Annotated in this window: 54 protein-coding genes, 1 tRNA gene and 2 pseudogenes (1 of these 57 only partly in view); 36 read left to right on the forward strand and 21 right to left on the reverse strand. The window is 58.5% G+C overall.

The annotated features are described in order from the left end of the window. Positions 1-89 precede the first annotated feature (89 nt). Positions 90-1,250 (forward strand): ADP-forming succinate--CoA ligase subunit beta, encoded by a 1,161-nt coding sequence (sucC, locus tag LG374_RS04180; protein ID WP_225756526.1) that lies wholly within the window; start codon positions 90-92, stop codon positions 1,248-1,250. Between the two features lie 9 nt (positions 1,251-1,259). Next, positions 1,260-2,132, forward strand: a complete 873-nt coding sequence (gene sucD / locus LG374_RS04185; protein WP_006986959.1) for a succinate--CoA ligase subunit alpha — start codon at positions 1,260-1,262, stop codon at positions 2,130-2,132. 122 nt (positions 2,133-2,254) lie between these two features. Here the strand turns inward: sucD and LG374_RS04190 are convergent, their stop codons facing one another. Both LG374_RS04190 and LG374_RS04195 read right to left on the reverse strand, forming a co-directional pair. Beyond that, positions 2,255-3,487: a hypothetical protein gene (locus LG374_RS04190; RefSeq protein ID WP_225756527.1), complete on the reverse strand. Its 1,233-nt coding sequence runs from the start codon at positions 3,485-3,487 to the stop codon at positions 2,255-2,257. A gap of 217 nt (positions 3,488-3,704) precedes the next feature. Next, positions 3,705-5,738 (reverse strand): M3 family metallopeptidase, encoded by a 2,034-nt coding sequence (locus LG374_RS04195; RefSeq protein ID WP_225756528.1) that lies wholly within the window; start codon positions 5,736-5,738, stop codon positions 3,705-3,707. A 187-nt stretch (positions 5,739-5,925) separates the two neighbouring features. Here LG374_RS04195 and LG374_RS04200 point away from each other — a divergent pair, with 187 nt between their 5' ends. The 5 genes from LG374_RS04200 (at position 5,926) to secF (ending at position 11,541) form a co-directional block, all read left to right on the forward strand. Then, entirely contained in the window at positions 5,926-6,903 is a 978-nt protein-coding gene (locus tag LG374_RS04200; RefSeq protein WP_006986961.1) for a peptidoglycan-binding protein, read from the forward strand. 213 nt (positions 6,904-7,116) lie between these two features. After that, on the forward strand, positions 7,117-8,232 hold the full coding sequence (gene tgt, locus LG374_RS04205) for a tRNA guanosine(34) transglycosylase Tgt (RefSeq protein WP_225756529.1): 1,116 nt from the start codon (positions 7,117-7,119) through the stop codon (positions 8,230-8,232). A gap of 44 nt (positions 8,233-8,276) precedes the next feature. Further along, positions 8,277-8,690 carry a preprotein translocase subunit YajC gene (gene yajC, locus LG374_RS04210; protein WP_225756530.1) on the forward strand — a complete coding sequence of 138 codons (414 nt, stop codon included), beginning with the start codon at positions 8,277-8,279 and terminating at the stop codon, positions 8,688-8,690. 63 nt (positions 8,691-8,753) lie between these two features. After that, the gene (secD, locus tag LG374_RS04215; protein WP_225756531.1) at positions 8,754-10,613 is read left to right on the forward strand and encodes a protein translocase subunit SecD; all 1,860 of its coding nucleotides are present in this window, start codon (positions 8,754-8,756) and stop codon (positions 10,611-10,613) included. 7 nt (positions 10,614-10,620) lie between these two features. Next, positions 10,621-11,541: a protein translocase subunit SecF gene (secF, locus tag LG374_RS04220; RefSeq protein ID WP_225756532.1), complete on the forward strand. Its 921-nt coding sequence runs from the start codon at positions 10,621-10,623 to the stop codon at positions 11,539-11,541. Between the two features lie 313 nt (positions 11,542-11,854). On the opposite strand, the gene parC is transcribed toward secF, so the two are convergent. From parC to folE2, 5 genes are all read right to left on the reverse strand, one after another. Beyond that, positions 11,855-14,116 (reverse strand): DNA topoisomerase IV subunit A, encoded by a 2,262-nt coding sequence (gene parC / locus LG374_RS04225; RefSeq protein WP_225756533.1) that lies wholly within the window; start codon positions 14,114-14,116, stop codon positions 11,855-11,857. A 26-nt stretch (positions 14,117-14,142) separates the two neighbouring features. After that, positions 14,143-14,400, reverse strand: coding sequence for a type II toxin-antitoxin system YafQ family toxin (locus tag LG374_RS04230; protein WP_225756534.1), 258 nt, complete (start codon positions 14,398-14,400; stop codon positions 14,143-14,145). Beyond that, complete coding sequence (locus LG374_RS04235; protein WP_225756535.1) at positions 14,387-14,686, reverse strand: type II toxin-antitoxin system RelB/DinJ family antitoxin; 300 nt, start codon at positions 14,684-14,686, stop codon at positions 14,387-14,389. The genes LG374_RS04230 and LG374_RS04235 overlap by 14 nt, the downstream gene beginning before the upstream one ends. Before the next feature lie 227 nt (positions 14,687-14,913). Further along, a complete protein-coding gene (trmB, locus tag LG374_RS04240; protein ID WP_225756536.1) occupies positions 14,914-15,588 on the reverse strand; it encodes a tRNA (guanosine(46)-N7)-methyltransferase TrmB in 675 nt (224 codons plus the stop codon). Beyond that, on the reverse strand, positions 15,585-16,379 hold the full coding sequence (gene folE2, locus LG374_RS04245; protein WP_040388934.1) for a GTP cyclohydrolase FolE2: 795 nt from the start codon (positions 16,377-16,379) through the stop codon (positions 15,585-15,587). The genes trmB and folE2 overlap by 4 nt, the downstream gene beginning before the upstream one ends. Positions 16,380-16,490: 111 nt before the next feature. On the opposite strand from folE2, the gene dusA reads away from it, so the two are divergent. From dusA to LG374_RS04265, 4 genes are all read left to right on the forward strand, one after another. Further along, positions 16,491-17,468: a tRNA dihydrouridine(20/20a) synthase DusA gene (gene dusA / locus LG374_RS04250; protein ID WP_225756537.1), complete on the forward strand. Its 978-nt coding sequence runs from the start codon at positions 16,491-16,493 to the stop codon at positions 17,466-17,468. A 51-nt stretch (positions 17,469-17,519) separates the two neighbouring features. After that, a complete protein-coding gene (locus LG374_RS04255) occupies positions 17,520-18,368 on the forward strand; it encodes a GyrI-like domain-containing protein (protein ID WP_225756538.1) in 849 nt (282 codons plus the stop codon). A 129-nt stretch (positions 18,369-18,497) separates the two neighbouring features. Next, positions 18,498-19,109: a glutathione S-transferase N-terminal domain-containing protein gene (locus LG374_RS04260; RefSeq protein WP_225756539.1), complete on the forward strand. Its 612-nt coding sequence runs from the start codon at positions 18,498-18,500 to the stop codon at positions 19,107-19,109. A 20-nt stretch (positions 19,110-19,129) separates the two neighbouring features. After that, positions 19,130-19,726 carry a glutathione S-transferase N-terminal domain-containing protein gene (locus tag LG374_RS04265; protein ID WP_225756540.1) on the forward strand — a complete coding sequence of 199 codons (597 nt, stop codon included), beginning with the start codon at positions 19,130-19,132 and terminating at the stop codon, positions 19,724-19,726. A gap of 54 nt (positions 19,727-19,780) precedes the next feature. Here the strand turns inward: LG374_RS04265 and LG374_RS04270 are convergent, their stop codons facing one another. Beyond that, positions 19,781-20,236 (reverse strand): peroxiredoxin, encoded by a 456-nt coding sequence (locus LG374_RS04270; protein ID WP_225756541.1) that lies wholly within the window; start codon positions 20,234-20,236, stop codon positions 19,781-19,783. Positions 20,237-20,327: 91 nt separating this feature from the next. Between LG374_RS04270 and dapA the strand changes: the two genes are divergently transcribed. The 3 genes from dapA to LG374_RS04285 all read left to right on the forward strand — a co-directional run bounded on the left by dapA (position 20,328) and on the right by LG374_RS04285 (position 23,741). Continuing rightward, positions 20,328-21,203: a 4-hydroxy-tetrahydrodipicolinate synthase gene (gene dapA, locus LG374_RS04275; protein ID WP_225756542.1), complete on the forward strand. Its 876-nt coding sequence runs from the start codon at positions 20,328-20,330 to the stop codon at positions 21,201-21,203. 25 nt (positions 21,204-21,228) lie between these two features. Further along, positions 21,229-22,389 carry an outer membrane protein assembly factor BamC gene (gene bamC, locus LG374_RS04280; protein ID WP_225756543.1) on the forward strand — a complete coding sequence of 387 codons (1,161 nt, stop codon included), beginning with the start codon at positions 21,229-21,231 and terminating at the stop codon, positions 22,387-22,389. A gap of 380 nt (positions 22,390-22,769) precedes the next feature. Then, positions 22,770-23,741, forward strand: coding sequence for a porin (locus LG374_RS04285; protein WP_225756544.1), 972 nt, complete (start codon positions 22,770-22,772; stop codon positions 23,739-23,741). Positions 23,742-23,808: 67 nt separating this feature from the next. Here the strand turns inward: LG374_RS04285 and LG374_RS04290 are convergent, their stop codons facing one another. Together LG374_RS04290 and LG374_RS04295 are read right to left on the reverse strand one after the other, a co-directional pair. Then, the gene (locus LG374_RS04290; RefSeq protein WP_225756545.1) at positions 23,809-24,534 is read right to left on the reverse strand and encodes a ThiF family adenylyltransferase; all 726 of its coding nucleotides are present in this window, start codon (positions 24,532-24,534) and stop codon (positions 23,809-23,811) included. A gap of 8 nt (positions 24,535-24,542) precedes the next feature. Then, a complete protein-coding gene (locus LG374_RS04295; protein WP_225756546.1) occupies positions 24,543-25,868 on the reverse strand; it encodes a deoxyguanosinetriphosphate triphosphohydrolase in 1,326 nt (441 codons plus the stop codon). Positions 25,869-25,984: 116 nt separating this feature from the next. On the opposite strand from LG374_RS04295, the gene LG374_RS04300 reads away from it, so the two are divergent. Further along, complete coding sequence (locus tag LG374_RS04300; RefSeq protein WP_225756547.1) at positions 25,985-26,407, forward strand: hypothetical protein; 423 nt, start codon at positions 25,985-25,987, stop codon at positions 26,405-26,407. Positions 26,408-26,451: 44 nt separating this feature from the next. On the opposite strand, the gene LG374_RS04305 is transcribed toward LG374_RS04300, so the two are convergent. After that, positions 26,452-26,528 (reverse strand) — tRNA-Val (locus LG374_RS04305). A 189-nt stretch (positions 26,529-26,717) separates the two neighbouring features. Here LG374_RS04305 and rplU point away from each other — a divergent pair. The 3 genes from rplU to cgtA all read left to right on the forward strand — a co-directional run bounded on the left by rplU (position 26,718) and on the right by cgtA (position 28,462). Continuing rightward, on the forward strand, positions 26,718-27,038 hold the full coding sequence (gene rplU / locus LG374_RS04310; protein WP_040388931.1) for a 50S ribosomal protein L21: 321 nt from the start codon (positions 26,718-26,720) through the stop codon (positions 27,036-27,038). Between the two features lie 13 nt (positions 27,039-27,051). Beyond that, complete coding sequence (gene rpmA / locus LG374_RS04315) at positions 27,052-27,321, forward strand: 50S ribosomal protein L27 (RefSeq protein WP_225756548.1); 270 nt, start codon at positions 27,052-27,054, stop codon at positions 27,319-27,321. A gap of 109 nt (positions 27,322-27,430) precedes the next feature. Next, positions 27,431-28,462: an Obg family GTPase CgtA gene (gene cgtA, locus LG374_RS04320; RefSeq protein ID WP_225756549.1), complete on the forward strand. Its 1,032-nt coding sequence runs from the start codon at positions 27,431-27,433 to the stop codon at positions 28,460-28,462. Between the two features lie 14 nt (positions 28,463-28,476). Here the strand turns inward: cgtA and LG374_RS04325 are convergent, their stop codons facing one another. Next, positions 28,477-29,172, reverse strand: a complete 696-nt coding sequence (locus LG374_RS04325; RefSeq protein WP_225756550.1) for a hypothetical protein — start codon at positions 29,170-29,172, stop codon at positions 28,477-28,479. A 137-nt stretch (positions 29,173-29,309) separates the two neighbouring features. On the opposite strand from LG374_RS04325, the gene LG374_RS04330 reads away from it, so the two are divergent. From LG374_RS04330 to LG374_RS04395, 13 genes and pseudogenes are all read left to right on the forward strand, one after another. Further along, a complete protein-coding gene (locus LG374_RS04330) occupies positions 29,310-29,864 on the forward strand; it encodes an HAD-IIIA family hydrolase (protein WP_225756551.1) in 555 nt (184 codons plus the stop codon). Next, the gene (locus tag LG374_RS04335; protein WP_225756552.1) at positions 29,864-30,595 is read left to right on the forward strand and encodes a 1-acyl-sn-glycerol-3-phosphate acyltransferase; all 732 of its coding nucleotides are present in this window, start codon (positions 29,864-29,866) and stop codon (positions 30,593-30,595) included. The genes LG374_RS04330 and LG374_RS04335 overlap by 1 nt, the downstream gene beginning before the upstream one ends. Continuing rightward, positions 30,595-31,983: a replicative DNA helicase gene (gene dnaB, locus LG374_RS04340; RefSeq protein WP_225756553.1), complete on the forward strand. Its 1,389-nt coding sequence runs from the start codon at positions 30,595-30,597 to the stop codon at positions 31,981-31,983. The genes LG374_RS04335 and dnaB overlap by 1 nt, the downstream gene beginning before the upstream one ends. Before the next feature lie 186 nt (positions 31,984-32,169). Then, positions 32,170-33,012, forward strand: coding sequence for a fructose PTS transporter subunit IIB (locus tag LG374_RS12500; protein ID WP_370639305.1), 843 nt, complete (start codon positions 32,170-32,172; stop codon positions 33,010-33,012). After that, positions 33,012-34,031, forward strand: coding sequence for a PTS fructose transporter subunit IIC (locus LG374_RS04355; protein WP_255594410.1), 1,020 nt, complete (start codon positions 33,012-33,014; stop codon positions 34,029-34,031). Before LG374_RS12500 ends, LG374_RS04355 begins: the two co-directional genes overlap by 1 nt. 52 nt (positions 34,032-34,083) lie before the next feature. Then, positions 34,084-34,911, forward strand: a complete 828-nt coding sequence (locus LG374_RS04360; RefSeq protein ID WP_225756554.1) for a hypothetical protein — start codon at positions 34,084-34,086, stop codon at positions 34,909-34,911. A gap of 191 nt (positions 34,912-35,102) precedes the next feature. Continuing rightward, positions 35,103-36,335, forward strand: a complete 1,233-nt coding sequence (locus LG374_RS04365) for a nitrous oxide reductase family maturation protein NosD (protein WP_225756555.1) — start codon at positions 35,103-35,105, stop codon at positions 36,333-36,335. 19 nt (positions 36,336-36,354) lie between these two features. After that, positions 36,355-37,635: a hypothetical protein gene (locus LG374_RS04370; protein WP_225756556.1), complete on the forward strand. Its 1,281-nt coding sequence runs from the start codon at positions 36,355-36,357 to the stop codon at positions 37,633-37,635. Between the two features lie 3 nt (positions 37,636-37,638). Next, a complete protein-coding gene (locus LG374_RS04375; RefSeq protein ID WP_225756557.1) occupies positions 37,639-38,934 on the forward strand; it encodes a hypothetical protein in 1,296 nt (431 codons plus the stop codon). 3 nt (positions 38,935-38,937) lie between these two features. Continuing rightward, positions 38,938-40,266 (forward strand): hypothetical protein, encoded by a 1,329-nt coding sequence (locus LG374_RS04380; protein WP_225756558.1) that lies wholly within the window; start codon positions 38,938-38,940, stop codon positions 40,264-40,266. Between the two features lie 153 nt (positions 40,267-40,419). Further along, positions 40,420-41,085 (forward strand): annotated as a pseudogene (locus LG374_RS04385) (IS5 family transposase); the annotation flags it as partial. Positions 41,086-41,195: 110 nt separating this feature from the next. Further along, positions 41,196-41,988 (forward strand): IS5 family transposase gene (locus LG374_RS04390; RefSeq protein WP_225756001.1). Its coding sequence is split into 2 segments (ribosomal slippage): positions 41,196-41,459 and positions 41,461-41,988, totalling 792 coding nucleotides; the frame shifts between segments, so codons are not numbered across the junction. Beyond that, on the forward strand, positions 41,985-42,161 hold the full coding sequence (locus LG374_RS04395; protein ID WP_225756559.1) for a hypothetical protein: 177 nt from the start codon (positions 41,985-41,987) through the stop codon (positions 42,159-42,161). Before LG374_RS04390 ends, LG374_RS04395 begins: the two co-directional genes overlap by 4 nt. On the opposite strand, the gene LG374_RS04400 is transcribed toward LG374_RS04395, so the two are convergent. Both LG374_RS04400 and LG374_RS04405 read right to left on the reverse strand, forming a co-directional pair. Then, a complete protein-coding gene (locus tag LG374_RS04400; RefSeq protein WP_225756560.1) occupies positions 42,131-42,277 on the reverse strand; it encodes a hypothetical protein in 147 nt (48 codons plus the stop codon). The two genes, LG374_RS04395 and LG374_RS04400, sit on opposite strands and share 31 nt — an antisense overlap. Before the next feature lie 6 nt (positions 42,278-42,283). Next, positions 42,284-42,442 carry a hypothetical protein gene (locus LG374_RS04405; protein WP_225756424.1) on the reverse strand — a complete coding sequence of 53 codons (159 nt, stop codon included), beginning with the start codon at positions 42,440-42,442 and terminating at the stop codon, positions 42,284-42,286. A 406-nt stretch (positions 42,443-42,848) separates the two neighbouring features. On the opposite strand from LG374_RS04405, the gene LG374_RS04410 reads away from it, so the two are divergent. Then, on the forward strand, positions 42,849-43,520 hold the full coding sequence (locus LG374_RS04410; RefSeq protein WP_225756561.1) for a hypothetical protein: 672 nt from the start codon (positions 42,849-42,851) through the stop codon (positions 43,518-43,520). A 124-nt stretch (positions 43,521-43,644) separates the two neighbouring features. After that, positions 43,645-44,295, forward strand: coding sequence for a hypothetical protein (locus tag LG374_RS04415; protein ID WP_225756562.1), 651 nt, complete (start codon positions 43,645-43,647; stop codon positions 44,293-44,295). A gap of 111 nt (positions 44,296-44,406) precedes the next feature. On the opposite strand, the gene LG374_RS04420 is transcribed toward LG374_RS04415, so the two are convergent. Next, the gene (locus LG374_RS04420) at positions 44,407-44,691 is read right to left on the reverse strand and encodes a hypothetical protein (RefSeq protein WP_225756563.1); all 285 of its coding nucleotides are present in this window, start codon (positions 44,689-44,691) and stop codon (positions 44,407-44,409) included. Positions 44,692-44,709: 18 nt separating this feature from the next. Here LG374_RS04420 and LG374_RS04425 point away from each other — a divergent pair, with 18 nt between their 5' ends. The 3 genes and pseudogenes from LG374_RS04425 (at position 44,710) to LG374_RS04435 (ending at position 47,938) form a co-directional block, all read left to right on the forward strand. Next, the gene (locus LG374_RS04425; RefSeq protein ID WP_225756564.1) at positions 44,710-45,354 is read left to right on the forward strand and encodes a transposase; all 645 of its coding nucleotides are present in this window, start codon (positions 44,710-44,712) and stop codon (positions 45,352-45,354) included. Positions 45,355-45,379: 25 nt separating this feature from the next. Then, positions 45,380-45,805: pseudogene (locus tag LG374_RS04430) on the forward strand (IS5 family transposase); the annotation flags it as partial. A 1,536-nt stretch (positions 45,806-47,341) separates the two neighbouring features. After that, positions 47,342-47,938, forward strand: coding sequence for a transposase (locus LG374_RS04435; protein WP_225756565.1), 597 nt, complete (start codon positions 47,342-47,344; stop codon positions 47,936-47,938). 212 nt (positions 47,939-48,150) lie between these two features. Here the strand turns inward: LG374_RS04435 and LG374_RS04440 are convergent, their stop codons facing one another. From LG374_RS04440 to LG374_RS04465, 6 genes are all read right to left on the reverse strand, one after another. Continuing rightward, positions 48,151-50,370 (reverse strand): transferrin-binding protein-like solute binding protein, encoded by a 2,220-nt coding sequence (locus LG374_RS04440; RefSeq protein WP_225756566.1) that lies wholly within the window; start codon positions 50,368-50,370, stop codon positions 48,151-48,153. Positions 50,371-50,938: 568 nt separating this feature from the next. Next, positions 50,939-51,331 (reverse strand): hypothetical protein, encoded by a 393-nt coding sequence (locus LG374_RS04445; protein WP_225756567.1) that lies wholly within the window; start codon positions 51,329-51,331, stop codon positions 50,939-50,941. Positions 51,332-51,341: 10 nt separating this feature from the next. After that, the gene (locus LG374_RS04450; RefSeq protein WP_225756568.1) at positions 51,342-52,193 is read right to left on the reverse strand and encodes a hypothetical protein; all 852 of its coding nucleotides are present in this window, start codon (positions 52,191-52,193) and stop codon (positions 51,342-51,344) included. 51 nt (positions 52,194-52,244) lie between these two features. Further along, a complete protein-coding gene (locus LG374_RS04455; protein ID WP_225756569.1) occupies positions 52,245-53,141 on the reverse strand; it encodes a hypothetical protein in 897 nt (298 codons plus the stop codon). A 7-nt stretch (positions 53,142-53,148) separates the two neighbouring features. After that, positions 53,149-54,114 (reverse strand): hypothetical protein, encoded by a 966-nt coding sequence (locus tag LG374_RS04460; protein ID WP_225756570.1) that lies wholly within the window; start codon positions 54,112-54,114, stop codon positions 53,149-53,151. A gap of 239 nt (positions 54,115-54,353) precedes the next feature. Beyond that, positions 54,354-56,098 carry the 3' portion of a M48 family metalloprotease gene (locus LG374_RS04465; protein ID WP_225756571.1) on the reverse strand. 109 nt of this gene lie beyond the right edge of the window, so 1,745 of the gene's 1,854 nt are visible here — the last part of the coding sequence; its start codon lies beyond the right edge, outside the window — the gene reads right to left on this strand; it ends in the stop codon at positions 54,354-54,356.

Raw genomic sequence — 56,098 nt, forward strand, 5'->3', positions numbered from 1 at the left:
CAGAAAAACACATATCACCAGCGAAAATAACGCTGAACTTTGCTAACATTGCCGCAGCATTATCCGCTAAACCATTAAGGAAACTCCCCATGAATCTACATGAATACCAAGCCAAAACGCTCTTTCGCGCCTATGGCGTGGATACCCCGCGCGGCCAGCTCGCGCAGAGCCCGGATGAAGCCGTCGCTGCTGCCGAAGCCCTGGGTGGCAACGTTTGGGTCGTCAAAGCCCAAGTACACGCTGGCGGACGCGGCAAAGCAGGCGGCGTCAAAGTCGCCAAAAGCCTCGATGAAGTGCGCCAGTACGCCAGCCAGATGATTGGCAGCACCCTGAAAACCAAACAAACCGGCGAGGTTGGCCTGCCCATCCATAAAGTCCTCATCGAAGAAGGCCTCGACATCGTCAAAGAACTCTACCTCTCCGTTGTGGTCGATCGCGCCAGCAAACGCGTATCCATCATCGCCAGCGCCGAAGGCGGTATGGACATCGAAGAAGTCGCCGAAAAAAGCCCGGAAAAAATCCACAGCATCGGCATCAGCCCCGCTGCCGGCTATTTCCCCTACATCGGCCGCCGCCTCGGCTTCGCCATGGGACTCGACAAAAAACAAGTCGGCCAACTCGCCACCCTGCTGCAAGGCCTCTACACACTCTTCATCGAAAAAGACCTGAGCATGGTCGAAATCAACCCGCTCATCATCACCGGCGACGGCAAACTGCTCGCACTTGATGCCAAAATCGGCACCGACGACAACGCCCTCTATCGCCACAAAGACCTCGCCGAAATGCGTGACCCGACGCAAGAAGACGAGCGCGAAAACAAAGCACAAGAACTCGAACTCAACTACGTCGCCCTCGACGGCAACATCGGCTGCATGGTCAACGGAGCGGGGCTGGCCATGGCGACAATGGACATCGTCAAACTGCACGGCGGCGAGCCGGCGAACTTCCTCGACGTAGGCGGTGGCGCAACCGCCGAGCGCGTCAAAGAAGCCTTCAAACTCATCCTCACCGCGCCGCAAGTCAAATCCATCCTAGTCAACATCTTCGGTGGCATCGTCAGATGCGACCTCATCGCCGAAGGCATCATCAACGCCGCCAAAGAAATCGACCTGAAAGTGCCGGTCGTCGCCCGCCTGCAAGGCACCAACGTCGAACTGGGCCGGAAAATGCTCGACGAAAGCGGCCTCGCCATCACCTCGGCGGAGGATCTCACCGACGCCGCGCAAAAAGCCGTTGCCGCAGCCAAATAAGGAATCCCCATGAGCATCTACATCAACAAAAACACCAAAGTCATCTGCCAGGGCTACACCGGCTCACAAGGCACCTTCCACAGCGAACAGGCCATCGCCTACGGCACGAACCTCGTCGGCGGCGTCACCCCCGGCAAAGGCGGGCAGACCCACCTCGACCGCCCCGTCTTCAACAACTGCCATGAAGCCGTGCAGGCCACCGGCGCGAATGCCAGCATGATCTTCGTGCCGCCCCCCTTCGCCGCCGATTCCATCCTCGAAGCGGTGGATGCCGGCATCGAAGTCATCGCCTGCATCACCGAAGGCATCCCTGTGCTGGACATGATGAAAGTAAAAGCAGCCATCAGCGGCACCAACGTGCGCCTCATCGGCCCGAACTGCCCCGGCGTCATCACCCCCGGCGAATGCAAAATGGGCATCATGCCGGGCCACATCCACCAGGCGGGCGTCGTCGGCATCGTCTCGCGTTCCGGTACGCTGACCTACGAAGCCGTGCACCAGACCACCGGCATCGGCCTCGGCCAGTCCACCTGCGTCGGTATCGGCGGCGACCCCATCAACGGCACCAGCTTCGTGGACGTACTTGCCGCCTTCCAGGCTGACCCGCAGACCAAAGGCATCGTCATGGTTGGTGAAATCGGCGGCAGCGCCGAAGAAGAAGCGGCAGACTACATCAAGGCCAACGTGACGAAACCCGTGGTTGCCTACATCGCAGGCGTTACCGCTCCGCCTGGCAAGCGCATGGGCCATGCTGGCGCCATCATTGCCGGTGGCAAAGGCACCGCCGCCGACAAATTCCGCGCCCTGGAAGCGGCTGGCGTCGCCACCGTCCGCTCCCCGGCTGATATCGGCAGCACCCTGAAAAAACTGATGAACGCCTGATCCGCTCATCACAAATGAAGCCCGCGTCAGCGGGCTTTTTACTTAATAGTTGAATAGATAAAAAAGCGTAACAAGGCGCGTCGCCGCAGACAGCACAGGCAGTACGGCGCGGGTTTCCCAGCTTAATTCCCGAGATTGGGATGGCGCAACAGCATTCCCGCACAGATGTTCAGCAGCAGGACAAGGAGAAAAAGGGTAACAAGGATGCCGTCCACACCGGATACAGGGCGCTGGATAATCGCGACAGGAAGGAACAGGCACATCGCTGTCCAGTAGGCGACGTTCAGGCAGAAGAAATATTTGGCACGCGGCTCGGGCGGAACCGCAGCACTAGCAGTAGGTTCAGGCGGCAGGGGGCTGCCGTGTATGATAGCGGTGGCGAGGGTGGCAATGTAGCCGCTAGTATCGGGCGTGACATCGCTGGGCAGCCAGATAGTGCGATCAAAACGGTCAGTGACGACAAGATAAGAATTGATGGGTCTGGTACTGAGCATTTCAGAAGTTACGGTACGCAAATCTTGCCAGCGCAGCGTGCGGTGGCGCCAATGAATACCCGCTTGGTCGATACGCAGACGGATAGCCATCATTGCCTGGAAGTAGTCGCGATACATACCAAAGAGCCCGATAACAAGGGCACGGCAGGCAATGCCGATGATGGCAACCGTGAGTGGATACAGCAGGATCAGGATAAAGGGCGGCGCGCCGTGGTAGTTCTGCCACGGATTGAGGAAAGTCAGCAGGAACAGCAATGCCCATATGCCCAGCATCATGAAGTAGCTGTTACAAATAAATCTGCCCGCCGTGTAGCGTTCATCTTCACAGCGGTAATCCACTGCGACGACAGGAAGCGGCAAGGCAGACGGCACCGTGCCGTGCAGCCAGTCTTGCGCGACAGCGGCGATGGCACGGTAAGTGCCGAACTCACGTTCCAGACGGCTGTCGCGATAGTCAAACGGCGCGCCGTCGCGCGGGGTGATGCGCAGAGTGTGCAGGATGCCGTAAGTGGTGACGCTTTCGATGTCCTGCCAGCGCCATTGCCAGCGAATACCGCCCCAGCGGGAATAGATGGTCAGCCCCTGCGGATCGCAGATGAGGCAGGGCGGCGGCAGGCGACCGTAGCGGTGCCAGGCGATATCCCGCCGGAGATAATGCACACCGCAAGCGAGCCACAGTGGCAGCCATAGCCATGCGCTGCCAATCAAAAAGCTGCTCAGATCGCGGTCGTTATAAAGCACGCTAACAAGGAGAATAAAACCGAAACTCGCCCAGCCGACGCTGCCCAACCAGGCAATGCAGGTGATACCGCCCCAGCCACGGCTGCTTGGGTCCTTGAAATTGGGGGTAAAGTGCGGCATGGGCAGCTCTAATTATTGAGTGATGCCGTCATTATCCCGCTTGGCAGCATTTTTGTCCTGCCAACGAACGGCGCCAAGCGACGTGGTTGCTGGGCCCGCCAAGCGGCATAAATACTGGATTCGTCTAGCGGCCAAGAAGGGGGTTTTGTCGTGTACGAAAATTGATTCAAAAAACGCTTCCCGTGGGAAGCGTTTTTTATGGGCAGCGGCAATGTCATCAGCGGATACCGCTCTGTTGCAGCAGCGCATCCACGCGCGGTTCGCGGCCACGGAAGGCGATAAAGCTCGCCATGCTGGGGCGGCTGCCGCCGGTCGCGAGGATTTCGTCGCGGAAGCGGGCACCAGTCGCCGCATTGAAGACGCCTTCTTCTTCAAACGCAGCGAAGCTGTCTGCCGAGAGGACTTCCGCCCATTTGTAGCTGTAATAACCCGCCGCGTAGCCGCCCGCGAAGATGTGGCTGAATTGCATCGGGAAGCGGTTTGCCGCATAGGCGGGGGTAACGGCGACGGCAGCGCGCACGGCGGCGTGTACGTCCAGCGTTTTGTCGCGCCATGCTGTGCCGCTGTGGTAGCGGAAGTCGAACAGAGCAAATTCGAGCTGGCGCAGCATCGCCATCGCGGACTGGAAGTTTTTCGCGGCGATCAGTTTGTTGTAGAGCTCGTCAGGCAGCGGTGCGCCGCTGTCTTTGTGCCGCGTCATGCCAGCCAGCGCTTCGCGGTCGTAGCAGTAGTTTTCCATGAACTGGCTGGGCTGTTCGACGGCATCCCATTCGACGCCATTGATGCCGGAGATGGAATAGATGTCCACGTCGGTGAGCATGTGGTGCAGGCCGTGGCCAAATTCGTGGAAAAGGGTGGTGACTTCTTGATGGGTAAGGCAGGCTTCACTGTCGCCCACGGGCGGGGTGGAGTTGCAGACGAGGTAGGCGACGGGCAGTTGTAATGCGCCGTTGTCGCGGAAGCGGGAAACGGCGCCATCCATCCACGCGCCGCCGCGTTTTTTGGCGCGGGCATAGGGGTCGAGGTAAAACTGGGCACGCAGGCTGCCGTCGGCGTTCAACACGTCGTAGGCAAGCACGTCTTTGTGCCAGGTGCTGAGGCTGTGGTTGGCGCGGAAATGGACGCCGAAGAGGCGCTGGCTGATGGCAAAGAGGCCGTCGATGACGGTGCTGATGGGGAAGTAGGGGCGCAGGTCTTCTTGCGAGAGGGCGTATTGCGCCTGGCGCAGTTTTTCGGCGGCATAGGCCACGTCCCACGGGGCGAGGTCGGCAAGCGAAAGTTCACGGGCGGCGTAGTCGCGCAGCGCCGCCATTTCTGCTTCGCCCGCTGCTTTGCTTTTGTCGATGAGGTCGTCGAGGAAAGCGAAGACGGCTTGCGGCTGTTTCGCCATTTTGTCGGCAACGGATAGCGCGGCGTAGTCGGCGTAGCCGAGGATTTCCGCCTGGCGCGCGCGCAGGCGCATGGTTTCTTCGATGATGGCGGCGTTGTCATACTGGCCGTCGTCGGCCAATTCGCTGGCGCGGGCGTTATAGGCGCGGTACACGGTTTCGCGCAGCTCGCGGTCATCGGCGTAGGTGAGGACGGGGATGACGACGGGCGCATCGAGTGTCAGGCAGTAGCCGTCCATGCCGCGCTGGCGGGCAAGGTCGGCCAGCAGGGGTTTGATAGCCTCCGGCAGTCCGCTGAGGCGGGCATCGTCAGCCAGCGGCAGTTGCCAGGCGTTGGTGGCGTCCAGCACGTTGTTGGAGAAGCGGCTGGCAAGTTCGGTGAGGCGCTGGCTGTTGGCGCGGAATTCGGCTTTGGCGTCATCCGGCAGGGCAACGCCGTGGCGCTCGAAGGATTCGAGGCTGTCGTTGATAACTTTCTGCTGCGCAGCGCTAAGGCGCGGGTATTCGTCGCCCGCTTGCAGCGCGCGCACCGCCTGGTAGAGGCCGTTATGCTGGGCGAGATCGGCGCCGTAGGCGGCAAGTTCAGGCAGGATCTTTTCGTAGGCGGCGCGCCATTCGTCGCTACTCTGCACGCCATGCAGGTGGCTGATGGGCGAAACGGCCTTCGCGAGGCGGTTCGCCATGCGTTCCAGCGGCTGCATCAAGGTGTCCCAGGTTGGCGCGGTCAGCGTCGCGAGGCGTTCCGTTTCGGCGCGGTTTTCTTTAATGATGGCGAAGATGGCATCAATGTGTCCGGGCTGGATACGGGCGAAATCGGGCGCGGCAGGCGGGTGATAGAGCGGGTTTTGGCTGAAATCGGTCATGGGGTTTCCTGTGGATAATCGTTAAAGGGGGCGAAGTATACGCCGCAGACGGTGAGAAGGACTTTAACATTTGCGGTGTTTTCATTGCCGCCCGGCGGTAGCTTGCGTTAAAGTATGTGGCGATTTTTGGACGGTTATCGTGTTCAAAATGTCAATTCCCGAATCCTCATCAATTAGGAGACTTTGAATGATGAAACGTAAGCTTTCCGTGCTGCTGACTTCGGTCGCCATCGCCGCCCTGGCGCAAGCACAAGAAAACACCGAGGCCCAAGGCGAAGCTGCCGCCCCTGCCGCTTCCGAAGGCATGACGCTGACCGTACCGCAAGTCAAAGCTGGCGAATGTCAGGCGCTGGTGGTTATCCCGGCCAAGTTTGAGCCGCGCACCGAGCAGGTTGTCATTAAAGACGCGTCCAAAACCTATGAAATCGTCCCGGCCGAATATGAAATGACGGAAGAACAAGTCGTCATCAAACCGGCCAGCAAAAAACTGGAAATCGTCCCGGCTGTCTTTGAAACCGTCGAAGAACAGATCGAAATCGAACCGGCGATGACCAATCAGGAAGTCATCCCGCCGCAATATAACGAAGTTAAAGAAGAAGTCGTCGCCAAGCCGGCTTACATGACCGCCCGCAGCGAAGGCCCGGCGCGTACCTTCTCCTCCACCGGCGAAGCACTGCGTATGGTGGAAGTCCCGGCAGAAATGGCGAACATTACCAAGCAAGTTGTGCAGGAAGAAGCCCGCATCAACCCGACCCAGGTCGAAGCCAAATTCAAGACCATCAAGAAACAAAAACTGGTCAGCGAAGAAACCACACGTGAAGTGGAAGTTCCTGCCGAATACGAGACGGTCAAAGTCAAGAAACTGGTGAAAGAAGCACAGCAAATCGAGAAAGAAATCCCGGCTGAATACGCAGAAGTCACCAAATACGAAAAAATTTCCGACGCGCAAGTCCGCTGGGAAAGCGTGCTGTGTAACGACACCGTGAACAGCAAAACCATCGAAGCCGTCCAGGCCGCGTTGAAAAAAGAAGGCTACCGCGTCTCCGTTGACGGTGCCCTCGGCCCTGGCACCATGAAAGCGCTGGAAGCCTACCAACGCAAACACAACCTCGGCGTTGGCGGCGTAACCCGCGAAACCCTGCAATCCATGGGCATTGAGCAATAAACCGCCGCTCACCCGTGATGCAAAAAGGAAGGCGCAAGCCTTCCTTTTTTATCAGCCTGACGATGCACCAAGCGGGATAAACTCTGGGTTCCCCAACGCCCGCCAAGCGGGATAAACGCTAGGTTCCCCGACGCCCGCCAAGCGGGATAAAACCTGACTTCCCCATGCCCCAAGCGAGATAAATACAGGCTTCCTGCCAACCAACACCACACCATGCATTACACACTTATCACCCAAGACGGCGACGCGCGTCGCGGCACCATCACCTTCCCTAACGGCCAGCTCGTGCAAACACCGGTTTTCATGCCGGTCGGCACCCTCGGCACCGTGAAAGGCCTCGCGCCGGAAGAGCTGCACGCCATCGGCGCGGAAATCATCCTCGGCAACACCTTCCACCTCATGTTGCGCCCCGGCGAAGACATCGTCGCCGCGCACGGTGGCCTGCACCAGTTCATGCATTGGGACAAGCCGATCCTCACCGATTCCGGCGGCTTTCAGGTCTTCAGTCTGGCAAAAATCCGCAAGCTGACCGAAGAAGGTGCGCGTTTCCGCTCGCCGGTGGACGGCAGCGAAGTCTTCCTCAGCCCGGAGCGCTCCATGCAAGTACAGCGCGCGCTCAATTCCAACATCGTCATGCAGCTCGACGAATGCACCCCCTACCCGGCGACGCACGAAGAAGCCGCCAAATCCATGCGCCTGTCGCTGCGCTGGGCGGCGCGCAGCAAAGCCGCGCATGAAGGCAACCCCAACCACCTTTTCGGCATCGTCCAGGGCGGCATCTATCCCGACCTGCGCCGCGAATCGGCGGAAGGCCTGGTCGCGCTCGACCTGCCCGGCTATGCCGTCGGCGGGCTGGCGGTCGGCGAACCGCTGGAAGCGCGCAACGACACTCTCGACCACACCCTGCCGCACCTGCCCGCGCACAAACCGCGCTACCTGATGGGCGTCGGCAAACCGGAAGACATCGTCGAAGGCGTGCGGCGCGGCATCGACATGTTCGACTGCGTCATGCCGACGCGCAACGCCCGCAACGCCTACCTTTTCACCCGCTTCGGCACCCTGAAACTGCGCAACAGCGTGCACAAACGCGACCTGCGCCCCATTGAAGAAGGTTGTGATTGCTACACTTGCCGCCATTACAGCCGGGCGTACCTGCACCACCTCGACAAATGCAACGAAATGCTCGGCGCGCGGCTCAACACCATCCACAACCTGCGCTACTACATCCGCCTCATGCATGACATGCGCGCGGCCATCGAAGCGGGGCGGTTCGCAAGCTTCGCCGAGGACTTCTACGCCATGCGGCGCGCCGGGGCAAGTACGCTATAATGCGCGCCGTTTTTACCCTTCCATAACACAAAAAGGACAAACCCATGCTATTCATCCAAGACGCCTACGCCCAAGCCGCTCCTGCCGCCCAACCCGGTGGTGGAATGGGTTCCATCATCATGCTGGTCGTGCTGTTCGGCGCGATGTGGTTCTTCATGATCCGCCCGCAGCAGAAAAAAATGAAAGAACACCAACTGCTCATCGGCAGCCTGAAAAAAGGCGACGAAGTCATGACCAACGGCGGCCTGATGGGGCGTGTCATCAACCTTGACAACTTCGCCATTGACCTCGAAATCGCCAAAAACACCGTCGTGCGCATCCAGCGCGGCGTCGTCGTGCAAATCCTGCCGAAAGGCTCGCTCAAAGCCAGCCTCGGCAGCAACAGCGCCGCTAACGACGACAAAAACGAAAAAGACGACAAGGCGGATGAAGCTAAAGACGACAAAGAAAAAGAATAAATACCGCCCCCCGAAGGCTGCCTCCGGCAGCCTTTTCACTTACCAGTAACCCGGAAAACCGCCATGTCCAAGAACTACCCCACATGGAAATACCTGCTCATCATCGTCGTGATCCTCTTCGGCCTGCTTGTCGCCCTGCCGAACTGGTACGGCAAAAGCCCGACCGTACAAATGCAATTCCCCACCCCGGAAGCAGCGGCGACGGCAGCAGGCGACATCACCAAACAGCTCAATGACGCCAACCTCGCCCCCGTGCGCTGGAAACAGGACGGGCAAAACCTCAACCTCTTCTACCCGCAGACCGACGTGCAAATCCAGGCACGCGACCTGCTCGCCGCCCAATACCCGGACAACAGCGTCTCGGTCAACCTGATGGCAAACACCCCCGCCTGGCTGCAAAACCTCGGCCTTGCCCCGGTCAACCTCGGCCTTGACCTGCGCGGCGGCATCTCCTTCCTGCTGCAAGTGGACAGCAACGAACTCTTCAGCCGCAAATCCGCCGAACTCATCGATCTCGCGACCACCACCACCGCGAAAAACAACATCCCGATGCAGGGCGCGGAAGCTGCGGCAAACGGCGGCGTCATCCTCAACTTCAGCAGCGATAACGACCGCGAACAGGCGCTGGATGCCCTCTACCGCTTGCTGCCCATCGGCCTCGAACAAATCCAGTTCGAAGAAAACGGCCAGTACCGCGTGGGCATGCAATACACCGAACAAGGCATCAGCGAAATGAAACGCCGCGCCGCCGACCAGAACCGTATGCGCATGGCCAGCCGCGTCAACAGCCTCGGCGTTGCCGAACCCTCCATCCAGGTCGTGGGCGATGACCGCCTCCTCATCCAGCTCCCCGGCATCCAGGACGTCGCCAAAGCCAAAGAAATGCTCGGCTCCACCGCCACCCTCGAATTCTATATCGTCGATACCCAGGGCGACGTCGCCCAGGCGGTGCAGATGAAGCGTGCGCCCTTTGGCAGCAAACTCGCCTACTTCGAAGACGGCACACCGATACTGCTCAAACGCAAAGTCGTGATGAGCGGCGAACACATCGTGGATGCCGCCGTCGATACTGCTAACCAGAGCGGCATCGCTGTCAGCGTCGTCCTCGACTCCCAGGGCGGGGCACAAATGTCAGAAATCACCCGCGAAAACCTCGGCAAACCGATGGCAACTATGTACGTCGAATACGTCCCCGTCACCAAAAACGACGCCAGCGGCAACCCCGTGACCACCGTCGAAAAACGCGAAACCGTGGTCAACTCCGCCACCATCCAGGGCCTCTTCGCCGAACGCTTCCAGATCACCGGCGTCGAACCCATCTCGCGGGCAAAAAAACTCGCCGCCACCCTGCGTGCCGGCTCGCTCGTCGCCCCGGTGTACATCATCGAAGAACGCACCATCGGCCCGAACGCCGGGAAAAAGAACATCGACCAGGGCGTAAACGCCTCGCTCATCGGCTTCTCCCTCATCGTCGTCTTCATGCTCGCCTACTACCGCAAACTCGGCCTTGATGCCACCCTCGCCCTGCTCGTCAACCTCATCCTGCTGGTGGCCGCGCTGTCACTGGTTGGTGCAACCCTGACCCTGCCGGGCATCGCCGGTATCGTCCTCACCCTCGGCATGGCGGTGGATGCCAACGTCCTCATCTACGAACGCATCCGCGAAGAACTGCGCCACAACGTCGATGCCCGCACTGCCGTGCGTCTTGGCTTCGAAAACGCCCTGCCGACCGTCGTGGACGCCAACATCACCACCCTCATCGTCGCCATCCTCCTCTTCAGCTTCGGCGCGGGGCCGATCAAAGGCTTTGCCGTCACCCTCTCCATCGGCATCCTGACCACCATGTTCACTGCCGTGTACGTCACCCGCGCGCTGGTCGAATTCACCACCCTGCGCAAAGACAACCCCCGCATCAACCTCTGAGGCTGCCATGCAAATCAAACTCCCCTACATCCCCTTCATGAACTACGCCCGGCACGGCTTGTGGTTCTCACTCATCCTCACCATCGCGGCTATCGCCCTCATCGCCACACGCGGCTTCAACTTCGGCCTCGAATTCACCGGCGGTGCGACCATCGAAGTGCAATACCCGCAAACGGCGGACGTAAGCCACATCCGCAGCGTCGCCGCAAACGTCGTGAACGATGCCGGCGTGGTGCAATACGGCTCCTCGCGCGACATCCAGATCCGCTTCGCCGAAAAAGAAGGCAGCAACATCGACGACACCATGAGCCAGATGGTCAAAGCCATCCAGGCGGATAACCAGGACGCCAAAATCACCGGCCAATCCAAAGTCGGCGGCCAGTACAAAGAAGAACTCGTCAGCAAAGGCCTGCTTGCCATCGGCCTCGCCTGCGTCGGCATGATCATCTACCTCGGCCTGCGCTTTGAATGGAAATTCGCCCTCGGCGCGGTGCTGGCACAGCTGCACGACGTCATCATCACCGCCGGCATCTTCTCGCTGATGCAATGGCAATTTGACCTGAACGTGCTGGCGGCGCTACTCGCCATCCTCGGCTACTCGGTGAACGACACCGTGGTGGTGTATGACCGCATCCGCGAGAATTTCCGCAAACTGCCCGCCATCACCCCGAAAGACATCATCGACACCTCCATCAACCAAACCCTCGCCCGCACCATGGTCACCAGCCTGACCACGCTGCTCTCGGTGATCGCCCTCTTCCTCTTTGGCGGCACCATCCTGTCGGGCTTCTCCACGGCGATGATGATCGGCATCATCTTCGGCACCTACTCCTCCATCTTCGTCGCGAGCGCCATCGTGTACAAAATGGGCGTGCGTCACGAAGACCTGATGCCGCGTTCCAAGCGTCCCATCGACGACTTGCCGTAACCCGCGCAGACCCACAAAAAAACCGCTGCCCCGTGCAGCGGTTTTTTTACACATCCCCCACTGAACATGCCACAAAAACGTGGGAAACAGTGGCGGGTTGGGGACTCAAAATACTCGCGCGAATGGGGAAGCGTTGAATATATAGTTAAACATCTAAAAAACCGTAACGGCGTTGCGTCGCCTTGCCGTACTACCTGTACTGTCTGCGGCGACGCGCCTTGTTACGCTTTTTTATCTATTCAACTATAAAGCCGCGCAGCCGCACAGTCACAACAGAATCTGATGTTTACCCGCTCGGCGGTCGATTGCTGACTTAAGCGGGGTTTTCCGGGGCGGCGATGTCTTCTGCCGGCACTTCAACGCGGTCAACATGGCGATAGCCTTTCGGCAGGTGGTTGCCTTTGTGCCCGCGCGGGGTGTGGTAGTTGTCGCGTTCGCTGGCGCGGATGGTCATTTTCTGTTTGCCGCTGTACAGGGTGATGTCGCGTCCGCGTGCATAGGCGCAGATGTGGCTGAGGCGCACACCGTTTTGGTCGTAGGTTTTTTTGGCAATGGCGATGGTCTGGCTGCCTTTGCCTTTGCCGAGTTCGGGGATTTCGGCAGCGTCGATGAGGGCGATTCTGCCTTCGTTGGTGATGGCGAGGATGTCCACATCGCCGTCCGGCAGGGCTTGCAGGGTGATGGCGCGGCCCTCGCCGAGGTTGATGAGGGTTTTGCCGGTTTTGGTTTTGCTGGTGAGATCGCGCCCGCGTGTGATGAAGCCGTAGCCGTTGTCGGCAGCCACGAGGTAGCGGCGGTCGTCGTCGATGATGGCGGCAGCGATGATGTGTGCGCTGGCGTCGATGCTAAGGCGGCTGGTCAGCGGTTCGCCGTTGCCGCGTGCCGACGGCAGGCCGTGCAGGGCGAGGGTGTAGCAGCGGCCATCATCGGCGAGCAGGCAGGCCTGCTGGTTGCTACGTCCGGCGATTTGGGTGAGGTAGGCATCGCCGCTTTTGTAGGTGAGGGTTGCGCCGTCGATGTTGTGCCCTTTGCCGCCGCGTATCCAGCCCATTTTGGAGAGGATGAGGGTGACGGCTTCGCTGGGGGTGAGTTCGGTTTCATCCAGCGCCACTGCCGCTTCGCGTTCGCAGATAACGGTGCGGCGCGCGTCGCCGTAGGTCTCGGCGTCAGCGGCGAGTTCGTCGCTGATGAGGGCGAGCAGGTTGGCGCGACTGCGCAGGAGTTCGTCGAGTTGCTGTTTTTCGGCGGTGAGGGCCTGTTCTTCGGCGCGGATTTGTTGTTCTTCGAGGCGGGCGAGGTGGCGCAGGCGGGTGTTCAATATGGCTTCGGCCTGGGCTTCGCTGAGGTTGAAGGTGCGCATGAGGACGGGTCGTGGCTCGTCTTCTGTGCGGATGATGCGGATGATTACGTCGAGGTTGAGGTAGGCGATGAGCAGGCCTGCGAGGATGTGCAGGCGGTCGTTGACGGCGATGAGGCGATAGTTCAGGCGGCGGCGCACGGTGTCTTCACGGTAGTTCAGCCATTCGCTGAGGATTTGCCGCAGGTTTTTGACTTGCGGGCGACCATCGAGACCGATCATGTTCATTTGCGCGCTGTAGCGTTTTTCGAGATCGGTGGTAGCAAAGAGGTGCTGCATGAGGCGCTCGTTATCGACGCGGTTCGAGCGCGGGATGAGGACAAGGCGCACGGGATTTTCGTGGTCGGATTCGTCGCGCAGGTCGTCCAGCCAGGCGAGTTTTTTCGCCTGCATTTGTTTCGCGATTTGTTCCTGGATTTTGCTACCGGAGACTTGGTAGGGCAGTTGGTCGATGACGATGTTGCCGTCTTCGAGATGCCAGGTGGCACGCAGGCGGACGGCACCGCGCCCGGTGCGGTAGAGGGCAGCGATTTCTTCGCGCGGGGAGACGAGTTCGCCACCGGTCGGGAAGTCCGGCGCGGGGATGTGCTGCATGATTTCGTCATCAGTGAGCAGCGGGTCGGCAAGGAGGGCGCGGCAGGCGGCGACGACTTCGCGCAGGTTGTGCGGCAGGAGGTTGGTCGCCATGCCGACGGCGATGCCGCTGCCGCCGTTCAGGAGGATGTTCGGCAGCCGGGCGGGCAGGCGCGCGGGCTCTTGCAGGGTGCCGTCAAAGTTGGCGACCCAGGCGACGGTGCCCTGTTCGAGTTCGGCAAGCAGGGTTTTGGCGTAGCCGGTCAGGCGGCTTTCGGTGTAGCGCATGGCGGCGAAGGATTTGGGGTCGTCCGCACTGCCCCAGTTACCCTGCCCGTCCACCAGCGGGTAGCGGTAGGCGAAGTCCTGCGCCATCAACACCATCGCTTCGTAGCAGGCGCTGTCGCCGTGCGGGTGGTATTTGCCGATGACGTCGCCGACGGTGCGCGCGGATTTTTTGTGTTTGGACTGGTGCGAAAGGCCGAGCTCGCTCATGGCGTAGATGATGCGGCGCTGCACGGGTTTAAGACCGTCGCTGATATGCGGCAGGGCGCGGTCGAGGATGACGTACATGGAGTAGTCGAGGTAGGCTTTTTCGACGAAGCCGGCCAGGGGTTGTTGTTCTTCGTGGGTCGTGAGGGTCATGGTGTGTGCGTTTCAGGATGCGTTATTTAGCCGAAGAGTTCGGCGTGGGTGCCCATACGGTGCAATTCTATGGTGTCGCCATGGATGCGGTAGATCAGCACCTGATCGGGCTTGATGTGGCAGTCGCGGTAATCTTGCCAGTTCCCCGTAAGGGCGTGATCACGGTATTTTTCGGGCAATCTGCTGCCATGCAGCAGATGCCCCAAGACGTCAATCAGGGGTGCGCTCAGGCCAAATTTTTGCAGGTCTTTGTCAAAGCGGCGGCTGGTTTTAATCTTTCGCATGGGCAAATGCCTTGGCCAATGCTTCCACGCTGTCAAAATGGCTGACGGCACCATTTTCCATATCCCGGATGGATTCGCGCAGCATCTCTTCGCCGTTGCGACTTAGCGTGTGCGCACTGCTTTGCCGTGCATAATCCAGCGATAACGGCACGCTGTCGGTCTCGGCGATTTGTGTGAGAAACATGCGCATCGCCTGCGTCGGGGTCAGGCCAAAACGTTCGATGACGGCAAAGGCGCGCGCTTTCAGGTCGTCGTCGAGACGGATGTTGAAGTTGGATGTGGTCATGTAAGTCTCCTGTAGTGCTGTTTGCTGGGCATTGTATAGCGTTTGCGGCTGTTTTGCCGTTAAGCAGGATAAGGTTCAGGCTGTCGGGCGATATATAGTTGAATAGATAAAAAAGCGTAACAAGGCGCGTCGCCGCAGACAGTACAAGTAGTACGGCAAGGCGACGCAACGCCGTTACGATTTTTTAGATGTTTAACTATAAAGAAACCCGCCGTAGCGGGTTCTCTTTATGCCTCTGTCTTGCGGTAGCGCAAGTCCCACACGCCGTGGCCGAGCCGTTCGCCGCGCCGCTCGAATTTGGTCTGCGGACGCCAGTCAGGGCGGGGGGCGAAGCCGTCGGCGCCGCCGAGGTTCTGCCATTTGGGATCGCCAGCGAAAACGTCGCGCATCCATTCGGCGTAGTTTTCCCAGTCGGTCGCGCAGTGGATTTCGCCGCCCGCGCGCAGTTTGCGCCAGATGAGGTCGGTAAAGGCACGCTGCACGATGCGGCGCTTGTGGTGCCGCGCTTTCGGCCAGGGATCGGGGAAGTAGATTTGCACGCGGCTGAGGGCACCATCCGGGACGTGGTCGCGGATGATGGCGACGGCATCGTGGCGGATGACGCGCAGGTTGTCGATGCCCGCTACTGCCGCCAGCACCAGCGCGTGACCAACGCCGGGGCGGTGCACTTCGATGCCGACAAAGCCCTGCTGTGGTGCGGCTTCAGCCATTTGCACGAAGCTCTCGCCGTTGCCGAAGCCGATTTCGAGGATGAGTTCGCGTGCGTCACCAAAGAGGCTTGCCGCGTCCACACGCAAGTTTTCATCCACGTCCAGCCCGTAGCGCGGCCAGTGTTCGGCCAGCGCCCGTTCCTGGCCGCTGGTGATGCGTCCCTGACGCAGGACGAAGCTGCGGATGGTCATACGCGTTTGTCGCAGGTGATCTGCGCGTAGGCGGAGTGGTTGTGAATGGACTCGAAGTTTTCCGAGGAAACGCGATACGCCTGGATGCGCGCATCATCGTTCAAGCGGGCGGCGACATCGCGCACGATGTCTTCAACAAATTTCGGGTTTTCGTAGGCGCGTTCGGTCACGTATTTTTCGTCCGGCCGTTTCAGGGTCGCCCAGATTTCGCAGGAGCCTTCTTCTTCGCCGATGCGGATGAGTTCTTCGATGGCAAAGGGCGCAGCGGGGTCGTACACGGCATTGATGATGATGTGCGAACGCTGGTTGTGCGCGCCGTATTGGGAGATTTCTTTCGAGCAGGGGCAGAGGCTGGTAACGGCAACGGTTACTTCCACGCGCACTTCGCAGTGCGCACGGTTACCATCGGCGAGCAGGCGCACACGGTAATCGAGCAGGCTTTCGGTCTTGCTGACCGGCGCCTGTTTTTTGATGAAAAACGGGAAGGTGAGTTCGATGCTGCCTTCTTCGGCTTTGAGGCGGGCGAGCATTTCCGCGTGTAGCGCCGCGAAGGTGGCAGGATCGAGGACGGCGGTTTCATTCAGCAGATGAATGAAGCGCGACATGTGCGTGCCTTTCTGGTGATGCGGCAGGGCGACGGTCATTTCAGCGGTAGCGACGGTGTCCTGGGTGCTGCCGTCTTTGTTGATGACACGCAGCGGCAGGCGGATATCGCGGATGCCGACGCGGGTAATGGCGATGTGGCGAGTATCGGGTTTTCCCTGAACGTCAGGGATAGTCGTATCGGTCATGGTGTTTTCGATTGTGGATAAAAGGCGCGCATTATAGCGGCATCCATAGCGCTTGACCGCGCCACCGCCGCGCCCGCAATATGCATGCCTTTCCGTTTTTCCCCTGAATATATGCAACTTGAACCCGCAAACCCGCACCGCTTCTGCGTGGCGCCGATGCTCGACTGGACGACGCCAGAATGCCGCGCCCTGCACCGCCTTTTTTCCCGCCACGCTTTTTTGTACAGCGAGATGGTGACGAGCGGTGCCCTGATCTTCGGCGACGTGCCGCGCCATCTGCATCATGCGGCAGATGCCCCCTGTGCCCTGCAACTCGGCGGCGGCGAGCCGGAAGCGCTGGCGCGCGCCTGTGAAATCGCGCTGCCCTACGGCTACCAGGAAATCAACCTGAACGTCGGCTGCCCCAGCGACCGCGTGCAGCACAACCGCATCGGTGCCTGCCTGATGGATGATGCACCGCTGGTCGCCGAATGTCTGGCGGCAATGCAAGCGGCGGCGGGCGCGGTACCGGTCACGGTCAAACACCGTCTCGCCATTGACGAGCAGGACGAACGCAGCGTCTTCGCTTTTGTTGAGACACTGGCGGCGCGCAGCCCCTGCCGCGTTTTCATCATTCATGCGCGCAAGGCGTGGTTGCAAGGCCTCAGCCCGAAGGACAACCGCGACGTGCCGCCGCTCAACTATCCGCTGGTGTATGAAGTCAAGCGGCGCTTCCCGGAGCTGACCATCATCATTAACGGCGGCATCACCACCCTCGCCGAATGCCGCGCCCATTTGCAGGCGGTGGACGGCGTAATGCTGGGCCGCGCCGCCTATCAGAATCCTGAACTGCTGCTGGCCGTGGACGAACTCTACGGTGCCCCCGCCCGCACCCTTGCCGAGGTGCTGCCCGCCATTCGCAGCCTGCTGGTTGAAGCATTGGGGCGTGGCGAAATGCTCGCACACTACACGCGCCACTTGCTCGGCCTTTTCCCCGGCGTGCGCGGCGCCAAACAATACCGCCGCATCCTCAGCGAAGAAGCACGCGCGGCGGAGGCGGGAATAGCGGTGTTTGACCGCGCGCTGGCAGCGGTGGGGATGGCGGGATAAGCGGCGCAAATCCGGGTTTTATCCCGCTTGCCCTCCCGCTATGATTACCGCATGAAGACACCAGGCCATGACCGCTACGAGCAGCATTTCGCCCGCGCCCTGCACTACCTGCAAACCCATTACAACAGCGACATCAACCTGCACCACATCGCCGCCGCAGCGGGGATGTCGTCGTGGCACTGGCATCGTCTCTATCACAGCGTGATGGGTGAGACCCTGCACGACACCCTGAAATGGATGCGTCTGCACCGCGCCGCCTGGCTGCTCTGCCATACCGACAAAAGCATCGCCGATATTGCCCTCGCCTGCGGCTATCGCGGTAATGCCCAATCCTTCACCCGCATTTTCCGCCGCGACTACGGCCTCAGCCCGCTTGATTACCGCCACCGCCCAGCACCGGATTACGCTGTCAACATCGAGGAACTCGCACCTGTCCCCGTTGTCATGATCGAACACCGCGAGCAAGACAGCCAGCGCTTGGGCAACGCCTTCTTGCGTCTCAGTAGCTTGCTGCGTCTGCGTGGCTGGCAGAATGACGGCACCACGCGCGCCTTTTCCATCCACTATCCGCCGCACACTGCCGCCTATCTGCCGCAACTGGCCAAGTTCAATATCAAAACAGCCGGTATGCGCTACGCCGCACTGACCACCCTCCCCTTGCTGCAACTCGCTGCACCACCACTGCAAAGCGGTGTGATTGCGGGCGGACGCTACGCCGTGTTGCAACATTACGGTGCCTATGCCGACCTTGATACCGCTTCCGACTGGTTCCTCGACTGGTTTCGCCACAACGGCCTGACCATCGCCGCCGCGCCCGTGATACTGGAATATCTTGACATGCAATGCTGCGACACCAGCCCCGCACAAACTCGCGTCAACATCTGCGTGCCACTGGCGTAAACCGTAGCGCTTGCCGCTCCGACCGGCGGCAAACTGCAATAGTCGTTTCAAACAGGACTGAGCCAACACCGTATCAGTTCTATTTGGAACGACTATACAATGCCGTCAAACCCATCCGGAGATACCCCCATGAAACTCTACACCAGCACCACCTCCCCCTACGCCCGCATGGTCATGCTCGCCGCCCTCGCGCGCGGCATGGACGAACTGCAACTCGCCTATGTGGATCCGTGGACGACACCGGCCGAACTCACCGCCATCAACCCGCTTTCGCAAGTGCCGACGCTCATTACCGACAACGGCACCATCATCACCAACAGCCCGCTCATCCTTGACTACCTCTTCGATCACCCCTTCCGGGGTGCGCAGCAAGCGGCGCTGGCGGGCTACGGCTACGAACTGCTTGACCAGGTCGTAAAAGCCTACTCACTCGCCCGCTTCCAGCCGGAAAACACCCCGGCACACCCGCATATCGCGCGCGCCCGTGATGCGGTTGCGCGGGGCCTCGCCCACTGCCCGCCGCTTGATCCGGCCAGTAATGAAGTCGCCACCCATGTCCTCGGCATGGCGCTCTCCTACGCCGAACTGCGCCACGGCGACCTCTACCGCGCCCATCTCAGCGCTGCCAACCAGCAAGCATTTGCCGCCTACTGCGAACGCCCCGATGTGCGCGCCGTCGCCATTGCCCGACTGGAGCAGCATCCTGCCAGCATTGGCGAACTGCGCCGCGCAGTGTCATAAACCCCTACCGGAAACACCTGATGAAACTCTACCTCAGCACCACCTCGCCCTACGCCCGCCTCGCCCTTATCGCGGCCCTGCGCAGCGGCAAAAACGACCTGCAACTGCAATTCGTCCTGCCCTGGGAAGATCCGGCGGCACTGCTCGCGGTCAACCCGTTCAGCCAAATCCCGGCGCTACACTGCGACGACGGCCACCTCATCACCGAAAGCCTCATCATCATGCAGTACCTGGATGACCGTGTCCTGCGCGGCGGCGGCACCTGCGCCCGCGCCGGCTGGGGCATCGCTGCCATTAACCAGACCGTGCGCGCCTTTGCCCTCAACATGCACCAGCCGCCGGGCAGCATTCCGCACCCGCACATCGCGCGCAGCCGCGCCGCTCTCGCCCGCGCCCTGCCGCTTGCACCACAGCTTGACGCGTCCAGCGAAGACTGGGGGCACATCATCCTCGGCGTGGCGCTGAACTACATCCGCATGCGCCTACCGGACATCTACGATGCCCACATCACACCGGACAACCGCCGCGCCGTGGACACCTTCCTGCAACGCGACTTCATGCAGAAAACCGACACCGCACAACTGCAAAAACTGCCCGCCCGCGTCGCCGACCTTTGAGCGCGACACAAAAAAGCCGCTGTTCACACAGCGGCTTTTTCATGCACGGCGTCTCTACCCTGCTACTTCTTGCAGCGCCTGTAACACCTCCGCCACATGTCCCGCCACCTTCACCTTGCGCCATTCGCGCACCACGACGCCCTGCGGGTTCAGCAAAAAAGTACTGCGCTCAATGCCCATATAGGTTTTGCCGTAGTTCTTCTTTTCCTTGATAACGTCGAAGGCGCGGCACAGCACCTCGTCGGGATCACTGACAAGCGGGAACGGCAAGGCCTCTTTCGTGCGGAATTTATCGTGCGCAGCAAGACTGTCGCGCGAGACGCCGACAATCTCCGCGCCCAGCGCACGGAAAGCGTCGTAGTGATCGCGGAAGTCCTGCGCCTCGCTGGTGCAGCCCGGCGTCGCGTCTTTCGGATAGAAATACAGCACCGTCCAGCGGCCCTGAAAAGAGGCTGTGGAAAAATCCTCGCCACCGCTTGCGGCGAAGTGGAAATCTTGCGGAATATTCATACGTTAACCCTTTGTGGATAGCCTGTGGTGCGCTTGATTTTAGCACTGTGAAGCGCATACCATGACGCCTCCATTTGCTTCAGGAAACCCCATGTTTAGAGGCTCCATCGTCGCCCTGGTCACACCCATGTTTGCCGACGGCAACATTGACTGGGCGCGGCTCTCCCAACTGGTTGAATGGCATGTCGCAAGCGGCACCGATGCCATTGTCGCCGTCGGTACTACCGGCGAATCTGCTACTCTCAATCCCGCCGAACACAAAGCCGTCTTCCGCTACATTGTCGAAAAAGTGGCGGGACGCGTCCCCGTCATCGCCGGCGCAGGCGGCAACGCGACCGCCGAGGCTATCGATCTCTCACTCGCTGCTTATAACGCCGGCTGCGTTGCTACCCTGCAAGTCGTCCCCTACTACAATAAACCGCCGCAACGCGGCCTCTACGCCCACTTCAAGGCCGTAGCCGAAGCGGTGCCAATGCCGCACCTGCTTTATAACGTCCCCGGTCGTACCTCCTGCGACTTGCTGCCTGAAACCGTCCGTGAACTTGCCGCTATCGACAACATCGTCGGCATCAAGGAAGCGAGCACCATGCAGCGCATGCAGGAACTGCACGCCATCTGCCCGCCGGATTTTGCCGTGCTCTGCGGCGAGGACGGCCTTGCCGCAGAAGCCATGTGCAACGGCCTCGCCAGCGGCGTCGTATCCGTCACCGCCAATATCGCCCCGGACGTGATGCATGCCATGACCGCTGCCGCGCTTGCCGGCGAACATGAACGCTGCTACGCACTGAACGACCGCTTGAAAGACGTGCACGAAGCGATGTTCTACGAATGCAACCCGCTGCCGGTGAAATGGGCACTCTCCCGTCTTGGCAAAATCGATGGCGGCATCCGCCTGCCGCTGGTGCCGCTTGCGCCGGATATCCAGGAACGCGTCGAAGCTGCCCTGCGCCGCGCTGCCCTTCTATAACAAGATCCATCCACAAGAGGACCCCGTGAAAACCCACATATTCATCGCTCTCGGCTCCGCCTTCGCCCTCGCTGCCTGCTCCAGCGCCGGCAATCTCACCGACAAACTGCCCGATCGCCGTCCCGACTACCGGCAAAGCAACGTCAGCCGTACGCTGGAAATCCCGCCCGACCTCAGCCGCAGCACCGTGGATGACCAAATGACCGTACCGGGACTAAACCCGGGCGCTGTTGCCAGTTACCAGGCCTATAACGAAGACAACGTCGTGCGCAACCAGCGCGGCTACATTGAGGTCCTGCCGCAACTCTACGGCGTACAAGTCATCGAACAGCCCGGCACCCTGCCTTACATCCGTGTCTCCGCCGATACCTCAACCGTTTGGGCAGCCGTCAAAAAATACTTCGAGAATAATGGCATCCGCCTTAAAACTCAGGAACCCGCTATCGGCTTGATGGAAACCGACTGGCTGGAGAACCTGTCCGACCTGCCGCGCACCGGCTTCAGCGGCCTGCTCAACAGTATCATCAGCCTCACCCACGACAGCGGCACCCGCGATCGCTACCGCATCCGCTTCGCCCGCGAAAGCGATAACACCACCAGTGTCACCCTTGTGTACAGTCAGGCCGAAGAAAAAGCCGTGCGCGACCGCCAGGGTAAAGAAGCGCAGGGTTACCGCTGGCAGACCTCGGATAACGACAACCCCGAAATGCAGCTGGAAATGACGCGTCGCGTTGCCCTCTTTGTCTCGGCTGAATTGCGCCGTCAACAACAAATCGCGCAGAACCCGGCAACGGGCGGCGGCGATATCACCAGCGCCCGCGCCACCCTGACCACCGCCGGCGGCCAAACTGCACTTGCCATTCCCGGCAGCTACGCGCAAGCCTGGCGCATCCTCGGCATTGGCCTTGATAAAGCCAGCTTCGCCCTGGAAAAACAGGACTACAACAGCGGCACCTACCAAGTGCAATACCAGCCGCAAAGCGCAGAAAAACAGGATAAACAGGGCTTTTGGTCGCGCCTGTGGGGTAGCAAGAAAAAGGCGGACAAAGCGAACGCACCACGTTACCGCATCCGTCTTGCCGACCAGGGCGGACAAAGTATCGCCGTGGTGCAAACCCTTGACGGCAAACCCGCGCCGGAAAACGAAGCCAAGGCCTTGCTTGAAACCGTACAAAGCGCGCTGTGATACTGCCGCATCACGCCCAAAGCCCCTCGCTAGAGGGGCTTTTTCTTTGGCGCGATGCCCACCGCTTGGCGGCCCCCGTAACGACGCCGTGGCGGATTTTTTCGTGTCCGCAGAGCTATCACGTGATAGCGCAAGAAATGGCAGCTGCTATCGCTCATCGCCCTTTTTTAAGGCAATACTACATGGCGATTCTTATCCCTTTCGTGATAGTAAGCGGCTGTCTTTTGTTATACCTCTGTTGGAAAAGAATTGGCTGAAAAAACCGCCTGATAGCGTTATCTAATGACTATAACCTTGGGATATTAATTTCTGATTGCCGTTTGTTAAAGATACCGATATGCTCGCGCCATCTTTCACCACAAAAACAGAGGGAAATAACCATGGGTAGTAAATATATCGGTCTGGCCGTTTCGCTGGTACCTATGCTGGCCATCGCTGCAGATAGCGACAGATTGCTGGCTAGCGCTTCCAGTACAACGCTGTACGGCTCCATTGAGCAGGGGATAAAGGTCGGCGACCTCAACAAGGACGACAAGACGCGCGCCGAGTATTTAAGCGATCACGTCCGCCTAGGGATTCGCGGTGAAGAAGCGCTGAATAACGACTTGCGGGCCTTTTTCAATTTCCATTTTTCCCATGAGGAGAAAGACGGCAGCAGCGGGCTGAACGGTGTGCGCGAGGCGCATGTCGGCTTGGAAGGCAGCTTCGGCAAATTGACGCTGGGGCGGCAAAAAACCTCCTGGAAAACAACCATCGGCAAGGCGGTATTCGACGAATTGACGCCAGGTATTGAGCGCATGAGCAAGATGATCCGCTACGATCTCGACAATATTGCCGGTTCCGGTTTCCATATTTCCTTGGACGGCGTGCTGGACGGCAGTCATGAAGTAATCATCAATGGCAAAACCCGCGCCTTTAATGCTTATGATGCCGCTGCCGGTTATCAGGGGCGCAATTTCTATGCTGGGGTTGGTTATCAGCGCACCAGTGTGGATGCCATCGAAACCAAACTGGGTGGGAAAACAAATGAACTCATTGGCGCTTCTGTCGGTTATACGCCTTATGAAAACAAGGACCGCGAGCAATCACTGACATTGGCGCTGGATTATCACCACCATGCCAGTTTCGGTGAATATTTTGCCGCTTCCGCCGATTATGCTTTCGGGCGACAAAAAGTACGCGCCGGTTGGGAAATGCTGGATTATGACAAGCAAAAAGATTTGAATCTCTACCACTTGGGCTACCGCTATTATTTCAGCCCGCGCACGTATTCGGAATTGAAAGGTTTTTACCGTAAACACGGTAGTGATGACGGCTATGTGACGAAATTGATGCTGCATCACGATTTTTAATTAAAGGGTCCGTCAATATGACGGGCAAAAAATGGGGCATATGCCCCGTTTTTTGTTTACCGCCACTTCATTCCGCCAGCAACCGTTCAACGATGTAGCCTGCCATCATGATGCCGAACAGCGCCGGCATGTAGGAGATGGTACCGTTGACGGCGCGGGCACGACCCGGCGTGCCGCTCACCGGCTGGTGCGGCAGCGGTTTGCGCGGAACTTCGTCGGAAAAGATGACAGGGTAATCAAGGCTGCCGCCCCGCCCGCGCAGGACGCGGCGCATTTCCCGCGCCAGCGGGCAGCCAATGGTATCGGCGAGCGGCAGAATGTGGACGCGACTCACATCGAGACGGTTGCCCGCCCCCATCGCCGAAATGACGCCAATGCCGCGCTGTTGTGCGGCGTGGACGAGCGCCGCCTTGCAACCGATGGAGTCGATGCAGTCGGCGAGAAAATCGAGTGCGTACGGGGCTAGGAAGGCTTTGCCCTGACTAGGATGGAGGAAACGTTCTTCGATGGTGAGGCGCAGTTCCGGGTTGATGTCGCGCAGGCGTTCGGCCATCACGGCAGTCTTGGCGCGGCCAAGGGTGCTGTGCAGGGCAAGCAGTTGACGGTTAAGGTTGGACGGGGCGACGGTGTCGTGATCAAGCAGGATGAGGTGGCCGACACCGGCGCGGGCGACGGCTTCGGCGCAGTAGCCGCCTACACCGCCGAGGCCGGCGATGAGGACGGTTTTGTCGTGCAGGCGGCGGACGCTATCCGTGCCAACGAGGATTTCGGTGCGGGCATGGGGGGTGGTCATGGGGTTCCTTAATTTACCGGCAGACTGATGCCGGTCAGTTTTTTGTAAAGGGAGACGGCGTAGCTGTCGGTCATACCGGCGATGTAGTCGCAAACACCGAGCAGTTTTTGATAGAGGCTGTCGCGGTTTTTGCGGAAACGTTCCGGCAGTAGCGCCAGTAACATCTGGTCGGCGCGGGTGATGTTGTCACGGCCATGGGTGTTGGCGATGGCCTGGCAGTAGATGCCCATGAGGCCAGTCAACACGCGGTGTCCAGCGATTTGTACTTCAACAACCGGACGGCTGATGTAGATGTATTTTTCCGCGTACTCGCGCAGGGCGCGCAATTTTTCGATGGAGGGGATGTCTTTCAGAAGCGGCGCATCGTGTTCGCCCGCCAGCAGCGCGCTTTCGTTGTCCTGGAAGACGGCGACGGTTTCGTGCACCAGGCGGCCAATGGCTTTGGCACGAAGATAGGCGAGCTGATCGCTCTTGCTTTCCATCGCGTTAAGGCGTGATGGATCCACCATGTCGCCCGCCAGGTCAGCGAGCAGTTCCAGGGCGCGGCGATGGTCAATTTGCCGGATTTGGTAGGCGTCTTCGATGTCCACGATGAGGTAGCAGATGTCGTCGGCAGCTTCCATCAGGTAGGAAAGCGGGTGACGGTGCCAGGCCTGGCCGCTGTCGCCGCGCGGCGGGATGCCGAGGGTAGTGTAGAGGGTGGCGAAGTCAGTGAGGTCATCCTGATAGACGCCATTCTTTTTGTACGGACTACGGTAGGCAGTCGCCGGATATTTGCTGGCAGCAGCAAGGGTGGCGGCGGTGAGGCGCAGGCCGCCGTGGTTATCCGGGCTTTCGAGACGGTTCATGATGCGGAAGGCGTGTGCGTTGCCTTCAATGTTGAGCAGATCAGCGCGCTGTGCATCGTTGTCGAGGCGGTCGAGAATGCTCGCAGCGTCAGGACTGGCGAAATAGTCGCGCATCGCCTGTTCACCGAAGTGGCCAAAGGGCGGGTTACCGATATCGTGCGCCAGGCAGGCGGCAGCGACGATGTCGCCAATGTCAGCGGCATGGATACCGTGCGCAGCGAGTTCGGGATTTTCCGCGACGAGGCGGGTACCAACGCTGCTGCCGAGACTGCGTCCGACGCAGGAGACTTCCAGCGAATGGGTGAGTCGGGTGCGGACGTAGTCGTTTTTTTCCAGCGGGAAAACCTGGGTTTTGTCTTTCATGCGGCGGAAGGCAGCAGAGAAAATAAGGCGGTCACCGTCGCGCTGGAAATCGGAGCGGACGGAAGGTTCCGGACAGGCGGCCTGGCCAATGCGGTAAGTAGAGAGGAGCTGAATCCAGTTCATAGCGGCGGTTAGTGGGGGAAAGACCGGATTTTAGCACTTCCCCCACAAACGGCGGTGCGGCTGCTTTTGCACGCATCGCGGCTATAATCGGCTTTCCCTGTCCAAATGAGGTTTTTATGAAAACGTTCCTGCAATCCTGTTTCCGCTTCGGCATCATCCTGACTATCGCCGGCTTCGGTGTCGCTTTTTTCCTGCAACTTGCCGATTTGATGCTGGCATTTGTCCTGCTCGCACTGGCAGCGGTGTATCTCGGCTGGTCGGTGTGGACGGCGAACAAGTCTTCCGGCTATGACCATCCCAAACAGTGTTTTGGCGACATCATGGGCGACATCACCACTTACACACTGCTGATGGTGGCGCTATTTGTCTGGCTGGTGCTGCCGCGCTATATGCAGCTGCCATTTCGTGACGAGCAATATTGGATTCTCACCGCATTTCTTGGCGTGATGATTGCGGTCACGCTGGTGGAACTGGTAATTACCGTGCACACCTGCCTGATTGCGATGTGGCGACAGAATCCGGTGACGATTACCCGTTAAACAGGTAAAGAAAAAGCCCGTCAGTACGACGGGCTTTAATGTTCTGGTAGGCACAATTGGACTCGAACCAACGACCCCCACCATGTCAAGGTGGTGCTCTAACCAACTGAGCTATGCGCCTAGGTGAGGCGCGCATTATAGGGAGTTCAACAATGATTGCAAGCGCTTTGTGCATAAGGACAAAAAACATCAGGAAAAAGCACGTAAGCATATGGCGTCGCTATTGAATTCACCGCATGGCGCCAGTATAATTCGCCGCCTTTGACAGCGGGCAGAACCCTGTTCGCGCATGAATTTTTTGGAGAACAACATGTTTGCAGTTATTGAAACCGGCGGTAAACAGTACAAAGTCAAACCCGGTCAACGCCTGAAAGTGGAAACCCTGCCGGGTGAAGCAGGCGACAGCATCGCTTTCGACAAAGTACTGCTCATCGCCAGTGGTGATGACAATGTCAGCGTTGGCGCGCCCTATCTGGAAGGTAAAACCGTCAGCGCCAAGATCGTCGAACACGGTCGCCACAAGAAAATCAAGATCATCAAATTCCGCCGTCGCAAGCACCATATGAAACGCATGGGGCACCGTCAGAACTACACTGAAGTGGTCATTGACGCTATCGACGGTCAACAATAAGGAGTAAGAGACTATGGCACACAAAAAAGCAGGCGGTTCCAGCCGCAACGGTCGCGATTCCAAATCCAAACGCCTCGGCATCAAACGCTATGGTGGTGAATTTGTCAGCGCCGGTTCCATTCTGGTTCGCCAACGTGGCACCCCGTTCAATGCAGGTGAAAACGTCGGCGTCGGTCGCGATCACACCCTGTTCGCCACTGCGACCGGTACCGTTATGTTCAGCAAACGCGGACCGGAAAAGCGTCGCTACGTCAGCGTTGTTGCCGAAGCAGCAGAAGCCTGATTAACACGCGTTTTGCCGCAAGCCCTGCATCATGCGGGGCTTTTTTATTGCCACCGGCGCCGACGGACGAACGGCTATACAATAAAAACAGACACACAGAGGAATCCCCATGAAATTCGTAGATGAAGCACGCATATATGTACGCGCAGGCAAAGGCGGCAACGGCATCGTCAGCTTCCGCCGGGAAAAATACATCCCCTTCGGCGGACCAGATGGCGGCGACGGCGGCGACGGCGGCAGCGTTTACCTGGTCGCCCAGGAAGGCATCAACACCCTTGCCGATTTCCGCTACAACCGCAGCTATCAGGCGGAAAGCGGCAAGGCTGGGGAAGGGCGCAACAAGCGCGGCAGCAGCGGCGCAGACCTCATCGTGCCGGTGCCGGTCGGCACACAAGTCTTTGTGGACGAGACTGACGAACTCATCGGCGATTTGACGGTTGACGGACAGCGTCTGCTGGTCGCGCAGGGCGGCTATCACGGCCTCGGCAACACCCGCTACAAAAGCTCGACCAACCGCGCACCGCGTCAATGCAAACCCGGCAGCGAAGGCGAAGAACGCTATCTGCGTCTCGAACTGAAACTGCTTGCCGATGTCGGCCTGCTCGGCATGCCGAATGCGGGCAAATCCACCCTCATCAGCCGCGTCTCTGCCGCCCGCCCAAAGATCGCCGACTACCCCTTCACCACGCTGCATCCCAACCTCGGTGTTGTCCGCGTCGGTATGCTGCAAAGCTTCGTCATGGCGGATATTCCCGGCCTGATTGAAGGCGCGGCGGAAGGCGCCGGCCTCGGTCACCAGTTCCTGCGTCCCCTCGCACGCACCCGCCTGCTCTTGCACGTCCTTGACTGTTCACCGCTTAGTGATTCGCAAAACCCGGTGCGCGATTTCGAGCAGGTCAGCTTGGAACTCGCCAAATACGATGCCGTTTTTGCCGATAAACCGCGCTGGCTGGTGCTGAACAAAATGGACACGCTGACTGCCGAAGACGGCGCGACGCTGGAACAAAACATCACCACCGCCCTCGGCTGGCAGGGGCCGGTGTACCGCATCTCGGCGGAAACCGGCATGGGCACCGAACAGCTATGCCACGACATCATGCAGGCGCTGGAACGGATGGACGAAGAAGCCGATTACCACTAACCCGAACCGCTCCGCTACCAACTGCCGCCCCGGCGGCGGCGCTCTTCCGCGACAAATGCCGCCGCCCACACCTCGCATTTCGCCTGTGCCGCTGCTGCGGCAAATTCCCCTTTATCAATGACCACATCTACGCACCACAGGCGCGGCAAAAACGCAGGTGCGCGCGGATTCACCTCCTGCAAGGCACAGGCAAACATCCAGGACAACAGACCATTGCCAATGTTACAGCGCGACGGGGGTGGTACACGCCGCTCGCCAACCGCTTCCAACCAGCCCGGCTGGTTAAACAGCGCCAGCCACAACTGTTGCACATAACGCGACGGCTGCGGCAGCGGCGCGCCATAGCGATGGCGGATCATCAGCCAGTCGCGCAAAGCCTCGACCAGCAGCGCACGCTGCTCCGCGTCGAGGACAACGCCTTTGAGCAGGGCGTCCTTCCATACCGCTTCCGGAACCGTGACTTGCGCCAGCCGCTGCAAGGCTGCATCCGGCCGCCCGCCGCGCAGCAATCGCGACAGCCACCATGCCGCTGCCACGACCCCGCCCGTCGCCAGCCAGCGTCCAAACGTCCAGCCCTCGCCAAGCCAGATTGCCAGCAGTAACACCGCCGCCACAAAACATACCCCGGCCAAGCGCATATCCGGCGCCGTTCCCTGCGGCCGCTGCGCGGCAAACTGACGCGGCGCGGACAATCCCAATAACGCATTCATCACCGATCCCTCCATCACAAACCCGACCCATCATATCCCGCCCGCTGGGCAAATTCCTGTCGCTGCAGGAGAAAAAAACCACCCGGCACGCTGTGCTACACTTCCCGCCGCCAACCCCGATAATATCCGGTAATACCATGATAAATATGGATAAAAAACTCGTCCTCTTCGACCGTGATGGCGTCCTCAACGAAGCTGGACGCATCACCCGCCCCGAAGAACTGCGCCTCCTTTCCAACGCCCTGCGCGGTATCGCCCGCCTCACCCAGGCCGGCATCCGCGTTGGCATCTGCACCAATCAGGGCGGCATTGCGCACGGCGTCCTTGATGAAGCCTCCCTCACCCGTATCCACGATAAACTGCGGCTGGTCGCGGGTGAATTTGGTGGCCACATTGACCGCATCGTTCACTGTGCGAGCGCCGACAGCGACCACCCCCTGCGCAAACCCAACCCCGGCATGCTGCTTGACCAGGCACGCCATTTCGGCCTGGCCGACCTCAGCGGCGTCCCCTTCGTGGGCGATAACCTCGTTGACGTGCAGGCGGCGCAAGCGGCGGGGGCCGTGCCCGTCCTCGTCCGCACCGGTCACGGCAAAAACACCGCACACAAACACCGCGCCGCCCTGCGCGATGTCCTCAGCTATCCCAACGTCGAAACCGCCGTCAACCACTGGCTCAAGGAGGCCGCCTGATGAACACCCTGCGCACCTGGCTCTTCAAAATCCTCTTCGTCCCCGCCACCATCCTCTGGTCGGCCTTCATCGTCTGCCTCATCGTCCTGCCCTTCCCGCTACGCCTGCGCCTTGCCTTCGGCTGGGGCTATACCACCATCTGGCTGGCGCGCCTCATCGTCGGCATCAAATGGCAAATCCACGGCCTCGATAAAATGCCGCAAGGGGCCTGCGTCCTCATGGTGAACCACCAGTCCACCTGGGAAACTGCCTTCCTGCCCAACCTCAAACTGCGCCAGGTGTGGGTGCTGAAAAAAGAACTGATGATGCTGCCCTTCTTCGGCTGGGCGCTGGCCGTGCTGCGCCCCGTACCGATTGACCGCAAACAGAAGCGTCAGGCCATGCAGAAAGTCATCGAAGAAGGACGCCAACGCATCGAGTCGGGCTACAGCGTCATCCTCTTCCCTGAAGGCACGCGCGCGCCAGCGGACGCGCCGCTACCGTTCAAACTCGGCGCTGCCCGGCTTGCCACCGCCCTCGGCGTCCCTGCCGTACCGGTCGCACACAATGCCGGACAATTCTGGCCGAAACGCGGCCTGATGCACCCTGGCACCGTGCACGTCGTCGTCGGCGAGCCCATCGACCCCCACGGCAAAACCCCGGCGGAAATCAACGCCATCGCCGAAACCTGGATTAACGACACCCGCGCCCGCCTCGTCGCTGCCGAAGAAACCCGACGCGGAGAAGCCTGATGGCCGATTTCGAACAACAAGAAGAACGCCTGCGCCAGCCGCCGCACTCGCAAGATGCCGAACAGGCGGTGCTGGCGGGCGTGCTGCTTGATGCCAACATGTGGGATCGCGTCACCGGGCGAGTGAGCGCGCCAGACTTCTACAACCGCGCCCACCAGCTCATTTATAAAGCGATGGAAAGCGTCGCCGGGCGCAACCAGGAAGCGCTGGACGTTGTGACCGTCGCCGATGCCCTGCGCGAAGCGGGCGAACTCGATAACTGTGGCGGTACCGCCTACCTCGCCAGCCTCGCCGACGCCTACGGCAGCGCGCAAAACGTCGCCGCCTACGCCGACATCGTGCGCGAAGCCTCCATCCTGCGCGCCCTTTTAAAAAGCAGCGGTGAAATCGCACAAAGCGTGTACCAGCCCGAAGGCCGCAGCGCCGCACAACTGCTGGACAGCGCCGAACAGCGCGTCTTCGACATCAAAAACCAATACCAGCAACACAAAGAAGACGGCTTCCACCAAATCAAAAACGTCCTCGCCGACACCGTGCAATACCTGCAAGAAGTCAGCCAGCGCGGCAGCGACGTCATCGGCATCCCCACCGGCTTCAAAGATCTCGACAAAATGACCGCCGGCATGCAGGCGGGCGACCTCATCATCATCGCTGGCCGCCCCTCGATGGGGAAAACCACCTTCGCCATGAACATCGCCGAAGCCGTCGCCATCGGTGCCAAACAGCCCGTTGCCGTCTTCTCGTTGGAAATGCCCGCGCGGGCGCTGGTGCTGCGCATGATGTCCTCGCTGGGCAACATTGACCAATCACAACTGCGCAAAGGCGACATCAAAGGCAACGACACGCGCGGCAAACTGGCGCTTGCCGTCAGCCAACTGCAAAACGCGCCGCTCTACATCGACGACGGCTCAAACCTCACCATCACCGAACTGCGCGCGCGGGTGCGCCGCCTGAAAAGCGAAGTCGGCGCGCTCGGTCTCGTCCTCGTTGACTACCTGCAACTCATGCAACTGCCGGACAGCCGCGACGACAACCGTGCCTCGCTCATCGGCGAAATCTCGCGCGGCTTGAAACTGCTCGCCAAAGAGATGGACGTACCCGTCATCGCCCTCTCCCAGCTCTCGCGCCAGGTCGAACACCGCCCGAACAAACGCCCGATCATGTCGGACATCCGCGAATCCGGCGCCATTGAGCAGGACGCCGACGTCATCATGTTTGTCTATCGCGACGAAGTCTATAACCCCGACTCGCCGGAAAAAGGCATCGCGGAAATCGTCATCGGCAAACAGAGGAACGGCCCCATCGGCACCGTCAAACTCAGCTTCCTCGGCCAGTACCTCAAATTCGGCGATCTCGCCCAGGGCTACTCGGAAGGCTTCGACGAATGATGCCCGCCAAGCGGCGTAAATACTGACTTCTCGCGCAGGGCAGGTCTTGCCCCACCGTGACGGAGGTAAAGGAACATTTGCGGCGGGCTCAAGCCCGCGCTTTTTCGCCGCCGTCCGCGCAAAAAATTTGCATAATAAACAAGCCGTCACGCGTGGCGGCACCCCATCCCCACCACAGGAGTATCCATGCAACTCACCAACGCCCTTATCCGTCTCGGCGCCACCGCCAGGGACAAAACGGACGCCATCCGCCAGGTCGCGGCCCTGCTTGCTGAAAACGGCAAAGTCGAGCCCGCCTATGTGGACGGCATGCTCGCGCGTGAAGCCCAGGAAAACACCTACCTCGGCAACGGCGTCGCCATCCCGCACGGCACACCGCAAAGCCGTGACCTCATCAAGGAAACCGCCATCGCCGTGCTGCAAGTGCCGGACGGCGTCGATTGGGAAGACGACGAACCCGCCTACCTCATCGTCGGCATCGCTGCCGGCGATAACGAACACCTCGGCGTGCTGAAACGCCTCAGCACCGTCGTCGGCGACGAAGACGTCGCGGCGCGGCTCGCTAAAACCACCGATCCCGACGACATCCGCGAAACCCTGTCCACCGTCGCTGCCGACGCCGCGCCTGCCGCTGCCGCCCCCGCAAGCGGCAAATACATCATCGGCATCACCTCCTGCCCGACCGGCGTCGCCCACACCTACATGGCGCAGGAAGCCCTGGAAATCGGCGCGCGCGCCCTGGGGCACGAAGTCAAAATCGAAACCCAGGGCAGTGTCGGCGCTGCGAACGTACTCACGCCGCAAGACATCGCCCGCGCCGATGTCGTCATCATCGCCGCCGATACCAACGTTGACCCCGCCCGCTTCGCCGGCAAACGCCTCTACCGCACCGGCACCAAAGCGGCCATCAACGATGCCGCCAAAGTCATCAACACCGCCTCAGCGAAGCGCCCGTCTTCGCCGCCGACAGCGCCGCTGCCGCAGCGGGCGACGCCAAGCCGGAACGCAGCGGCGTATACAAACACCTGATGACCGGCGTCTCCTACATGCTGCCCTTTGTCGTCGCCGGCGGTCTGCTGATCGCCCTCGGCTTCGCCTTCGCCTCCTTCCAGTTCGGCGAAAAAGGCATCTTCATCTACGAAGACGCCTACAAAGGCACCTTCGCAGCCAATCTCTTCTGGGCGGGCAAAGCCGCGTTCGAGCTCTTCATCCCCGTCCTCGGCGGCTACATCGCCTATTCCATCGCCGGACGGCCCGGCATCGCGCCGGGCATGGTCGGCGCACTGATTGCCAACCAGATTGGCGCCGGCTTTTTGGGCGCGATACTGGCGGGCTTCATGGCCGGCTACCTCGTCGCCTTCCTCGCCAAAACCATCAAACTGCCGCGCGAACTGGAAAGCCTGAAACCGATGATCATCCTGCCGCTCCTCGGCACGGCTATCGTCGCCCTCATGATGTATTACGTCGTCGGCAAACCCGTTGGCAGCCTCATGGCCGCGCTGACCGCCTGGCTGGAAACCCAGCAAAACGCCAAAGGTTTCGCTGCCTTCCTCCTCGGCGGCCTGCTCGGCGGCATGATGGCGCTCGACATGGGCGGCCCGGTGAACAAAGCCGCCTACACCGTCTCCACCGCCCTCATCGGCAGCAACATCTTCTTCCCCATGGCTGCAACCATGGCCGCCGGCATGACCCCGCCGCTCGCCATCTTCTGCGCGACGCTGCTCTTCAAAAACCGCTTCACCGTCGAAGAACGCGAAGCCGGCAAAGCCGCCGGTATCCTCGGCCTGTCCTTCATTACCGAAGGCGCGATCCCCTTTGCCGCGAAAGACCCGCTGCGCGTCATCCCGGCACTGGTCATCGGTTCGGCGGTCACGGGCGCCCTCAGCGTCGCCTTCGGCTGCGGCCTGCATGCCCCGCACGGCGGCGTGTTCGTCCTTTTCATCCCGAACGCGGTTGATCACGTCCTGCTCTACGCCGTTGCCATCCTCGCCGGCACCGCCGTCAGCACCGTCTGCCTCGGTCTCTTCAAAAAACGCCTTACCGCTTAAATCACAGCCGCAGGGCGGCCCGCCGCCCTGCCCTACCCCGCCTGGAAACCCCATGAAAAATACCTGCCTGCTCCTCACCGCCTTCGCCTGCCTCCTCACTGCCTGCGACCAGCCCACGACGCCCAAAGCGGACAACACGCCCGCCGCCAAAGCGGAAAACACCGCTGCCACAAGCGACAAACCCGCCACCAAAGCAGAAAACGCCGCTGCCACAAGCGACAAACCCGCCGCCAAAGCAGAAAACACCGCTGCCACAAGCGACAAACCCGCCGCCAAAGCGGAGAACACCGCTGCCGCCGCAAGCGACAAACCCGCCGCCAAAGCGGAAAACGCCGCTGCCGCAAGCGACAAACCCGCCGCCAAAGCGGAGAACACCGCTGCCGCAAGCGACAAACCAGCTGCCAAAGCAGAGAACACCGCTGCCGCAAGCGACAAACCCGCTGTCGGCGACAACAAAACCGACACTACGCCCGCTGCCCCGCCCACCTTCAAAACCGCCGCTGAAGCCCTGCCGTACCTCGAAAGCCTCCTGCCCTACGACATCGCCGATAGCCACTTCCACAGCGTCAGCCTCGACAACAACACCTACACCTTCACCGCCGTCATCAAGGGCGTGGAAGACGCCGCCGCCTTCCAGGCCGGACACGACATGGCCGCACTGCAAACCGCCTACCGCAAAGGCAGCCTGCCCTACCTCTGCGCGCAAGAACCGTTTGCCACCTTGTGGGCGAAGAAAAAAATCCGCAACATCCACCTCGATTACCAGGACGAACACGGCAATCCCATCATGCAAAACGACATTGACGCCGCCGCCTGCACCGATGTTGAAGCCCCGGCAACCCCGATTACCCCGAAACCCGCACCCGCAGCGGCGGGCTGACACAGCCCCGCCCGAAACCCGGTCAGCGACGCAACCACGGCCTATCCGCTTGCACATGAAACCTCGCTTGCGGAAACGGAACAGCCCACGTAGCAAGAAAGGATCGGGGTGGAGACGTCCGCAGGCCGAAATCCCGCAAGCGCCATAAACACAAACTTCCCGCTCGAACCGCAAACCCATACCACAGCTCCATGAAAACCCCGCTCTTTCTCCTCCTGACCCTGAACCTCGCCGCTCACGCCGCCGACATCGCCGTTCCTGCCGATGCCGACCTGCAACACTATCTGGATAGCGCCCAAGCGGGGGATCACCTGACCCTCGCACCTGCCACCTATCGCGGCAACTTTGTCATCAACACCCCCATTACCCTCAGCGGCAGCACGACGGGCGAGAGCATCCTTGACGGCGGCGGCAAAGGCAAAGTGCTGCATATCAAAGCTGCCGACAGCACCATTGAGCACCTCACCGTGCAACACTCCGGCAGCAACCTCTTCGACATGGACGCCGGCATCTTTGCCGACCGTACCGCGCACAACATCCGCATTCATCACAACCACGCCCGCGACAACCTCTTCGGTATCTACGTCTGGGGACCGGAAAAAGGCATCGTCGAACACAACACCGTCACCGGCCAGACTACCGGCCGCACCAACGACCGGGGTAACGGCATCCAGCTCTGGAAAAGCCTGCACACCATCATCCGCAACAACACCATCAGCGGCGGGCGCGACGGCATCTACGTCACCAACAGCAAATACAACCTCTTTGAAAACAACACCATCAGCGGCATCCGCTTCGGCATCCACTACATGTACACCGAAGACAGCGAAGTGAAAAACAACCACCTCTCCGACCTCGAATCCGCCTACGTCATCATGTTCTCGAACCGCATCACCGTGCGCGATAACGAAAGCGACAACAGCCGCGAACACGGCCTCATGCTCAACGCCGTCAACCAGTCGGAAATCAGCGGTAACCGCATCAACGGCGCCAACAAATGCGTCTTCCTCTACAACGCCAACCAGAACGGCTTCCACCACAACCATTTCAGTAACTGCACCATCGGCGTGCATTCCACCGCAGGCTCGACGGACAGCCGCATCCACGACAACGCCTACATTGGCAACCAGACCCAGGTCATGTACGTCGGCACCCGCCTCATCGAATGGTCGCTTGACGGGCACGGCAACTACTGGAGCGATAACAGCGCCTTCGACCTGAACGGCGACGGCATCGCCGATATGCCCTACCGCCCGAACAACATCCTCGACCAAGTGCTGTGGCGCGCGCCGAACGCGAAAATCCTCATCAACAGCCCGGCGGCACAACTGCTCAAATACGCACAACAACAATTCCCCGCCATCCACCCCGGCGGCGTGGTGGACAGCTACCCGCTGATGAACCCACCGACGGTCGCGCCATGAATCACCACCAGAGCCACCCATGCCTCTCTTCACCCCCGACCTCACCAATCCGCACAGCCGTGGCTGGGGCGGCAGCAGCCATTCCCCTTGGCGGAACAGCCGGGGCTGGCTGGCCGTCGGCGTCATCCTTCTCAGTATCCTCTATGACCCCAAGGCATCCGCCCTCTTGGGTCTGACGCACTACGGCTGGCTATGCCTGCTGCTGTGGCTGGCCGTCGCCGTCCACATTTTGCGCAGCGACTATGCCGCCAGCCGTACCGCCTATTTCGCCCCCTGCCTCGTCTGCGACCCGCAGGGGCTGACCATCTACGCCCGCAGCGGCCGCATCCAGCAACAATGGCGCTGGCAGGACATTGAAAGCGTCGCCACCCACGGCATCCTGCAAACCCTGCGCATCACCCCGCGCGACGGCGCGCCGTTTGACTACCACGACCGCCGCCTCGAACGCGAAGGCAATACCTACCGCATCATCGCCGCCACCGCGCAAGACTGCCTGCGCGGCATCCTGCCGCCCGTCTTGCCCGCCCCGCCTGCCGACTTTACCCATATCTGGTACGAGCAGCCGCACAAGCATTTCGACAAAAGCCATACCCGCGATAACTACATGCTGACCCTGCTGCTGTGGGTGCTGCTTTTCCTGCCCGCCTTCCTCGGTGCCCGCCTGCGCGCCTGGCCGGACGGTGCGCCGCTTCTCCTGCGCATCCTCCATCCGCTCACCCTCGTCGCCATCGCCCTCGGCATCCTCTGCATCCTGCGCGTGCTTATCCACAACTACCGCCGTACGACTCCCGCCCGGCGACAGGCGGCCATGGATGACAACGGCCTGCATATCTACCGCACGGGTGGCGTTCCGGCACTCAGCCTGCGTTGGGCGGACATCCTGGGTGTCGAATGGCGGGAAGTCCGCATCGAGCGCCAGAAACACTACCTGCTCTATTTCACCGACCGCCTCGACCACACCTACCGCCTGGACGTCACCGGCCTGCAAGAGGCCAAAGAGACCTGTCGGGAAATCGCCGCCGTCGTTACCGCTGTTACCGGCAGGCAGCCGTTGCCGCCGCTTGCGCCGCAATCTCCTGCAACGACGAGCCCAAGCGGCGTCGCCCCGCTGTTCTGGCTCAACCTGCTGCTGACCGCCTGGCTCGTTTGGCTGACCCTGCCCTGCGCCTACTCCCCGGCACATTGCACCGCCTTCGAGCCGCGCCGCTTCCTTCCGTTCCTTGTTGCTTTCTTCACTGTGAGCCTGCTCAACCTGTACATCGGCGACCTCTACCGCCTGTTCGGCAAAAACCGCCGCTGACCCATGCCCGACGATACCCGGTCGCACTTCGCCCCCGACCTCGCCAATCCGCACAGCCGTGGCTGGGGCGGCAGCAGTCATTCCCCCTGGCAGAACAGCCGGGGCTGGCTGGCCAGCGGCGCCATCCTCCTCGGTATCCTCTATGACCCCAAGGCGTCCGCCTTCTTGGGTCTGACGCACTACGGCTGGCTGTACCTGCTGCTATGGCTGGCCGTCGCCATCAGCGTTTTGCGCAGTGACTATGCCGTCAGCCACACCGCCTATTTCGCTCCCTGCCTCGTCTGCGACCCGCAGGGACTGACCATCTACGCGCGACGCGGCAGTATCCAGCAACAATGGCGCTGGCAGGACATCGAAAACGTCGCCACCCACGGCATCCTGCAAACCCTGCGCATCACCCCGCGCGACGGCGCGCCGTTTGACTACCGCGACCGCCGCCTCGAACGCGAAGGCAATACCTACCGCATCATCGCCGCCACCGCGCAAGACTGCCTGCGCGGCATCCTGCCGCCCGTCTTGCCCGCCCCGCCTGCCGACTTTACCCATATCTGGTACGAGCAGCCGCACAAGCATTTCGACAAAAGCCATCCCCGCGATAACTACATGCTGACCCTGCTGCTGTGGGTGCTGCTTTTCCTGCCCGCCTTCCTCGGTGCCCGCCTGCGCGTCTGGCCGGACGGTGCGCCGCTTCTCCTACGCCTCCTCCATCCGTTCACCCTCTCCGCCATCGCCCTCGGCATCTTCTGTATCCTGCGCGTGTTTATCCATAGCTACCGCCGCTACCGCCGCACAACTCCCGCCCGGCAACAGGTGGCCATCGATGACAATGGTCTGCATATCTATCGCGCGGGTGGCGGCGCAACACTCCACCTGCGCTGGGCGGACATCCTGCACATCGAATGGCGAGAAACCGGCAGCGGGCACCGCCAATGCTACCAGCTCCTACTCACCGACCGCCTCGATCACATCTACCGCCTGGACATGACCGACCTGCAAGAGGCCGAAAATACCGGCCGGGAAATCGCCGCTGTCATTACCGCTGTTACCAGCGGACAACCGTTGCCGCTGCTTGCACCGCAACCACCCACGCCAACTGCCGCAAGCGGCCTCACTTTCTATTTATGCCTCAATCTGCTGCTGACCGCCTGGCTGCTCCACCTGACCTTCCCCTGCATCTATTTCTCGGCAGATTGCACCACTGCCGACGATCTCCCGTTTCTCGCCTTCTTTATTGCCCTGAACCTGCTCAATGCGCCTATCGGCGACCTCTACCGCCTGTTCGGCAAAAATCGCCGCTGACCCATGCCCGACGAAACCCAATCGCACTTCACCCCCGACCTCGCCAATCCGCAGACTCTTGTCTGGCGCAACCGTCAGGTTGATTACCGAAGCGGCATTGCCGCATCGCTCTTTATCCTGATTTTCCTGTGGCTCAGTCTGTTGCCACCAGCGGGCGTACAGCAATCATGGCGCACGGCAGGAGTGCTCCTTACCGTCTTCCTAACAGCACTTATCTACTGGCGTCATGCCGTTTACGACTTCTTCTGCGACCCGCCGCTAGCCATCTGCGACCCGCAGGGACTGACCCTGTACGGCTACTACGGCAAAATTAGCCACCAATGGCGCTGGGACGCCCTGGAACAAGTGACAATCAGCTATGACGCGACACCCTTTGAAGAACTCCTTGACAGTTCTCACGCCATTTTGTGCATCACCCTGCGCAACACCGGCGACGGCTACCTACCACCACTGAAGCTGCATGTGGACGGTCTGGACGGAGCTTCAGAACTCAACGCACTTGCTATTGCCGCGCAGCGCTACATTGACGGCGAAACGCCCGTGCCCGTTACCCTGCCCACAGGCTGGCAACGCGACTGGTACAAATACCCCGACCTTGTCCAACGCGGCAACCTCAACCACTTCTGGCTGCTCCTGCCCCAGCTGCTATTGCTGAAAATGACGATCACAGCGGGCAAACACCTCCATGCCGCCACAGCGGACGATATCGTCTTCTATATCCCGCTATGGTGCCTTACAGCGATTGCCACCATCGCCGTCTGCCTCAATATCCGCCACAACTTTTTCCAACGCACACAGCCGCTCGCCCGCGCCGACTGCCACGGCCTGCATCTGGCACTGCGTCGTACTCCCATTCGGGGTATGCCCCTGCTCTTCACAGGACCGCTGAATACCCATATCCCATGGCAGGAAATGCGCAAATGTGTCAAACACCTATCCCCCAATCTCTCTTGGGGTGGCAACTACACACAACACATCGGCCTTATCAGCCGCGACGGTCAGCACCGCATCATCATCACCGAATGCCTCGGCAAAAACGATGCACCGACCGAAGACCTCTGCGTCACCATCCGCGCCATCCTTGACGGCACCGTGTCACCCACTACCTCGTCCTACCCGCCGCTGCGCGTCCGCCCCTTCGCCTGGTACCTCTTCGCCGCGAATACCGGTTACGCCCTCGCGCTCTGCGGCAGCCTTCTGCCCATATGGACGCTCTGCATCGCCGCTTTTGCCAACCTCGTCATCCTCGCCCTACCCTGGCAGTGGCAGGCAGAATTTAGCGCCCCGCCACCGGATGCCCCGCCGCTGATGCGGGAAAAACCGCACGCCTGATGCCTGCCTGCGGGAGCATCAGGTACTTGTGCGCCTGCGGTAGTCTAGTTCGATGAAGAAAGCGGCAGCGGCCAGCGTCATGTAGGCGACGACGAGGGCAAGCAGGGCCTTAGAACGTGTTCATTGTCTCAGCCTCTGCTGTAAACTATTAGCATGAACAGAAAAACCTACCCAAGCGATATCAGTCGCGAGCAATTTGCTCCTCTCCTTCCCCTGCTGGAAAGTGCCCGTAAACGCACAGCGCCACGTCAGGTGGACTTGTACGATGTCTTTTGTGCCATTCTCTATCTGCAACGCACTGGCTGCTCCTGGCGCGCTTTGCCGGGCGACTTCCCCAAATGGCGCACCGTGCATTCCTACTTCCAGAGATGGACTGAGCCACGCGAGAGTGGCATCAGCATCCTTGAGGAAGCATTAAAAAAATCAGGTAGTTGCGGAGCGCCGCAAGCAGGGACGCCATGAAGCAACCACTTTCCTGATTATTGATGCGCAGAGTGTGAAGAACACGGATACCGCCATAGAAAAAGGCTACGATCGGGCAAGAAGGTTAGCGGTATCAAGCGGCATATAGCGGTTGACACGCAAGGTTTGCCGCATGCCCTTGCGGTAACGACGGCGGATGTTACGGATAGAAAAGGTTGTCTTTTGGCATTAAAACGCGAACTGGATAATCTTGGTGCGATACAAAAAATCCTTGCTGACGGTGGTTACACGGGCAAGGCATTTGCTTCGTCGGTACAGGAGTTGATTGGTGCGGAGGTAGAGATTGCCAAACGAAACGAATTGCACCGTTTTGCAGTATTACCGAAGCGATGGGTATACGCCGCGGTTTACCGCGCTTCAGTGCACTAAAAAATTTGCTTTTTTGGGATTTTGAACAGGTTCTTAGAACGTGTTCATTGTCTCAGCCTCTGCTGTAAACTATCGGCATGAACAGAAAAACCTACCCAAGCGATATCAGTCGCGAGCAATTTGCGCCTCTCCTCCCCCTGCTGGAAAGTGCCCGTAAACGCACAGCGCCACGTCAGGTGGACTTGTACGATGTCTTTTGTGCCATTCTCTACCTGCAACGCACTGGCTGCTCCTGGCGCGCTTTGCCGGGCGATTTCCCCAAATGGCGCACCGTGCATTCCTACTTCCAGAGATGGACTGAGCCACGCGAGAGTGGCATCAGCATCCTTGAGGAAGCATTAAAAAAATCAGGTAGTTGCGGAGCGCCGCAAGCAGGGGCATCATGAAGCAACCACTTTCCTGATTATTGATGCGCAGAGTGTGAAGAACACGGATACCGCCATGGAAAAAGGCTACGATGCGGGCAAGAAGGTTAGCGGTATCAAGCGGCATATAGCGGTTGACACGCAGGGTTTGCCGCATGCGCTTGCGGTAACGACGGCGGATGTTACGGATAGAAAAGGCTGCCTGCTAGCATTGGAACGTGGGCGGGATAATCTTGGGGCGGTACAAAAAATCCTTGCTGACGGTGGTTACACGGGTAAGGCATTTGCTTCGTCAGTACAGGAGTTGATTGGTGCGGAGGTAGAGATTGCCAAACGAAACGAATTACACCGCTTTGCGGTATTGCCAAAGCGATGGGTAGTCGAGCGCAGTTTTTCCTGGTTGGAAAAGAACAGACGGCTTTGGAAAAACTGCGAGCGTAAGTTGAGTACCAGTCTGCAAATGGTAGCTTTGGCTTTCTTGGGAGTCCTGCTACGAAGACTATGAACACGCTCTTAGAGAAAGGCATCCAGCACGTTGTTGAGCAGGGCAAAGCCGCGTTCGCTGGTTTTCAGGTGCTGTTCGATGTCGGCTTCTATCAGCCCTTGCGCGATGAACTGCGTCAGCGTTGCCCGCAGTTCGTCCAGGGTCAGCGCGCTGCGCTCGTGCCGTGCAGATAGGCGGTTGGCACGCCGTCTTTCAGGCGCAGGGCGTTCATCATGAATTCAAATACCTGTTCGTCGCGCGGCACGGTGAAGCGCTGGTCGCGGTAGGGGCTGTCGCCCGCGCCCGCCACTTTTTGCTACGCCCCCGGCGCGCGGTATTTGCTGCTGCGGCTGATGCTGCCGTCGCGCGTCTGTTTGCCGTGCGCGCCGGCGCCGATGCCGGGGTAGTCGGCGAATTTCGCCTGTTCAAAGGTGCCGGGGTTGGCTTCCAAGGTGATTTCGCAGCTGTCCGGCAAGGGGCTTAGCGGTTGATGCCGTCGAGCAGCGCGTCAAAGGCGGCACCGCGCAACAGGCTGGGCGTGCCGCCGCCGATGAAGATGGTTTCAATCGGGCGCAGGTCGAGGTCGTGCGCGAGGCCGGCTCGTCGTTGGCTTCATCGACTACCGGGAAGAGGGCGCGGCAGGTGCGCAGGATGACGATGCAGGCGAGGAGCGGCGGCAGTAGTTCATGAGAATTATTATGGTGGGAATAATTCCTGGAATGATGATATATTTTTGGGAAGACATGGATAATGATGACGAACGGAAATATGGACAGACGGATTTCTAGCTGTCACGCAGAATGGCGACAGGCACGCCAATAAAGGTATTCTTGGTGAAGGTGCAAATATGATATTTGCTGGATTACGGCAGGAGGAATTCCATGAAACTAAACGAATATGTTGAAGTGAGGCCGCCCCGGTCGCAGCAATACTATAACCGGGTTTATTTGGGGCTGATCGCCGGGCTGGTCTTGGTCGTTTTTGTTCTGTTCCCCAAAAGAGGCATGGAATTCAAGCGGTATTTGAGCTTTGACCAGCAAAAAGGAGACGTCATTTATGTCAAAAGCAGCTCAAGAATACCCAGTAGGGCATCGCGGACGGACTCGGCAGAAGCCAAGAAGCAATATCCCGTCTTTCCGTCTATGACGATTGTAATCAATGACAAAAATTGGTATTGCCAGTGCTATTTTAATCATTGCTACAGCCGGGATTACTTTAATAACCCGCCCAACAGCAGGATTCCTGATGACCCTACAAGGAATCGCCGTACAACCATGATAGAAAGCATAGAGGTTCTGCAAACCAACCGGTATCGGTATTGTGTGGTCAGTAAAATGCGTTATTTGGGAGAGGATTATGATTTAAATGCGGCATATAACGGACACGGCAAGATATTTTTACAAGATGAGCGTTTAAGAAATATTGAGCCCATACGGTATGTACATTATAGAGTGCTTGCTTATACAATATTTGCAATATCTTTATTTATGAATATTTGTTTTAATGTAATTGATATTAAGAAAGATAAAGGGGATATAGAATGGCAGCTTTAAGTTCTAAATCTATATATATTCTTGCAAGAAGAGATGAATTGCCCCATGAAATTAACTCTATTGTTGGTGCTTCTGTTAGCTACACCGATTATTCCGACTTCCCATCTACACCAGGAGAAATACTATGATGCAAAAATATTTTAACTGGATTAATTTGGTTATATTTTGTGTGATCCTGCTGATGGTATACATAGATGCACGTGTTATGACACAAAAACAATTTAACTGGATATATTTATTTCTATTTTTTGCATTCTTGCTAACGCGCCATGTCATTTTTCCGATAACGACGATTGAGTTCAAAAAGAAATTGGTTTTTGATAGTGCCAAAGGAGATGTGATTATTGCAGATGGCGATTCCAGAACGCCAATCATGTATGCCCAACGCAGCCTTAGGCCTGATACCCGCCGTTCTCTAAATCCTTTTATGGAATTAAACATTAATGGAAAAACGTATTATTGTGATTGCAATTTTTCGCCATGCAAGAATCGAGATTATTTTAACAAATCTTCTGGCAATGATGCTATTGAAAAACTAGAGATACTGCAAATTAATAAAAAAAGAAGCTGCCTGATGCTGAAAATGAATTATCTAGATATGGATTATAATCTTAGTTCTTTTCAGGTAAATTATCTATTGCAAGATAATAAGCTGAAAGAAATTGAGCCTCGGAATAATGTAGAAAATAGGTTTATTGTTTATTGCTTTATTGTATTTTTGCTGATATCTACTCTTTTCAAAAATGCAAAAAACATTTTTCATAACGAACCTTAAAGGAGAAGAAGATTATGCCTAATAAAATTGCAAATACCGTTTATGCTATTTTTACGGCGTAATGGACAAATTTCATGCTAAAAATCGCTGTAGCCCTTACGCTGCAAGGCTTTACGCGAGGTCAAAACCTTTGAACACAAAAAATGCTTTTTCTGCGGCTCCAAACAGGTCAAGAAAAACGGGCATCGTGATAACGGGAAACAGCAATACCATTGCGGCTCCTGTAAGCGCCAATTCATAGGGGGCCAACGCCTTAATCCCAACACCCTTTGGCAGCGCTACAGCGAAGGCAAGCAAAGCGCCGCACAGCTTGCCGCGCAGTACGGATGCAGCATCAAAACCATCCGTCGCCACCTCGCCAAAGCCGCTACACAGGGCGAATGCACGCTGCCACAAGCACCTGTTAACCTCATCATGGACACCACCTATTTCGGTCGAAAATGGGGTGTCATGGTTCTCTACGACGCTCGCAGCAAGCGAGCCTTGACTGTGACGGTAATTGAGCGGGAAACCAATGCGCTCTACACGCAGGCGGTCGCTGCATTGCGAGAGAAAGGTGTTGTGATACAAAGCATTATCTGTGACGGCAAAAGCGGTTTGCTGGGCGTTTTCCCGGATGTACCCATACAGATGTGCCAATTTCACCAAATAAAAATCATCGTGCGCCACCTGACCAGGAAGCCTAAAAGCCCAGCAGCACAGGCGCTGCGGGCTCTGTCATTGACCCTGACGGAAACCACTCAGGCGGCGTTTGAAGCGGCGCTCAAGCGCTGGTACGAGCAGTACGCCGCCTTCCTGAACGAACGCAGTGTGAACGAGAAAACAGGCCACTCACACTACACGCATAAGCGTCTGCGCGCCGCGTACAACAGCCTGAAACGGCATCTGCCATGGTTGTTTACCTGCGAGCATTTTCCCGACCCGGGTATCCCGAATACGACCAATTTGCTGGAAGGGAAATTCAGCGAAATGAAGCAGCTTTTGCGGTGTCATCGGGGCTTAAAAAAGGAGAGTAAGCTACGGTTTATAATAGATTATTTCGCAAAGGAGCCGGCCTAAAAACACCTATTTTGTCCATTACGCCGAAAAAGGCTACGATGCGGGCAAAAAGGTTAGCGGTATCAAGCGGCATATAGCGGTTGACACGCAGGGTTTGCCGCATGCCATTGCGGTAACGACGGCGGATATTACGGATAGAAAAGGCTGTCTGCTGGCATTGGAACGTGACAAGGATAATCTTGGGGCGGTACAAAAAGTCCTTACTGACGGTGGTTACACGGGTAAGGCATTTGCTTCGTCGGTACAAGCGTTGATTGGTGCGGAGGTAGAGATTGCCAAACGAAACGAATTGCACCGTTTTGCAGTATTGCCGAAGCGATGGGTAGTAGAGCGCAGTTTTTCCTGGTTGGAAAAGAATAGGCGGCTTTGGAAAAACTGTGAGCGTAAGTTGAGTACCAGTCTGCAAATGGTAGCTTTGGCTTTCTTGGGAGTCCTGCTACGAAGACTATGAACACGTTCTTAGGGCTGATGGGGACAATGCAGCGATGCAGGTACAGACAGCTGCCGTAGCCGAGGATGACCACAGCGGTGAACAGAACATTTGCCCAAAAGAAACGGCGGATAGCAGGCGGTATCTCGGCCAGGATGATGGGGATCTTGCCGGAGGTAAGCGGTGGCAGCGGGCGATGATCGATGATGGCCTCAACAGCAGCAACGATTTCCCTACCCGGCCATACATCCTCTTCCCCACTCAGCGTTCTTTTGTGATAGTTGCTGAGGCGGTCGGTGATGCGCAGGTAGTTGAAGGTATGGCGCCCTTTCTTCTCTTCTGTGATTTCGATATGGGCGATGTCCGTCCAGGATATGGAAAGCGGGGGAAGGACGCTGCCTCTGTTGCTGGTTTCGAGGAAATGCAGACCATTGTTATCAATGACGATGCGCCGACACAGCCCGCTGTTTCTGTAATAGCGATGGTAGTGGTTCAAGATCTCAAACAGGTCAAAGAAACCGACGACGATGGCGACAGTAATGGTTCCCTGCGGGAGATCGGGCCAGTATTGAATGAGACCAGGCCAGCAGAAGGCCAGCGCGAGGACGGGCAGCAGCAGATTGCTGCTGCTCAACCAGACAATATCATCCTGCGGTTTGTACCAGATGTGGTTAATGTCGGCAGAGGGCGCGGGCGGGACGGACGGTGCCCGACCGTGCAAGTAGCCGGTGGCGACAACGGCAATGGCGAGGAGGGTTTCCATATCGCGCCCGAGGCGAAAGTCGCGGTAGGTCAACGCTTCGTCATCGCGCGGGATGATGCGCAGGCCGTTATTGCGCGCACTAACGCTATCGAGCGCCTGCCAGCGCCATTGGTACTCAATGCGCTGGTTACTGTTATAAATGGTCAACCCCTGCGGGTCGCAGATAACGGCGGGCGCATGCAGGTTGCCGCCTGCCTGACTGGTGGCGTAATAGCTGGGTGTCAAGATGCCAAGCATCAACCACAGCAGCAGGGTAGCGATTAGTATGCCGCCCGGCGTCTGGGTGAAAGGAAGGGCGAAGAGGACGATAAAACCCAGCCAGGAGAAGATGAAGTAGCCACGATCATCGCCACAGTCGTATTCATATTCATGCCCGCCCCAGCCACGGGTGCGCGGATCGTTGAGATCAGGAATAAAGTTAGACATGAAAAATCCTGTGATGAGATGGTGGGTGCCAGGAATTTTGTGGGGTACGCAATGCCGGCGCAAGCGCTTGCTACGCGGATGAAGCGCTTGGTAGGCGTAAGCGGAACAAACACCGGACTATATAGTTAAATAGCAAAAAACAGTAACCATCAAAATCATGACTTATCCAACCTATATCCGTAAAAAAATCCTTGCATAACTCGAAGATAGCTCCTATCGCGAAGTAGCTCCAGACACCGTATCAGTCCCAACACCCTCGCCACCTGGAAGAAACAGCCACAACCCAAAGGCAGCCGCCGTTCTACGCCCCGCCTTCTCACAGAAGAACTCATCCGGCAAGACGTGGCCGAGCACCCTGATGACTATCAATGGGAAAGGGCTTGCACGTTTGGGCTGCTCGTAGAACGGCATCTGCAAGGCGCTCAAGCGCTATCGCATCACCGTTAAAAAAAGACTTCCACCATCGCAAGGCGGACGAAGAAAGACACCGTGAATTCCTCGAAGTAAAAAGCATCTATGAAGAACGGCTGCCTCCATTTGTTTATATCGATGAAAGTGGCTTCAGAAAAGACATTTCCCGTCCTTACGGCTATGCAGCACGCGGGCAAAAATGCGCAGGCGTATCCGGATGGAGCAAGGCACAAACCAACGTTATCGGCGCCCTGCGTGGCACGGTGCCATTTGCTTTCACTGCCTTTGATTGCAGCATAGACAGCGATGTTTTTCACACATGGGTGGCAGAAATACTGCTGCCGGAACTACCCGCGTGCAGTGTGATCGTGATGGACAACGCCTCCTTCCACAAACGGCAGGACACGCTGGATGCGTTGCAGGCTGAGGGGCATACGGTGCTGTGGCTTCTTCCCTATAGCCCGGATTTCAACCCGATAGAGAAGATGTGGACATGGATCAAGCGATTGAGGAAACAATGGCGGTTGGCCGATGTGAATGCCCTGCTGTTTTAGTTCTTTATCCTTGTTACTCCTTATTAGCGATTTGACTATAAGTGAAGTTTGCGCTGACTTGCCTCAAGGTGAAAGTTAGGGAAAAGGCGTTTTTGCAGAGGCACCAGTTGAATACCCCTGCTTGCAGCATTTATGCATAAAAAAACGGCTACTTGCGTAGCCGTTTTTCGGGTAACAATCAAGCTGTAAGAACTGCTTGATATATTTGGCGATTAGTCGCTGTATACGTTGTTACCGTCATCACCTTGGAAGGTGTTGGTTTCGCCGCGGGTTGCACCGAATACACCACCCCAATCATTGGTACCGTAAGCGTCGCCGTAACGATCGGTATCTTTGACGCTGTTGAAGGAACCACCCATTTCTTGAGCTTTATCACCGAAGAAGGAGGCCTTAAAGGTAGCATCATCATCACCAGTGATGTACACACGGTCAGCTGAACCAACTACAGTATTACCAGTAATGGCACCTTGGAATTGGACCAGCTTGTCTTTGGTTGTGGCATTCTTGGTCGGGTCAAGCAACCAGGTGTTATAAACTTCACCGGTAACGCGTTTGTCGTTGAAGTTCACACGAGCTTCGACGAAGTTACCCAAGCCGATGCCACTTGTGGTGCTGCCGGCAGGAGCAAAGGCGTTAGGCAGATCGCGGCCTTTATTGCCGGTGCTACCGTGGAAGCTGTTGTCGATACCGTACATGAGGGCGTGACCATGGTAAACAGCGCTTTGGTTGCTCGGCAGGGCAGCCATTTGCTCGATGCTGGTAGCATCAGTACCACGGTAGAAGTAGTTATCTACACCACCGTCATTGTTCTTACGAACAAAGTCGCTACGCATGAAGTTGTCCTGATATCCAGTTTGTCCGGCATCCAGGTCAAGGTTGTTGCTAACACGACCATACTGAACACGAGTCAGGGTCATCGGTCGTGCACCCAAGCTGTATTGGGTAGCGAGGTTTTCATTGTTGGCATCGTACTCAGCAACGAAGGTTCTTGCGCCAGAGTAGCTGTTCAGCGACAGCGGGTTAACAACGTTGTTGTCAGCATAGGCCAAGTGATAACGACCGAAGATACGGGTAGTAGTGTTGTGATGATCTACCCATTTACCTCCGTCATAGTTCAATTCTTGACCCAAGGTTGACAGACCGCCACCGACACGGACGAGACCGTTGGTTGCTGCACGGCTATCACCTTTCAATACTGTATTGGTGCCATCAACTTCACCGAGCGCTGCGTTAGCTGGATCGAGTTGGGCAGTCGGGATGCTGTCAGTACCACGACGGGTAAATTCGTTTTCGAATGCGGTTTCCGGGGTGCTCCACCAGACCAACCCTTTACCGTAGCGGCTGCCATTGGTGTGGTTATGGGCAAATTTAGCCGTTACAGTACGCTTGGTTTCTTCAAGTGCAGTACCAGCAGCGTTCACTTCTTTTGTAACGCCTCTGTAGTAGTAGATATCTTGGCCTTTACCATCTTTCGTGTTGGTGCTGCTTTCCAAGCCGTAAACAGGAGTGCCCGCAACTACCCCGGTTTGTCTGGATTTCTTCCAAGTTGCCGGATCAATAATCGCAGTGAAACCATCAGCACCGTCGGTAGAATAGACGCCTGGACCTGTAGCACCAGCTAAAGCGCCAGTCAAGGTAGACCACGCTCTCGGGCTCGTGTTATAAGCCTCATCGGCAGCCGCGATGGCAGACGGATCGTCGGGGTTAACTGGAGTTGTTAGAGGTGTAACCACCCGTGCATATTTGGTTGCCGCAGTTGAACCAGCTTTTGTTACTACCGCGTTGAAAACTTTGGCACCATCGTCCTGCAATGTACGTTTGATCGCACCATTGCTATCTACGTTATTGTTGACTTGGAGACCTGCTGCGCCTGCTCCATCATTATCCCGGTCGACGTACATACCAGCCAGCACGTCAACGTTCTTATAGTTTTCTTCCTGCAAGCTGACACTGTCCAAATCGCCACGCAGGAATGCACCAGTAGCTGTCAACGGTTTGGGGTTACTGCTACCAGCAAACTGTGCTTTTACCGGCTGACCATCGGCACGAACCAGTTCTTGACGAGCGAGAACGATGTTGGTCAGGCTCGGGTTTTGGTCATTCAGGGTTACACCCAACAACGGAGAAGCTGAAGCCTGTTTGCTCGGGTTGTTGGCGCGGTCATATTGAGAACCTTCGCGACGGACATATTGCAGGGTACCAACGGTAGAGACTTTAGTCAGGTCTTTGTTATCCACAACTTTGGTCCCGGTCGGGTCAACAGTCTGTTGCTCGTCGGCCTGATTGTTGTTGTTATTGTTGTTATTGTTATTGTCCGGAGTTGACGGAGTTTTCGGATCCACCGGACGGTTGCTGTTGTTGTCATCACTGCCACCGCAAGCGGCAACGCCTACTGCTACCAAGATAGCGAGAGAGAGATTAGTCAGTTTCATACAGGATGTACCTTCTTGAACTTGAGTTGAAAGAAAATTTTCCATAGCCACAACTTGGCTGGCGAGCATATTAGCGAAAGCATTTTGGCTTTGCAAGCTTTCCGATGGGGTTTTTGTAGTTTTTTTGAGACGACAGGCTTGACAATCAAGTTTTTTGTTGTTTTTTCAGCCGAGTAGTCTTAGGGAAGGTGATACCTCTCTGTCGCATGACGGATACAGACGGTTCTTCGCTTGCGACTAAATGCGTTTTCCATCGGCCCAGCTTCTTTGTGCGAATCCCGGGATTATGTGCGTCAAACGGCGTGGTTGAGCGTTCCTTGATTCTTTGGATTCGCCCTGAGGATGCCCTTTCCCCATCCGCTTGCGGGGAAAGGATGGCCAGAGCGGGGTGTCCGCCAAGCAGGTCGAATACCGGGTTCGCACCAAGATAAAAAAGGTGGACCAAGGCCCACCTTTGCGAATTGTGGCTATTGCTCGGCCATTTCACGATAAATACCGCCCCGGCGGGCGGCACAAGCATGTGTTTTTATTCTTGCCGATGACGTTGCGTAAGCGGCGTAGATTAGCCTCAGAAGTTGAAAAATGCTTCGTGTTCGCCGCTCGCGGTTTTAGCGATCAGCGCTTGTTTCAAAGTAGCAATGATGTGCTCGTGCGCTTTGCCGTAGCAGTCGGCGGGAAGGGTTTCTTTGAGCTTGTAGAGTGTGATGCGCGCCGAGGTCAGCGGTTCGGGTTCAAGCAGGAAACGGTAATACTCGCCGTGGAGGCGGAGGTAGTAGTGCCAGAGGAAGTCCAGCGGTGCGGTGTCGGCTGCGGGAGCTGCCCAGAGAGCAGCATCGTGGTCGGCATCTACCCACCAGCTGTTGGGAACGGCGGGCGGGGGAAATGGCAGGATGCCGCTATCGATAACGTGTTGCAGGGCGGTGCGTTCGCTGTCGCTGAGGGTAGCTTGATGGAAGGGCATGGCGTTCTCCTCAGGGCATTTCGCGACGCACCGCGCTTTGCAATTCTTCTTTGCGCGCGGTGACGGCGTCAATTTCCGCTTGCACTGCTTCTTCCGCGACGTAATCGCCGTTCGCGTTCCAAGTGCTGCTGTCGCCGCCGTCGTCTTCGCTGGTGCGGAAGTGCATGAGCGGGCTACCGTCGGCGCGGTAGTAGAGTAGTTCGAAGTTATCAGCGTCTTCCAGGTCTTCAAAGGCCATGATGCGACCATCCGGGTAGTAGTAGCGGTTGCCACGGCTGATATCGCCGACGGCGGCATAGGGATCGCCGTCTTCTTTGGCGATGTCAAACGGCAACGCGCTCTGCATGGCAAGGATGCCGTTCTGGTAGTAGTTGTGGCGGCCAAGATCGGCGCCACCTTTGTAGTCCTGGGTGGCGAGGATGCTGCCGTCTTCGCGGTACCAGACGATTCTGCTGTCGCTCATGCCGCTGTCGAAGTCGTGTAGTTTGGCCTCTTTTTTCAGGATGATGGGGGCGGTTTGCGGCTTGCCGTTGTCCTGATAGTAGTCTTGGATGACGTCGCGACCGTCGGCGGTTTTGCCAAGGACGACACGGTAATAACCGCCAGCGGTTGCCTTGTTGACGGGGGCACCGCCCGCGTCGAAGTAGTAGGTTTTTTCATCGCCCGGGGTGTAATCAAGGTTGATGATGCCCGCCTGTTCGGCGCGCAGGATACCGTCCGGCAGGGTGGCGGTGAGGCGTGGCGGCAGGGTGTAGGTGTTGATGCTGATGGTTGGCGTGTCGTCTGCAGGGGCGGCTTTTTCTGGTGCAGAGGCGAGGGTTACGGCAAGGACAAGGCCGAGAATGACGGGGAGTTGGATCATGGTCATGGGCTCCGGTTGAGGAAGATGCGCATTATATGGGGTTTTTTGTGGTTATTTCGGGAAGAGATTGGCGCAGACAAGGGCGCAGAGGGCGATACTGAGGATGCCGCCGAGCAGCATTTTGCCGTAGTCGCCGAGGCCGGGTGGGTCTTCTGGGTCTTTTGGCAGCAACAGGAAGGTGAGCGCGAGGGCAATGACGGCAAAGCGCAGGGTAAGCGGCAGCGGCGCAGCGCTCTCTTCGTAGCTGCGGTACAGCATGAAATGGCCATAAGCGACGAAGGTGGCGACGGCAACCGCTTGGGGGATGCCGTAAACGCTGCGTCGCAACCGCCAGGCGGCGAACCACAGCGCACAGGCGAGATAGGGCACGAGCAGCTGCGCGCTGCGGTTGAGAAAAAAGTACTCGCTGAAACGGCTGGTATCGCCCGCGACCGGCAGCAGTAGATGGCAGATGACAGCGCCGAGGACGGGGAAAGCGAAGACGATGCGCCAGTAGGGATAGCGACGTGCGCGCCAGTCGCGACGGTCTTCAAAGGTCGGCTCCGGGCGTGGCAGAAGCGAATACGCGAGCTGTGCGAAGGCAATCATCCTGATCGCGAGCACGATAAGGATTTCCCCCAGAAAGGGCGGCGCAAAATGGACGTATAGCGCCTGCTGGTAGGGGAAAAACGTCTGCGGCAGGCTGAAAAGTCCGATCAGCATCATGGCGCGGCCAACGCCCTGCTGTTCGCGTTCGGCACGGCCAAGAAACAGCGGCAAGGCGGTGAGGACAGCGGCAATAACGGCAGCGCCGCAGAGTACGGCGAGAGTACGGGGGTCAAACGGCATCATGCTGCCAGCGAGGAAGCCGGGACGGAGGAGGAGATAAAGCAGTGCGGTGAGGATGACATTGCCGAGGATGAAGCCACCAAGGATGCGGGCGTAAGGGTAAGGCGGGCGATAGGACATGGCAGTGCTAAAAGATAAGAGTGTACAGATAAGGGAACAGCCCAACAGTCAGCACGATGCAAAGCGCCGCCCAGCTGAGGCCAAGGATAGCCAGCATAATAAAATCGACTGTGGTCGTGTGCCAGTGCGGTTCGGGTGGCAGGAATATCAGAGCCACAATCAGCACCGCAATGGCAAGGCGAGCGGTAAGGATGGCGGCAAGGTTCATTTCTACCCCGCTACCGCCGTAATACACCGAATTTGCTGCGAGCAGGGGAAAAATGAACATCGCCGGCACAATGACGGCAGTCAGCACATGAATAATACCTGTTGCCGTGCGCCGCACCCGCCAGGCGGCGAGCCACAGCCCCAAAAACATGCCGGGCATGAAGAGCAGACTCATATCTTTGGGAATATTGCCCAGCCGAATCGAGCGGAAGAGGACGAGTATCAGCAGACAATACAGCACGCCGTAGAGCAGGCCCGTCAGCAGCGGGAAAGCACAGATAACGCGTACATAAGGATAGTCGGGCGGGGCACTATCGATATCATCTGTATCTTCGGCAGGCGGCAGGAAACGGGTGGAGAGCAGGCCATAAATCACTGCTGTCAGTGTTACCTCCCCCAAAATGGGCAGAAGCTGGGACAGTAGCAACGCGAACGACCACTGTTCACCCGGCAGAAGGGGAAAATCTCGCAAGGAATAAACCATGATGCCTAAGTGCACCAATAGCCCCAGCACGACCGCCATCCATATCGTGCGACGGATACCGTCCCGGGTGCGTGTGACACGCCGCCACAGCAGCCAGGCGGTGAGCGGCAGGGCACAAGCCAGTTGCAGGAGGACGATTGATCGCAAAACGGGCAGCAGACTGCTAGGGCTGCCAAGAATAAACGGATAACGCAGGATAGCGGAGACAAAGGCCAGCAGGATGCCACCACCAATGAAACCGAGAGCGACACGCATGTAGGGGTACGGGGCTGGATAAGACATAAAAACTCCCTGCGCAGATGAACGATACTCGCATGATACTGTGCCTGACAGCAGAGCCGCCAAGCGGGATAAACACTGGGCTCAAGCCGCCGCTCATGGCCTGGTTAATGCAATAGTGCCTATCCTCTGCCTCGTTTTCCGTAACGGTATCAGGAAAAATGAAAAAGCGTGTGCTTGCGCCGCTTGGCAACTGTTTAGGTACGCTGGTTTTATCTGCTGCCCACCCGGCGATTGCTACGTCATTCACCCGCAGACAGCGCTTGGGGCATTAACAGGTGTTGCAGGGCGAAGCGCAGATGTGCCTGTTTGAGGGTGAGTTGCGGTTTTTGGCGGTAGTAGTTGGTGAGGCTGTTGTATAGGGTTTGCCGGTAGGGTCGCGCGAGGCGGCGCAGTGTGTCGCCGTGGCGGCAGAGTTGCAGGCTGCTGGCGGATGTGTCGGTGTTGAGGGGTTGCCATGCGGGCGCTTGGCTGAGTGCCGGCCCCTTCGTCAGCAAGCGCTGGTAGGTGCTTTGCGGGTTGGGATCATCGGGATCGTCGGCGGCGAGGTAGTTGTAGAGGTAGGCGATGGCGGTTTCGCGGGCGCGGTAATCGTCGTTATTGTCGGGGATGCAGGTGGCGCGCCAGGCGAGGTAGGCAGTGTGTTCGTAGCGGCTGAGTTCGCCGTCGTGCTGGATGAGGCGGCGGATTATCGGGTCAAGGTAGCGTTTGGTGGCGATGTTGAAGTTCAGCGCGGCGCGGCTCAGGTAGGCGATGAGGGCGAGGCGTTGCAGCGGGTCGCTTTGTTCGATGGTGCTGTAGGCCCGGCGGCAGGCCGTTTGCATGGCCTCAGGCAGGAGGGCGGCTTTTTCGAGTTCGGCATAGGCCGCGCCGCTGTGGTAGGCGAAGTAGGCAAGCAGGGCGGCGACGGGATCGTCAGGGGCGGGTTGCAGCTTGGCGGCAAGGAGGCGGTCGTAGGTGGCTGGCGGGTAGCTGGGGTTGGGTTCGGGCGGCGGCGCGATGGGTTGCAGGGGTGCGGCGGCCCGGTTGTTGCGGCAGGCGTCAATGTTGCTCAGGATGGCGCGCAGTTCGGCGCCGCTGATGTTGCCGCCGCCCCAGGTTTTGATGCGCTCGCGCAGGGTGGGATGGGTTTGCAGGCGTCGCCAGCCGGGGCGGCGGTAGTCGATGAAGTAGATGTGGGCGCGGTCAAGCAGCGAGCGACGCGGATGGATGCCCTGGGTATGCAGGGCGTAGGCTTTTTTCAGGGCACCGACGAGGGCGCTGCTGTCGCGGGTGTATTGCACGGCGCGGGCGTCCGCCATTTCTTCACGGTGCCGGGCGAAGGCCGCTTGCAGGAGGCGGCCATAGAGGTAAAGGATGCTGCTGCTGGTGATGAGGTTTGTTTCGTCGTCGGTCATGCGCAGGATTTGTCTGCCACCCCTGACTTCAGGGGTGTAAAGGTGTTCTTCGCCACGCCGGCCGCCGCCGTTGCTGTAATAGCAGGAAAGCATGGCGGTGAGGCGGTTGTAGAGGACGGGGTCGCCGTTTTCGATGTGGCCGAATTCGTGGGCGAGGACGGCTTGCAGTTCGTCGCGGCTGAGGTTGTCGAGTGCGCCCTGGCTGACGGCAAGGGCAAGGTCGCCGTTTGTGTCGCTGAGGGCGAAGGCGTTGATGCTGTGGTCGTCGCGCAGGACGTAGGCGTCGGGGTCGTCGATGTCGGCAGCGAGGCTGAGTTCGGCGATAAGGTTGGTGTAGCGGCGTTCTGCCGGGTCGTTATTGGGGCAGGCAGGGGTAGCGCCGAGGGACGCCGCCTGTTCGTCCACTGTCATGGCATCCAGGGTGCGCCGCATGGTGTGGTAAGCGGTGAGGATGCGGGAGGTGGGATAGAGCGCCGCGACCAGGCTGATGATGACCGGCATGGCAAGAAAACCGATAACTCCGCCGCTGGCGATGATGGGGTGGGGGGACTTGCCGAGGGTGACAAGGCCGATAAGCGGCAGGAAGAAGA

Source organism: Cardiobacterium sp. Marseille-Q4385, assembly GCF_916618745.1.
GTDB lineage: Bacteria > Pseudomonadota > Gammaproteobacteria > Cardiobacteriales > Cardiobacteriaceae > Cardiobacterium.

Excerpts from the sequence above, each read along its gene's own strand:
- LG374_RS04445 (WP_225756567.1), bottom strand. The coding sequence starts at position 51,331 with ATGCCCTTCCATCAAGCTACCCTCAGCGACAGCGAACGCACCGCCCTG.
- dnaB (WP_225756553.1), top strand. The coding sequence starts at position 30,595 with ATGGCCGATTTCGAACAACAAGAAGAACGCCTGCGCCAGCCGCCGCAC.
- LG374_RS04410 (WP_225756561.1), top strand. The coding sequence starts at position 42,849 with ATGAAACTAAACGAATATGTTGAAGTGAGGCCGCCCCGGTCGCAGCAA.
- rpmA (WP_225756548.1), top strand. The coding sequence starts at position 27,052 with ATGGCACACAAAAAAGCAGGCGGTTCCAGCCGCAACGGTCGCGATTCC.
- LG374_RS04330 (WP_225756551.1), top strand. The coding sequence starts at position 29,310 with ATGATAAATATGGATAAAAAACTCGTCCTCTTCGACCGTGATGGCGTC.
- cgtA (WP_225756549.1), top strand. The coding sequence starts at position 27,431 with ATGAAATTCGTAGATGAAGCACGCATATATGTACGCGCAGGCAAAGGC.
- LG374_RS04450 (WP_225756568.1), bottom strand. The coding sequence starts at position 52,193 with ATGATCCAACTCCCCGTCATTCTCGGCCTTGTCCTTGCCGTAACCCTC.
- LG374_RS04190 (WP_225756527.1), bottom strand. The coding sequence starts at position 3,487 with ATGCCGCACTTTACCCCCAATTTCAAGGACCCAAGCAGCCGTGGCTGG.
- parC (WP_225756533.1), bottom strand. The coding sequence starts at position 14,116 with ATGACCCTCACGACCCACGAAGAACAACAACCCCTGGCCGGCTTCGTC.
- LG374_RS04455 (WP_225756569.1), bottom strand. The coding sequence starts at position 53,141 with ATGTCCTATCGCCCGCCTTACCCTTACGCCCGCATCCTTGGTGGCTTC.
- LG374_RS04290 (WP_225756545.1), bottom strand. The coding sequence starts at position 24,534 with ATGACCACCCCCCATGCCCGCACCGAAATCCTCGTTGGCACGGATAGC.
- folE2 (WP_040388934.1), bottom strand. The coding sequence starts at position 16,379 with ATGACCGATACGACTATCCCTGACGTTCAGGGAAAACCCGATACTCGC.
- LG374_RS04295 (WP_225756546.1), bottom strand. The coding sequence starts at position 25,868 with ATGAACTGGATTCAGCTCCTCTCTACTTACCGCATTGGCCAGGCCGCC.
- yajC (WP_225756530.1), top strand. The coding sequence starts at position 8,277 with ATGCTATTCATCCAAGACGCCTACGCCCAAGCCGCTCCTGCCGCCCAA.
- trmB (WP_225756536.1), bottom strand. The coding sequence starts at position 15,588 with ATGACCATCCGCAGCTTCGTCCTGCGTCAGGGACGCATCACCAGCGGC.
- LG374_RS04375 (WP_225756557.1), top strand. The coding sequence starts at position 37,639 with ATGCCCGACGATACCCGGTCGCACTTCGCCCCCGACCTCGCCAATCCG.
- LG374_RS04435 (WP_225756565.1), top strand. The coding sequence starts at position 47,342 with ATGGGAAAGGGCTTGCACGTTTGGGCTGCTCGTAGAACGGCATCTGCA.
- LG374_RS04365 (WP_225756555.1), top strand. The coding sequence starts at position 35,103 with ATGAAAACCCCGCTCTTTCTCCTCCTGACCCTGAACCTCGCCGCTCAC.
- LG374_RS04415 (WP_225756562.1), top strand. The coding sequence starts at position 43,645 with ATGATGCAAAAATATTTTAACTGGATTAATTTGGTTATATTTTGTGTG.
- tgt (WP_225756529.1), top strand. The coding sequence starts at position 7,117 with ATGCATTACACACTTATCACCCAAGACGGCGACGCGCGTCGCGGCACC.
- LG374_RS04270 (WP_225756541.1), bottom strand. The coding sequence starts at position 20,236 with ATGAATATTCCGCAAGATTTCCACTTCGCCGCAAGCGGTGGCGAGGAT.
- LG374_RS04255 (WP_225756538.1), top strand. The coding sequence starts at position 17,520 with ATGAAGACACCAGGCCATGACCGCTACGAGCAGCATTTCGCCCGCGCC.
- secF (WP_225756532.1), top strand. The coding sequence starts at position 10,621 with ATGCAAATCAAACTCCCCTACATCCCCTTCATGAACTACGCCCGGCAC.
- LG374_RS04300 (WP_225756547.1), top strand. The coding sequence starts at position 25,985 with ATGAAAACGTTCCTGCAATCCTGTTTCCGCTTCGGCATCATCCTGACT.
- LG374_RS04360 (WP_225756554.1), top strand. The coding sequence starts at position 34,084 with ATGAAAAATACCTGCCTGCTCCTCACCGCCTTCGCCTGCCTCCTCACT.
- LG374_RS04380 (WP_225756558.1), top strand. The coding sequence starts at position 38,938 with ATGCCCGACGAAACCCAATCGCACTTCACCCCCGACCTCGCCAATCCG.
- dapA (WP_225756542.1), top strand. The coding sequence starts at position 20,328 with ATGTTTAGAGGCTCCATCGTCGCCCTGGTCACACCCATGTTTGCCGAC.
- LG374_RS04460 (WP_225756570.1), bottom strand. The coding sequence starts at position 54,114 with ATGTCTTATCCAGCCCCGTACCCCTACATGCGTGTCGCTCTCGGTTTC.
- rplU (WP_040388931.1), top strand. The coding sequence starts at position 26,718 with ATGTTTGCAGTTATTGAAACCGGCGGTAAACAGTACAAAGTCAAACCC.
- LG374_RS12500 (WP_370639305.1), top strand. The coding sequence starts at position 32,170 with ATGCAACTCACCAACGCCCTTATCCGTCTCGGCGCCACCGCCAGGGAC.
- LG374_RS04235 (WP_225756535.1), bottom strand. The coding sequence starts at position 14,686 with ATGACCACATCCAACTTCAACATCCGTCTCGACGACGACCTGAAAGCG.
- LG374_RS04370 (WP_225756556.1), top strand. The coding sequence starts at position 36,355 with ATGCCTCTCTTCACCCCCGACCTCACCAATCCGCACAGCCGTGGCTGG.
- LG374_RS04425 (WP_225756564.1), top strand. The coding sequence starts at position 44,710 with ATGGACACCACCTATTTCGGTCGAAAATGGGGTGTCATGGTTCTCTAC.
- LG374_RS04440 (WP_225756566.1), bottom strand. The coding sequence starts at position 50,370 with ATGAAACTGACTAATCTCTCTCTCGCTATCTTGGTAGCAGTAGGCGTT.
- sucC (WP_225756526.1), top strand. The coding sequence starts at position 90 with ATGAATCTACATGAATACCAAGCCAAAACGCTCTTTCGCGCCTATGGC.
- LG374_RS04265 (WP_225756540.1), top strand. The coding sequence starts at position 19,130 with ATGAAACTCTACCTCAGCACCACCTCGCCCTACGCCCGCCTCGCCCTT.
- secD (WP_225756531.1), top strand. The coding sequence starts at position 8,754 with ATGTCCAAGAACTACCCCACATGGAAATACCTGCTCATCATCGTCGTG.
- LG374_RS04325 (WP_225756550.1), bottom strand. The coding sequence starts at position 29,172 with ATGAATGCGTTATTGGGATTGTCCGCGCCGCGTCAGTTTGCCGCGCAG.
- LG374_RS04230 (WP_225756534.1), bottom strand. The coding sequence starts at position 14,400 with ATGCGAAAGATTAAAACCAGCCGCCGCTTTGACAAAGACCTGCAAAAA.
- LG374_RS04355 (WP_255594410.1), top strand. The coding sequence starts at position 33,012 with ATGACCGGCGTCTCCTACATGCTGCCCTTTGTCGTCGCCGGCGGTCTG.
- LG374_RS04195 (WP_225756528.1), bottom strand. The coding sequence starts at position 5,738 with ATGACCGATTTCAGCCAAAACCCGCTCTATCACCCGCCTGCCGCGCCC.
- dusA (WP_225756537.1), top strand. The coding sequence starts at position 16,491 with ATGCAACTTGAACCCGCAAACCCGCACCGCTTCTGCGTGGCGCCGATG.
- LG374_RS04260 (WP_225756539.1), top strand. The coding sequence starts at position 18,498 with ATGAAACTCTACACCAGCACCACCTCCCCCTACGCCCGCATGGTCATG.
- LG374_RS04285 (WP_225756544.1), top strand. The coding sequence starts at position 22,770 with ATGGGTAGTAAATATATCGGTCTGGCCGTTTCGCTGGTACCTATGCTG.
- LG374_RS04395 (WP_225756559.1), top strand. The coding sequence starts at position 41,985 with ATGAACACGCTCTTAGAGAAAGGCATCCAGCACGTTGTTGAGCAGGGC.
- LG374_RS04335 (WP_225756552.1), top strand. The coding sequence starts at position 29,864 with ATGAACACCCTGCGCACCTGGCTCTTCAAAATCCTCTTCGTCCCCGCC.
- sucD (WP_006986959.1), top strand. The coding sequence starts at position 1,260 with ATGAGCATCTACATCAACAAAAACACCAAAGTCATCTGCCAGGGCTAC.
- LG374_RS04200 (WP_006986961.1), top strand. The coding sequence starts at position 5,926 with ATGATGAAACGTAAGCTTTCCGTGCTGCTGACTTCGGTCGCCATCGCC.